Here is a 48,242-nt window from a genome sequence, read left to right as displayed (position 1 = left end):
GGACCGCCGAAGGCGGCCGGCGAAGCCGGCGCCCGAAGGGCGTCCTTGACGCCGGTCCAGATCGAGAAGACCCTCCAAGAACGGGTCGGCGGCCCCACGCCAACCACAAGAAACAGTCAGCGACAGAGCCCAACCAGAAAAACAGTCCTAAGCCGCCGGATGCTCGTACGCCTCCGCAACCCGCTCGCGGAGCTTCGCGTGGATCTCCTCCGGCGTGCGCTGCGTACGCTGGCGGTGGTTGCGCGCAATGATGACGCCTGTCGCGGTGACACCGGCCAGTCCGGCGAGACCGACGATCTTCCACACGCGTGCACTGCCGAAACTCATAGGACCCCCTGCTCACGATGTCTGATGACACCACTATCTCCCTTGCCGACGCCGTGGACCAGACCCGGACCGGTGATCTGTGGCTCTTCCGCGGGCGTTCGGTCGCCGACCGGGCGATCCGGATGCTCAGCAACGCCCCGGTCAACCATGTCGGGATGGCGGTGGTGCTCGACGACCTGCCGCCGCTGATGTGGCACGCCGAGCTCGGCAAGGGGCTGCTCGATCTCTATACCGGCACCCACCACCGTGGCGTACAGCTCCATGATCTGCGTGCCGCGGTCGAGCAGTGGGCGGGGCGCTACGAGCAGCAGGTCTGGCTGCGCCAGCTGACCGCCGACATCGACCGTCAGCGCGAGGACGCGCTGCTCCGGACGATCGCCCGGCTCGACGGCACCCCGTTCCCCTCGACCGCCGCGCTGGCCGGACGCTGGGCGCGGGGGAGAGTGCGCTCGAAGGCAGGCCTCGAGCAGGTCTTCTGTGCCGAGGTCGTCGCCGCGACCTACCAGGAGATGGGCCTGCTCGACGACGAGCGCCCGACCAACTACTACGACCCGGGTCGATTCTGGTCCGGCGACCACCTGACCCTGCAGGACGGCGCGGTCCTAGGTAGTGAGGTACGCGTCGTCGGCTGAACTGCGGCCCGCGAGGCGGAGGGCGACGGAGACCTCGCCGCTCTCGACCAGGGTGCCGATGACGAGCGCACGGAGCCCGCGAAGCAGCGCGTCGGGGTCGACCAGGTCGGGTGCCGCGAGGGCGTGCAGCAGGTAGCCGTGCACGAGGGCGAGCACGGAGCCGGGGTCGGTCCGGGTCGCGCCCGCCACTGTCGCCGCGCGGTCCGCGACGGCACGACCGGCGGCGAGCGCCTCGGCCACCACCGGGCGGAACTGCGGTTCGCGGGCGGCGTGGAGCAACCCCTCGAGGAAGGCGAGCGAGTCGGTCGGCGGGGACATCAGCGCCGCGGCGAACGCCTCGGCCATCGCGTCGGTGCCGGACTCCGTCGCGGCGAGCTCGTCGGCGAGCGTACGCAGCCGGGCGACGTCCTCGGCGACGCCCGTGCGCATCGCTTCGGCCGCCAGGTCCGTGATCGAGTCGAAGAAGTAGCCGACGGTGGCCAGCGGTAGCCCGGCACGCTCGGTCACGGCCCGATGGGTGACCCCGGCGATGCCCTTCTCGGCGGCCACCTCGATCGTGGCGCGGACGAGGGCGTCGCGTCGCTGCCTGGCGCTGTCACCGTGCCGTCGCTTCATGCGCAGAGTGTTTCACGCGAGCCGACAAGAAGTCTGGAAGATCTTCTAGACTTTTGCGAGCCGATCCAGCACGCTGTCCGACATGACCGCACCGGCCCGCGTCCACGCCTTCACCGATGACGCCCTCGGAAACCACGACGCCGTCGAGCTCGCCCGCCTCATCCGGGCGGGAGAGCTGAGCGTGGCCGAGGTCGAGGCGGCGGCCGTCACCCGGCTGCGACATGTGGCCCCGGGGCTGCACGCGATGGCGTACGAGGCCTATGACGCGCCGCGTCGTGCGGACGCCGACACCGGCCTGCTCCATGGCGTGCCGACCCTGCTCAAGGACAACACCGACCTGCTCGGGATGCCGACCAACCACGGGTCGGAGGCGTTCCGGGCGCGGCCGGCCACACACGACGGGCGATATGCGACGCAGTTCCTCAGCGCCGGGATGACCGTGCTGGGCAAGAGCCGGATGCCCGAGTTCGGGCTGAACGCGACCACCGAGTTCCGAAGCGGGCCGCCGACGCCCAACCCCTGGAACACGCGCCACTCCGTCGGGGCATCCTCCGGCGGGGCGGCAGCGCTGGTCGCCGCCGGAGCCGTGCCGATCGCGCACGCCAACGACGGCGGCGGCTCCATCCGGATTCCGGCCGCGGCAGCCGGACTCGTCGGGCTCAAGCCGAGCAGGGGAAGGCACATCGACGGCGAGATGGCCCGCACCCTGCCGATCAACATGATCAGCGAAGGGGTGGTGACAAGGACGGTACGCGACACCGCGACCTTCCACGCCGCGCTCGAGCGGCACTGGCGCAACCCGGCGCTGCCGCCTCTCGGGCTCGTCGAAGGCCCCGCCCGGCGGCGCCTCCAGGTCGCGATGATCATCGAGTCGGTGACCGATGCCGTCGTGGACGCGCCGACGAAGGCGGCCGTTGAACGCACCGCGACCCTGCTGGAGGAACAGGGCCACAGCGTCGAGCCGGTCCCGATCCCCGTCGACGCGCGCTTCGGCGACGACTTCCTCAGCTACTGGGGTCTGCTCGCCTTCCTCGCCGGCAACCTCGGCCGCCTGACCATCGACCGCACGCTCGACCAAGGCCGCCTCGACGGCCTCACCGACGGCCTGCGTCGCGCCTTCGCCTCCGGCGGCTGGCGCCGTACGCCGGCCGCGCTGCTCCGCCTGCGGGGTGCGGCGGCGGCCTACGCCAAGGTCTTCGACCATCACGACGTGGTCCTGTGCCCGGTCGTCGCCGGCGTCACCCCGCCGCTGGGTCATCTGTCCCCGAACGTGCCGTTCGAGGACCTCGTCGACCGGCTCCGTCGTCACGTCGCGTTCACGCCGCTGCAGAACATCACCGGTGCGCCGGCGATCTCGCTGCCGATGGGGCTCAGCGAGGAGGGGCTGCCGATCGGCGTCCAGCTCTCCGCGGCGTACGGCGACGAGCGGACGCTCCTCGAGCTCGCCTATGCCCTCGAGGAGCAGTCGCCGTGGCCACGCATCCAGCGGTGAGCAAGGTCAGAGCATCGTCGAGGCCTTCTCCAGCACCCGGCGCAGGATCTGCTCCATCTCGTCGAACTCGGCCTGGCCCACGGTCAGCGGCGGGGAGAGCTGGATGACCGGCTCGCCGCGGTCGTCGGCGCGGCAGTAGAGGCCCTCGGACCACAGCGCCTTGGAGACGTACCCGTAGAGGATCCGCTCGCACTCCTCCTCGGTGAAGGTCTCCTTGGTCGCGCGGTCCTTGACCAGCTCGATGCCGTAGAAGTAGCCGGTGCCGCGTACATCGCCGACGACCGGCAGGTCCTTCAGCTTCTCCAGGGTGGAGCGGAAGGCGGCCTCGTTGCGGCGTACGTTGCCGAGCAGGTCCTCGGCCTCGAAGAGGTCGAGGTTTGCCATCGCCACAGCGGTGGAGACGGGGTGACCGCCGAAGGTGTAGCCGTGGTAGAAGGTCTCCTCGCCCTCGAGGAAGGGGGCCATCAGCCGGTCGGAGATGATCGTGGCGCCCAGCGGCGCGTATCCCGAGGTCAGCCCCTTGGCGGAGGTGATCATGTCGGGCACGTAGCCGAACCGCTCGCAGCCGAACATCGTGCCCAGGCGCCCGTAGGCGCAGATGACCTCGTCGGAGACGAGCAGCACGTCGTACTCGTCGCAGATCTCCCGCACCCGCTGGAAGTAGCCCGGGGGAGGCGGGAAGCAGCCGCCCGAGTTCTGCACCGGCTCCAGGAAGACCGCGGCCACGGTGTCGGGGCCCTCGGCGCGGATCACGACCTCGATCTGATCGGCGCACCAGCGTCCGAACGCCTCCGGGTCGCTCCCGTCCATCAGTCCACCGGTGATCTCCGAGGCCCGGTAGATGTTGGTGTTCGGCACCCGGAAGGTCGAGGGGACCAGCGGCTCGAACGGCGCCTTGATGTCGGCCAGGCCGGTGATCGACAGCGCTCCGTGCGTGGTGCCGTGGTAGGCGATGTTGCGCCCGATCACCTTGTGCTTGCCCGGCTTCCCGCGCAGCTTGAAGTAGTTCTTGGCCAGCTTCCACGCGGTCTCGACGGCCTCGGAGCCGGAGTTGGTGAAGAAGACCCGGTTCAGGTCGCCGGGGGCGAGTGAGGCCAGCCGTGCGGCCAGCTCGATCGCCGGCTGGTGCGCGTAGGACCACAGCGGGTGGAAGGCCAGCTGCTTGGCCTGCTCGGCGCCCGCGTCGGCGAGCTCCGCGCGGCCGTGGCCGACCTGGGAGACGAAGAGCCCCGCGAGACCGTCGAGGTAGCGGTTGCCCTCGATGTCGTAGATGTAGGCGCCCTCACCCCTGGCGATGATCGGCACGTCGGCCTCTGCGTAGCTCGAATGCCGCGTGAAGTGCATCCAGAGATGGTCCTTGGCGTCGCGCTGCAGCTGCTCGTGGTTGCCGGTCATGACCCAATGGTCACCCACCGCCTCTCGCTTTCGCAAGCGAATCAGTAGCAAAGCAGGAATTCCCCTTCGGATTCAGTTGTGACATCCCTGTTACGAGAAGGAGTTAGTCTCTACCGCATGGCTGACCAGACCTTCAGGAACGTGATCGGCGGCGAGCTGCGTGAGGCCGCCGACGCCGCGACGTACGACGTCGTCGACCCCGCCACCGGCGAGGTCTACGCGCAGGCGGCGATGTCGGGGGAGACCGACGTCGACCAGGCGTACGCAGCGGCCGCATCGGCCTTCGAGACCTGGGGCGAGACCACACCCCAGGAGCGCAGCCTGGCTCTGCTCCGGATCGCCGACGCGATGGAGGCCCGGGCCGAGGAGCTGACCGCCGTGGAGGTCAAGGACACCGGCAAGCCGTTCCAGCTGACCCTGGAGGAGGAGCTGCCTCCGACGATCGACCACTTCCGCTTCTTCGCCGGCGCCGCGCGGACCCTGGAGGGGAAGAGCGCGGGGGAGTACCTCCAGGACCACACCTCCTGGATCCGTCGCGAGCCGATCGGCGTGATCGGGCAGGTCACGCCGTGGAACTACCCGCTCGCGATGATGTCGTGGAAGATCGCCCCGGCCCTGGCCGCCGGCAACACAGTCGTCCTCAAGCCCTCCGACACCACCCCGGCCAGCTCCGCGCTGCTGGCCGAGATCGCTCAGGAGTTCCTGCCGCCGGGCGTGCTCAACCTCGTCACCGGCGACCGCGACACCGGCCGCGCGCTGATCCGGCACAAGACGCCTCAGATGGTCGCCATCACCGGCTCGGTGCGTGCAGGCATGGAGGTCGCCGCGACCGCGGCGCAGGACGTCAAGCGGGTCCATCTCGAGCTCGGCGGCAAGGCGCCGGTCATCGTCTTCGACGACGCCGACATCGACAAGGCGGTCGCCGGCATCGCCGCGGCGGGCTACTTCAACGCGGGCCAGGACTGCACGGCCGCGACCCGGGTGCTGGTGCAGGAAGGCATCCATGACGAGTTCGTCGCGGCGCTCGCCGAGGCGGCCCGCAGCACCACCGTCGGTCTTCCCGGCGACAACACCGACGTCGGCGCGCTCAACAACCCCGGCCAGCTCGCCCGGGTCGCGGGCATGGTCGACCGCCTCCCGGACCACGCCACGATCGCGGCTGGCGGGGCGCCGGCACGGGTCGAGGGCGGTGAGAACGGCTACTTCTACCAGCCCACGGTCTTGGCTGGGCTCCGTCAGGACGACGAGCAGATTCAGCAGGAGATCTTCGGTCCGGTGATCACCGTGCAGCGGTTCGCCGACGAGGCCGAGGCGCTCAGATGTGCCAACGACGTCGACTACGGCCTCGGGTCGAGCGTGTGGACCACGGACCACGCCACCGCCCTGCGGGTCAGCAAGCGCCTCGACTTCGGCGTGGTGTGGATCAACACCCACATCCCCTACATCTCCGAGATGCCCCACGGCGGCTTCAAGCACTCCGGCTACGGCAAGGACCTCTCCGTCTACGGGTTCGAGGACTACACCCGGATCAAGCACGTCATGTCCTTCATCGGCGAGTAATCCGCTAGACAAACGTGTGGGCGTGCGACCCTCGATGTGCGGGCCGGTGGCGTCCGTGAAAGCATCGAGCGCCGTTTCGCGTACCTCCGCGACTCGGACCCAGCAATGGAAGCAGCCGAACCCCCACACGAGGTGCACCCCACATGTCAGCCAAGCAGTGGCGGACAGATGTCCAAGGTCTCCGGGCCGTTGCCGTAGGCCTGGTCGTCGCTGCCCACGCGGGCATCCCGCACACCGAGGGCGGGTTCGTCGGCGTCGACGTCTTCTTCGTCCTCTCCGGCTTCCTGATCACCACCCTGCTGCTGCGCGAGGCTGACACATCGGGAACGGTCAGCATCCCGCATTTCTACGCGCGCCGCGCCCGCCGGATCCTGCCGGCAGCCACTCTCGTCATCCTGGTCGTCCTGGCGTACGCCGCCTGGCAGCTGCCCACCACGAGGCTCACCGACGCGGCCACTGACGGCACCTGGGCGGCGTTCTTCCTGGCCAACGTGCACTTCGCGGCCGAGGGGGTGCAGTACTTCCAGCCCAGCGAGCCCTCGCCCTTCCAGCACTACTGGTCGCTCTCGGTGGAGGAGCAGTTCTACCTCGTCTGGCCGGTGCTGGCGCTCCTGCTCATCCCGCGGCTCGGACGCAAGGGCTTCACCGTCGTCGCCGCGGTGATCGCGGTCGCGAGCCTGGCCTGGTCGATCTACGCCACCGGCGAGAACCCGACCGCCGCCTACTTCTCCACCCCGGCGCGCGCCTACGAGCTCGCCGCCGGCGCGCTGCTGGCCTGCTGGGGCGGCCGGCTCAAGGGCGCCGCGAGCATCGCCGCCGGCCTCGGCGGAGCCGCGGCGATCCTGGTCGCCACCGTCGTGTTCAGCGAGGCCACCCCGTTCCCCGGCTGGCAGGCGCTGGTGCCCACCCTCGGCACGGTCGCGCTGCTCGCCTCCGGCGCCAACGCCCCGACCGCGAAGCTGCTCGCGATCCGCCCGCTGCGGTATGTCGGCGACATCTCCTACTCCCTCTACCTGTGGCACTGGCCGCTGATCGTTCTCGCGCCGGAATTCCTCCACCTCGGCAATGCCGCGCTCGAGATGACGGTCGCGGTCGCTGCGGCGCTGCTCCTCTCCGCCCTGAGCCACCGCTTCATCGAGCTCCCGTTCCAGCGCAAGCAGGTGCCCATGTTGTCCCACGGGCTGCGCTCGTTGGCCCTGTGGCCGGCGGCGCTCGTGCTGGCGGTCGGCAGCGGCTGGCTGACGACCGGCTATGCCGCGTACGCCGAGAAGGAGCGGGCCGACGAGGCGCAGGCGTGGTTCGCGGCCAACGAGGTCCCCGACACCGCTGCCGAGACCGGCGGCCCGCCGCAGGTGCAGCGCGAGCTCCGCGCCGCCCTCGACATCGCCGACCGCGGTGGCCCGATCCCGCCTGCCGTGCTCGGCGAGGAGATCACCGAGGACCGGTGGCAGAAGTCGTACGGCGACTGCTACGCCAACTACGGAGACACCCGCGGCACCGACTGCACCCTCGGCGACACCGACGCGAAGAAGACCGTCGCCGTCGTCGGCGACTCCCACGCCGGCATGTGGCTGTCCGCCTTCGACGGCCTCGGCAAGGAGAACGGCTTCCGGGTCGTGCCGGTCGTGAAGGTCGGCTGCGCCCCCTATCCGGTCCAGCACCGCGGCAAGAAGATGACCCAGGCCGAGTGCGACGACTTCCGCGACTGGTCCGCGGACCGCCTCGAGCGCCTCGACCCCGACACGATCGTCTCGACGGCTCGCGGTCAGCTCTTCATGCCGAAGACGTACGACGGGATGGACCGTGACGAGCAGTGGTCGCGCGCGGTGCGCAGCACCGTGAAGGCATATCGGGAGATCTCCCGCAAGGTGGTCGTCCTCGGCGACGTGCCCAAGGTCGACCAGAACCCCGCCGACTGCATCAGTGCCCCCGAGGCCGACCAGAGCTCCTGCCTCAGCGACCCGGACTCGCGGGAGACCAGCAGCAACGAGCTCACCGAGGCGGCCCTGAAGGGCACCGAGGCCGCGTACGTCGACACCCAGCGATTCGTGTGCGCCGATGACCGTTGCCCGCTGGTCGTGGGGGAGAAGGTCACCTACTACGACGACTCGCACCTGACCGAGTCCTGGGTCCGCCACGTCACGCCGCGGCTCGGCGTCATCCTGGCGCCGCTGATCTAGCTGGCCCTGGTCTGACGGGGATTTAACTGGGACGCCCGTTTTGGGATTTGCCTTTACGTGCATCTTTGTGGCTTAATTGTGACCAGACGTTGCAAAACGTTTCATGCACAGCCCTGGACCCGTGGGGGAGTCCGGGGCTGCTGCTATTTCACCGGCGTTTTTCCGGTCCGCAGCGGCCGCCGCTTGGCGCCTTCTCAGCCTCTGCTGGGAAGATGGGTGGGTGAATGAGCAGCGACCACGCGACGTGGTGATCCTCGGCTCGACCGGGTCCATCGGCACCCAGGCCCTCGACCTGGTGCGGGCCAACCCGGATCGGTTCCGGGTCGTGGCGTTGACCGCGGGCGGGGCCAACAAGGAGCTGTTCGAGGCGCAGGTGGCCGAGTTCGCGCCCAAGGTCTCCGGGCTGGGGGAGGATGCCTCGGTCGAGGCCGCCGCCCTGCCCGCCGACGTGGTGCTCAACGGGATCACCGGCGCCGTCGGCCTCCGCCCGACACTGGCCGCGCTGGAGGCGGGCAACACGCTCGCCCTGGCCAACAAGGAGTCGCTGATCATCGGCGGTCCGCTGGTCAAGCGGGTCGCTGGGGAGGGGCAGATCGTCCCGGTCGACTCCGAGCACTCCGCGATCGCCCAGTCGCTGCGCGCCGGCCGCGCCGAGGAGGTACGCAAGCTGGTGCTGACCGCGTCCGGCGGCCCGTTCCGCGGCCGTTCCCGCGACGAGCTCGCCCAGGTCACGCCGGCGCAGGCGCTCAAGCACCCCAACTTCGCGATGGGCCGGGTGATCACGACCAACTCCGCCACTCTGGTCAACAAGGGTCTGGAGGTCATCGAGGCCCATCTGCTCTTCGACGTACCCTTCGACCGGATCGAGGTCGTCGTCCACCCGCAGCAGTACATCCACTCGATGGTCGAGTTCACCGACGGCGCGGTCGTCGCCCAGCTCGGGCTGCCGACGATGCTGGTGCCGATCTCGATGGGGATGGCATGGCCCGATCGGGTGCCGGACGCCGAGACGCCGATCGACTGGACCAAGGCCGCCGACTGGCGCTTCGAGCCGCTCGACGACTCCGCTTTTCCCGCGGTACGCCTCGCCCGCGAGGCCGGCACCCGCGGCGGCACCCACCCCGCGGTCTACAACGCCGCCAACGAGGTCTGCGTGGATGCCTTCCACGAGGGCCGGATCCCGTTCACCGGCATCGTGGACACGATTGCGGAGGTGATGGCGAGGCATCACGGCGTACGCTCTGAAAGCACCCTCACCATCGAGGACGTGCTCGCCGCCGACGCCTGGGCGCGCGAGGAGACCACTCGGATCCTGGAGACCCGTCCATGAGCTACTTGCTCTACACGCTGGCCGTGATCGGCTTCATTCTCGCGATCCTGGTCTCGATCGGGCTCCACGAGCTCGGCCACATGATCCCGGCGAAGGCGTTCGGCGGGAAGGTGACCCAGTACTTCATCGGCTTCGGGCCGACGGTGTGGTCCAAGCAGGTCGGCGAGACGGAGTACGGCCTCAAGGCGATCCCGCTCGGTGGGTACGTCAAGATCGTCGGGATGCTGCCGCCCGGTGCCGACCAGCTGGGGGAGCGCACCGAGGACGGCGCGCTCAAGGTGCGCAAGTCCAACACCGGCATGTTCACCCAGCTGATCAGCGACGCGCGCTCGGCCGAGTGGGAGCTGATCCGTCCCGAGGACGAGCCGCGGCTGTTCTACAAGATGTCGTGGTGGAAGAAGGTCATCGTGATGGCCGGCGGGCCCACGGTGAACATCGCGATCGCGTTCTTCGTGCTCTGGGGCGTCTTCGGGATCTACGGGGTCCGCGAGAACGTCGTCGACAAGGGTCATCCGGTGGTCTCGAGCCTGCAGGAGTGCCTGCTGAGCTGGGAGGACCAGGGCCGCGAGTGCCGCGCCAGCGACAAGCCGACCCCGGCCGCCGACGCAGGTCTGAAGCCCGGCGACGAGCTGATCTCGTTCAACGGCACCGAGCTGACCTCGTGGGCGGTCGCCCAGGAGCTGATCCGCGACAACATGGACCGCGAGGCCACCATCGTCATCGAGCGCGACGGCGAACAGATGACGCTGCACACCCAGACCGTCGTGCAGGAGCGGGTCAAGGACCTCGACGACACCAGCGCCGACCCGGAGACCGCGAAGGTCGGCTTCTTCGGGATGTCGCCCGAGTCGCACGTGGTCACGACCAAGGAGGGGCCGGTCTACGCGCTCAAGGAGATGGGTGTGATGGCCGAGAACGCCGTCCACTCGCTGCTGAGGCTGCCGGTCAAGGTCTGGCACGTCGCGCTCGCGATCGTCGGTGTCGAGGAGCGCTCGGCCGACAGCCCGGTCAGCATCGTCGGCGGTGGCCGCATCGCCGGTGAGATCGCGGCCCACGAGGGCCTCGACGTCGGCGAGAAGGTCGCCAGCTTCGCGTTCCTGGTCGGTGGGTTCAACCTGTTCATCGGCATCTTCAACTTCGTCCCGCTGCTGCCCCTCGACGGCGGTCACATCGCGACGGCGCTGTGGGAGGGCATCCGTCGTGCCTTCGCCAAGGTCTTCCGGCGGCCCGAACCGGGACATGCCGACCCGGCGAAGCTGCTGCCGGTGGCGTACGTCGTGGCCTCGGCACTCCTGGTGATGGGTGTTGTCCTGATCGTCGCCGACCTCGTCGTCCCACTTCATCTCCAAGCCTGACCCGCCCGTAAGATTGGTAGACATGACGTCGATCCCCACGCCGACAGACATCGGTATGCCGGAGGCACCCGCCCCGGTGCTCGCTCCTCGCCGCAAGACCCGCCAGATCAAGGTCGGGTCGGTGGGCGTCGGCAGCGAGAGCCCCATCTCCGTGCAGTCGATGACGACCACGCTCACCTCCGACGTCAACTCCACGCTGCAGCAGATCGCCGAGCTCACCGCGTCGGGCTGCGACATCGTCCGGGTGGCCTGCCCGAGCCAGGACGACGCCGACGCGCTGCCCGCGATCGCGAAGAAGTCGCAGATCCCGGTCATCGCCGACATCCACTTCCAGCCGAAGTACGTCTTCGCCGCCATCGAGGCCGGCTGCGCCGCGGTCCGGGTCAACCCGGGCAACATCCGCAAGTTCGACGACCAGGTCAAGGAGATCGCCGCGGCCGCCAAGGACCACGGCACCTCGATCCGGATCGGCGTCAACGCGGGCTCGCTCGACAAGCGATTGCTGGAGAAGTACGGCAAGGCCACCCCCGAGGCGCTGGTCGAGTCGGCCATCTGGGAGGCCTCGCTCTTCGAGGAGCACGGCTTCCAGGACTTCAAGATCTCGGTCAAGCACAACGACCCGGTCGTGATGGTGCGGGCCTACGAGCTGCTCGCCGAGGCCGGTGACTGGCCGCTCCACCTCGGTGTCACCGAGGCCGGTCCGGCCTTCCAGGGCACGATCAAGTCCTCGGTCGCCTTCGGTCATCTGCTCAGCCAGGGCATCGGCGACACCATCCGCGTCTCGCTCTCCGCGCCGCCGGTCGAGGAGGTCAAGGTCGGCATCCAGATCCTGGAGTCGCTCAACCTCAAGCCGCGCCGCCTCGAGATCGTCTCCTGCCCGAGCTGTGGTCGTGCGCAGGTCGACGTCTACACGCTCGCCGAGCAGGTCACCGCGGGTCTCGACGGCCTCGAGGTCCCGCTGCGGGTCGCGGTCATGGGCTGCGTCGTCAACGGCCCCGGTGAGGCCCGCGAAGCCGACCTCGGCGTCGCCTCCGGCAACGGCAAGGGCCAGATCTTCGTCAAGGGCGAGGTCATCAAGACCGTCCCCGAGGCCGCCATCGTCGAGACCCTGATCGAGGAGGCGCTGAAGATCGCCGAGGGCATGGAGCCCGTCGAGGGCGCCGGCGCGCAGGTGTCCGTCAGCGGCTGAGGTGGCTGGATGTTCACCGAGGTAACTCGGTGAACGGTCGCTTCCTTCGTGGAACTCCACGAAGGCAGTGCGCACCCACCGAGTTACCTCGGTCAGCATCCCGTGGCGCAGACGCAAGAAGGCCCGGTCCGAACCGTCGGACCGGGCCTCTTGTCTCACCAGCGCATCAGCCTCGAGACGACGCCGAGGAACCCGAGATAGAGCACTGCTCGGTACGGGTCGGTGGTGGCCACCTGGCCCCAGGCGAGCATCCCCTCGCCCACCTGGTTTCCGATGGCGGTGCCGAACCCGTCGAATCCGCTGTGGGTCCAGACGTGGACGACGATGAACCGGATGGCAGGTGCGCCCAGGAACACGACGAGCGCAGCCTTGACCGGCACGATCCAGGCCAGCGGTCGCGGGGCTCGGGAGACGACTCCGAGGTTGCGGCTGCGAACCCAGCCAGTGCCGCCGTACCGGCGGCCGTCGAAAGTCACCCTGGCCTTGCGCCCATCGGTCGCGATGACGACCCCGTGCCTGCCGCTCCGGACTCCGCGGCCGGCGAGCCGGTCGCTGAACCGAAGCGGGATCGTACGCTGCGCCCGGACCACATCGCCGGGCTGCAGTCGCCTGGCGGTCATCAGCGCCTCACCTCCACGGGAAGGCCTGAGGCGTACGTGGCGCGGGCGACTGCCGAGCAATCGCCCTGATCTGGAGTGAGCAGTTGGCTGATCCCGAAGACGATCATCAGCGTGATGGCGAAGACGACGAAGCTGGACTTGTGGTTCATCGCGGACCCCCTGGCTGGTTTCTACGTTGTCTCGAAAGGAGACACCTCCAGGGTGGCGCTCGTCCGCTCGGGGCACGAGAGGGCAGGACGAAGAATGGATCAGGTCAGGACAGACCGATTCGGTTCCGGGACTGATCCCGGTCTAACTCCGGACGGTCGCTGGACGGAGCATGTATCAAGCATGAACTGGTTTGCGGGACGCTGTCGGTTCGGCAACAGGCTGAGGCGCCGCGGTTGGCGATGAAACGGCGGCAGCAGCGACTTGGGGTTCTGTTAGGTCCACGCTGGGCATGAGTTGGGTGTAGCGAGCGTTGAACTTCTGTTGGTCCCATGGAACCTCGTCCCAGGCGTCCTCGACCGAGACCTCGGTCATTGGGGCTGAGTACTTGTATCCGTTCTCGGGGATGTCGTCGTACCAGAAGAATCGGGCAAGTGGGTCGACCATGGCGTACGAGCCAGTCATCTCGTCGTTGTCCTCGGTCGTGATGATGACGCCCTTGAAATCTGGGCGGTCCGGCACGAACTTCCGCTGTTCTCGCGCGAACTCCCTGAAGTCGTCGTCGCTGATGGCGGTCTTCGAGGAGTAGACCGGGAGCATCTTGAGGATCTTCCAGCGGTCTGGCGCGATCGCCGTGAGAACATTCTCGAAGTCCTCACCCACGTTCAGTTCGCTGACGACGGTGTTCACCTTGATCACTGGTGCGGCGACGTTCCTGTCTTGCGCGGCCTTGCGGACCGCCTCTATGCGATCCGCCACCTTACCGAGGTCGAAAGCATCACCGCTGCGAGTCTTACGCCCGATCTTGAGGTTCGTTTGTGGCAGGGACGAGTCCACGCTGATCCCGACGATGTCTATGTTCCTAACGGTCCATTCAGCGTCGAATTTTCGATGCATAAGCATGAGCCCGTTGGAGACGTACGAGACTCGTGCCTTCAATGTCTCCCGGGCGTACTCGATGAGGTCACCGATGTTAGGGAGCAACGCGGGCTCGCCTCCCACGAAGTTGAACCGGATGAGGCAGTCGGGGCCGCGGTCGAGCCGGAACTTATCGGCAAGATCCGACATGATGCGGCAAGCTTCATCCGTGTCGGCCCATGCGCTTGTCTCTGCGCTGGACTCTTGGAGGAGTCCCCACTTGCCGAAACAGTAGGTGCAGCGGTAGTTGCACCGTTCGGTCACATGAAGGTTGACCACCATCTCGATATCGATCATCGGAGGCTTTCTAGGAGGCAGTGCTACAAGCCAGCCGATTTGGGGGACATGGCATCTGACAAGAGGAAGTTAGCCCCCTCGAAGTCGGATTGAACAGAGATCGTCCGCGTTTCCCAGAAGGACTTTGAAGTTTGGGTAAGGGCCGACGCGTCGCGGCGGCTCAGGCGTGGCGTTCGGCGAGGCCTTCCAGGACTGCAACAAGTTCATTGTCGATCGAGAACGCAGAGTCGAGCGTGATCTCGACGTCCTCGAGCTTGTCGCTGCTGCCGAGGTCGGCGCGGTGGAAGATGCTGAAGCATCGCGTGGTCTGGATACCTTCATGGACGCGCAGAAGGTTGGCCACGCTCGGGACAAGACCGCTCATCACGATGTCATCGACGATGATCGCCTCGATGTCGGTGCCGATGACCGCCCCGATCTCTTCGCCGATGTTGCGCTCGATGGGATAGCCGAAGCGTGGAGGGAGATCGCTGGTGCGAACCATCAGGAAGGGCACACCACAGAGCTCGGCGACCCGACTGCCGACCAGGATGTTTCCTGCACGGGCGGTTGCGATGACTGTCCGCGCGGGATCGAGGCCGCCGACCGCGCGGCGTACCCGACCGGCGAGGAACTGCGCGAGCTCCTCGCGGTAGCGAGGGGAGCACGAAGCGGAGTGCAGATCGATGTAGACGCTGATGGGGCTGCGTTTGTGATAACCGACCGGGAGCGGCTGCCTGGCGACGTAGACATGCTTCGAGGCGATGCGTCGGACGGCCCTGTCGGTGATTCGTTCCTCCAGTACGGGAAGGACGATCTCCGGGGCGAGCTTCACGACAGTGTTGGGCTGCGGGGGCGGTTCCGATGAATGCACGAGTGCCGGCTCGGGTGGCGGCAGCTTCAGGCTCTCGCCACGGCTCGTGGCTTCGGCAATCTCCCAGCGCCGCTCCCACTCACTGGACCACCGAAGGATCCACCGGGTGCGCTCCTCGATGACATAGGTGGGCGGAACCGAGGCGCGCACGATCGCGAGCAAGATGTCGCGGGGGACGAGGTTGGAGTTGGCGGTGACGGCGTACGCGCGACTGTTGCTGATGTTGGCGTCTCGTGCGATCTGCCCGATGCCCCTGCCGGTCCAGTTCTTCACCCACGTACGGAGTTCGCGATTGAGGGTGGCCGGACTGTATTCAGGGTCGAGGGCCATCTCGTCCTCCCCTGAAGTCGCCTCTTCGCGTCCTGGATGAGTCCCGATCCAGTCCCGCCGGAGTCCAGCAAATCTACCGTCGGCGTCTCGGTCGAGCATCCGTTTCGACAGAAGTGGCATTGCCGAGCCCGCGTACGCAGGAAGCCCGGTCCTCAGTCGAACCGGGCTTTCCTTCTTCTGCTCCGAGGCGTCCCCCTGTGTACGTCTCGAAGAGCGTGTGGCCTCACCAGTGCATCAGCCTGGAGACCACGCCGAGGAACCCGAGGTGGAGGAGTGCTCCGACCGGGTCCGTGGTGATCAGGTGGCCCCAGGCGAGTGCGGCCTGGCCCATCTGGTTTCCGAGGGCCGTGGCGAATCCGTCCAGTCCGCCGTGAGTCCACAGGTGGACGACGACGAACCGGATGCCCGGCACGACCAGGAACAGGACGAGTGCGGCCTTGACCGGCAGGATCCAGGACAGCGAGCCGCTGCCGGTGGAGGTCAGGTTGCCAGTGCGCACCCAGCGGGTGCCGCCGCTGCCGTTGAAGCGGACCTTGGTGCGGCCGGCGGCGGTGGCGACGACGACACCGCGCTTTCCGGAGCGGGTGCCGCCGCGGGCCCGGACGGTTTCGCCGGGGCGCATGAAGTTGCTGATCATGACAGCACTCCTTCCGTGAGGACGACGGACACGGACGAGGTGCCGGCGGCTGCCTGGCACGTGGGCGGCTCGGCGCTGAGCAGCTGGTTGAAGCCGAACACGACAAGAAGCGTGACGGCGAAGGTGGCGATGCTGAACTTGTGGTTCCTCATGGTCATCATCTCCTTCAGCGGTGGGGCCCGTAGGTGGGGCCGGCGCTGTCCCTGATGGGGACAACTCCACGGTGGCGGAGGCCACATCCGTCTCGCCAGAGGGCGGGTGGGAGTGGGGACGATGTGAAGACAGTCCCAGGTGAGTTGGGACGTTTCTGGGACAGAAGTGGGACGCCTGCGAGATACTCTCAACCGCGAACGCGGGCGAATCGGTGAGGGGAAATGACCGACGAATCTCTCTCACCAGAGCAGTTCAACGGTGAATTGCGCGCCTGGGTCCGGCAGGTGACCGGAAAAGCTGATGGTGGCGCCGGTGTGGCGATGGCCCGGAGCACCTTCTACCGGCGTACGTCCGGCTCGAAGCTGATGCCGCTCGACGAGCTCATCCGCGTGGTCGGCGGCGCGGTGCCCCGCACCCTCGACCCGGCCCATCGGGGCGAGTGGATCCGGAAGAACACCGGCATCTGGCAGGCGAAGTGGTGGAAGGCGTACGCCTGGCGCGGAGAGGACACCGTGGTGCCCGGGCCCGTGCTGGCCCCGGCCACACCGGCGGCCCCGGTTCCTCCCACCAGCTCCCGGCTGACCTTCCCGCGGGCACGGGTGGCGGCGCTGAGCGGACTGACGACGCAGCAGCCCACGATCCCGCTCATCGAGGCGCTGGGCCGCTGGCTGGGCAACACCGAGTCCAACCTCTTCTTCCTCACCGGCCCCTCCGGCTCGGGAAAGACGGTGGAGACCCGGGAGTGGACCGCCTCGCAGGAGCAGGTGCGCTACATCAGCCTGCGCGACGGCGCGGTCGACTACGGCGCCCTGGTCGACGAGGACCGCTCGCCGATCGTGATCGACGACTTCGACCTGATCTCCTCCAGCGCCGAGGAGCACGGTGTCACCCGCCCCGACCTGAGCGAGCTGCGCTCCGCCTTCGGCCGCGGCGGACGGTTCGTGGTGATCAGCAAGCGCAACCTGCAGACCGAGCGCGACGAGCTCGCCGAACAGCTGCGCAGCCCGGCGCGGCTGGAGGATCTCGGGGTCGAGTCGGCGATGGTCGTACGCGTCGAGCCGATCTCGCCGGTCGAGGTGCGCGCCCTCGGCGAGGAGCGCGGCGGCGACGACAGGCTGCGCAACCTGGCTGCGGAGATGGAGCGCGGCGGCGGGTTCTTCCCCGCGACCCCGATGGTCCTCAAGCAGCTCTACGCCTCCCTCGAGGAGGGCGCTCCGGCACCCCGGACCCAGTGGGACGGCTACACCGTCCATCTCAAGCACGTCTGCGGTCAGCCGTGGGACCGGAAGAGCTCACGCATCCCCAGTCGGGTGCGGTTCCAGACCTACCGCGACATCGCCTGGGACCTGTTCACCGGGATGGACGAGCCGACCTCGCAGGAGCAGGACCTGATCCCGGTCCCGCGCGTCTCGGAGTGGCTCTTCGCCAACCTGCAGCGCGACCTCGACATCACCCGGCAGCGGGACTTCCTGACGTACGAATGGATCGCCGACCTGCTCGACCACTCCGAGGTCTTCGGCGTGACCGGGCGGACCAGGGACGGGGTGGAGTCGGCGGAGTTCGCCCACGAGACCTTCTACCAGTACTTCGTCGCCGAGGGCATCCGCGACCGGCTGCGCGACGGGCACGGGATGGCCCTGGACGGCGCCCGCTTCGCGGACATGCACATGGGGCCGCTGGTGATGACGTTCCTCAAGGCCGGGTTCCAGCCCGGTGACCTGGACGCGGTGGCCCGGCTGAGCGTACGCGAGAGCCTGTCCTGGATGGACCGGCTGATCTGCCTCTATCTGACCGAGGAGCGCGAGGACTATGGCGACCTCCTCGACCAGGCGCCCGAGCGCTACTGGGACGAGCTGGAGTTCGTGCTGGAGGCGTTCCGGTCGCTGTTCCTGCGGAAGGCGGCGATGTTCCAGCTGATCCTGCGCGGCCGGGTTTCGGTCGACGGCTACCTCGAGATCCTGAACCGTGAGGAGGACCCCGGCGCGGTCGCCCGCGAGCGCGACGTGCTCGGCTGGGGCACCGACATCACCGACGCCCTGGTCCATCGGCTGCATCATCCGACCCTCGCCCCGGCGATTCCGATTACCGCGTACCGGCTCGGGCAAATGGGTGATATCACTTGCGTGAGCCATCTCGAGGGTCTCACTGGTCTGCCGCCCGCCCATCAGGACGTGGTGAGGTCGGCGATCCACCGGATCAAGGAGCGCCATGAGCACAGCGTCTGAGTCAGGCACCCCGCCGCGAGCTCCCGTGCTCGTCCTCGGCGCGACCGGCGACCTCGGCAGCGCGGTCGCGCGCCGGCTCAGCGCGGAGGGCACCCCGGTGATCCTGCACGCCTACAGCCGCACCACCGAGCTGGCCTACCTCGCCGACGAGACCGGGGCGGTCGCGCGGGTGGAGGGTGACCTGACCACCGACGACGGCGTGGACGCCCTGGCCGAGACGCTCGCCGGGTTCGAGACGCTGTCGGGGCTCATCAACTGCTCCGGCATCAACCCCAGTCCCGACACGGTCGCCGAGATCGACCGGTCCGAGTGGCAGCTCACCCTCGACCTCAACCTGACCTCGGTGTGGCGCACGGCCTCGCTCGCGCTGCCGAAGCTTCGGGCGGCCAGGTCCGGCGCGGTCGTCCTGGTCAGCTCCGTGTTCGGGATCCGTACGCCGTCGCGACGGGCCGCCTACGGCGTGTCCAAGCACGCGCTGACCGGGCTCGCCCAGGCGATCGCGCAGGAGGAGGAGGGCATCGTCCGGGCCAACGTCGTCGCTCCCGGCCCGATGTGGAGCGAGTCGTCGCGGCAGGTCTTCGTCAAGCACGCCCGCAAGGAGGGGGTGACCGTCGACCAGTACATCTCCTACCGGGCCGCGCGCATCCCCGGACACCGGTTCGTCACCGCCGACGCCGTCGCGAAGGTCTGCGTCTTCCTCGCCTCCGACATGGCCGGTGCGATCAACGGACAGTGTGTCGTCGCAGACGGCGGCGAGTACTGACCGGCGGCGCGCAATCTGCAATTAACCCGAGATGCCACTGATGCGCCGCCGGGCTGTCTAGGCTTCGCCTAGCGCCTCCACACGTCTCTGTTTCCCTCTTCAGACTGGCGACAACGTTGACCAATTTCTGGCTTGCCATCGATCACGCAGACGATGCGCTGTTCCGCACCCCGGACTCCTCCGACATCCGGCCCGACATCCTCGATCTGGTGGCCGACACCCCCGGCTGGGGCATCGTCGTGCGTCCCACGCAGGGCCACGGCGACGTACGCCGCGAGCTCGCCTGCGCCGGGCTCCCGGACATCGAGGCCGTCGGTGAGCTCGTCGTCCCGCAGAGATCGACGGACGCGGTGAAGGTCGGGTTCGACGACCACCAGACCGAGTGCGCGCGGATGGCCCTCGACATCCTGGAGCGTCTCCCCGGCTATGACCGGGTCTTCCTCGAGCCGTACTGCACGACGCCGGGCTGCCTCGAGGATCTGGCCGCTCTCGCCACGCGGTCACAGTGTGGCGGCGTCGTGCTCAAGCTCAAGGTCAACGACGAGGGCCTGGAGAACATCGAGCGGGCCGACCTCGGAAGGGCTTCCTGGGTCGCGCGGTCCGACGGGATGGGCTGGGACGACTTCAGCGAACGGCTGCCGCGGGTCAAGGCGCTCGGCGCCCGTGGCGTGATGGTGGGCCGGGCGGTCTGGGGAGACACCGGCGAGGCCGGCCAGGACGTACGTCTCAAGACCATCCGCGAGCGAATGCACACGATCGAACGCACCTTTGGGATTTGACCAGCGCCTGATCCGGTCCGCGAGCCGGAGGGCGACGTACAACCGGATTGGCCCTAGGCTCGGAGACATGCTGACGACGCGCCAGGGGATCCGCCCGCTGCACGCGGGTGATCTCAGCGCGTTCCTCGACCTGACCGCGCAGGATCCGGTGGTCAACGTGTTCGCGGAGTACCGGGCGCGCACCACCAACCTCGAGCCGCGCTGGCTCGGCGGTGAGATCTGGGGCCGATGGGACGGCGGCGACCTGGTCGCGGCCTGTCACGTCGGCGCCAACCTGGTCCCCATCCAGGCCACCGAGGAGGATGCGTACGCCTTCGGTGAGCGGGCCCGCAGCCGGGTCCGCACGGTCTCGACGATCGTCGGGCGGCAGGCCGCGGTGCGGGCGCTGTGGGGATCGATCGGCGAGTCCTGGGGCACGCCGCGCGACCAGCGCTGGGAGCAGCCGCACCTCGAGCAGCAGCTGCAGAGCCTGGTCGAGCCCGACCCGTTCGTACGCCGCACCGTCCGCGCCGACATGGACGCCCTCTATCCGGCGTGCGTGGCGATGTACACCGAGGAGGTCGGGATCTCGCCGGAGACCGGCGGCGGCCGCGACCTCTACCGTGCCCGGGTGCTGCAGCTGATCTCCCGGGGGTGGTCCTTCGCCCGGATCGAGGACGGCGAGGTCGTCTTCAAGGCGGAGGTCGCCTGCGCGACTCCCGAGGCCGCCCAGATCCAGGGTGTCTGGGTGCCCGAGCACCGCCGCGGCGAGGGCCTCGCTGCCCGCGGCATGGCCGCGGTCTGTGACATCGTCCGCAGCGAGATCGCCCCACGCGTCTCGCTCTACGTCAACGAGTGGAACGCCCCCGCGCGCCGCGCCTACGAGCGGGCCGGCTTCCTCGAGACGGCCCGCTTCTCCACCATCATGTTCTGACCCTCAGGAGTACGCCCGCCAGGCTCGCTCACAGTCAGTGGCCTCGCAGCGCACGAGCCATGGCGTGCCGCTGCTCGGGTGGGACCGCATCAGTATCCGGGTGTTGGTCTCCCAGGCGTACATCCACAGCCCGTTGGGGTTGCGGTAGGTGGTCAGCAACGTGCCGCGGAGGCTGCGGCGGCGGACCACGTCGGCGTGGTTCTCGTGCTCGATCGCGTTGGTCGCGAAACGGGCGCCGTCGGGTGAGAACGACGCGACCGCCTCCAAGCACCCGCGCCAGAGCGTCGTGGCGGGCGCGGTGACGGTCGAGACCACCGAGCAGGCGTCGAGGTTCGACGGGTCCTTCGTGTACGTCGCCAGCCGGTTGGACGCGAAGCTGCCCGCGTAGGCGCTCCTGGAGACGATCGTCCGGATGGTCCCGCTCTTCCAGTCCCACACCATCGTGCGCGGGGTACTGAAGCCACCCACGAGCACACGCGTGCCGCTCGCGTCGACCGGCTCGGGCCGGGTCGCCGCCCTGAACGTGCGGCCGGCGACCGTGGCCGCGGTCGTGGCGTCGCGCACGACGACGCGTACGCCACCGGTGCCCGGGTAGGACGTGTGCAGCAGATAGCGGCCGTCGGCCGAGAGCCGCGCCTTCGCCGAGTAGTGCAGGTTGGCGAGGGTCTTCTGCGAGACGTTGAGCTGCACGCGGACGATCCGGTCGATGTCCCGGTTGGTGACCCGCAGCACGAAGCCGTTCCCGGACCGACCCAGCAGCTTGAACTCGTCGAGGTCGTCGCCCACGAGAGCGACCGGCGTCTTCATGCCGGTGGTCGGATCGACCACCGACACCGACTCGGCCGACGGACGATGCAGATACGGCACCGTCGGACTCTCGCCGACGGGCAGAGGAAGGGGACGTACGTCGACGGTCGGGGCCGCCGCAGAAGCCGGTGTCATCAGTGAGACCGGGAGCATGAGAGCAGCAAGGATGGCCAGGGCCAGTGCCAGTGGGCTGATAGTTCTCATACCCCTTCAGACGCTTGCTCTCGCACCCCGGTTGCAACACACCTTTTACCGGTTCGCGGCAGCGGTCCGGTCAGCCGTACGCTTGCCCGCATGATCGCCCGTATGTCGACCCTGTTCGTGCGGACCCTGCGTGAGGATCCCGCCGACGCCGAGGTCGCGAGCCACAAGCTGCTTGTCCGTGCCGGCTACATCCGCCGCGCCGCTCCGGGGATCTACTCATGGCTGCCGTTGGGCTTGCGCGTGCTCGGCAAGGTCGAGGGGATCATCCGCGAGGAGATGGCCGCGATCGGCGCCCAGGAGGTGCACTTCCCGGCGCTGCTGCCGCGCGAGCCCTACGAGGCGACCGGCCGCTGGACGGAGTACGGCGACGGCATCTTCCGGCTCAAGGACCGCAAGGAGGCCGACTACCTGCTCGGTCCCACGCACGAGGAGATGTTCACGCTCCTGGTCAAGGACCTCTACGGCTCCTACAAGGACCTGCCGCTGGCCATCTACCAGATCCAGACGAAGTACCGCGACGAGGCGCGTCCCCGTGCGGGACTGCTGCGCGGGCGCGAGTTCATCATGAAGGACTCCTACTCCTTCGACTACACCGACGAGGGGCTGGCGGCGGCCTACGACGCCCACCGCGCGGCGTACGTCAAGGTCTTCGACCGCCTCGGGTTCGAGTACGTCATCGTCAAGGCCACCTCCGGCGCGATGGGCGGCTCGGCCTCCGAGGAGTTCCTGGCCGTCTCCGAGGCCGGCGAGGACACCTTCGTACGCTCGCCCGGCGGCTACGCCGCCAACGTCGAGGCGGTCACGACGCTGGCTCCCGAGCCGCTCTCGTACGAGGACGTGCCGGCCGCCCACGCCGAGGACACTCCCGACACCCCGACGATCCAGACGCTCGTCGACCACCTCAACGAGGCGTACCCGCGCGAAGACCGTCCCTGGGAGGCCGGCGACACGCTGAAGAACGTGCTGGTGACGCTGCGTCACCCCGACGGCACCGTCGAGCCGCTCGCCATCGGCCTGCCCGGTGACCGCGACGTCGACATCAAGCGCCTCGCGGGGCAGCTGGAGCCGATCGAGGTCGAGCCCATGGACGACGTCGAGCTGAAGAAGCACTCCTCGCTCGTGAAGGGCTACATCGGGCCCGAGGCGCTCGGCGAGAAGTCCGAGTCCGGGATCCGCTACCTGGTCGACCCGCGCGTGGTCACCGGCACCCGCTGGGTGACCGGCGCCAACGTCGAGGGCAAGCACGTCATCGACCTGGTCGCCGGCCGCGACTTCACCCCCGACGGCACCATCGAGGCCGCCGAGGTCCGCGAGGGCGACCCGGCTCCCGACGGCTCCGGCCCGCTGACGCTGGCCCGCGGCATCGAGATGGGCCACGTCTTCCAGCTCGGCCGCAAGTACGCCGACGCGCTGGGGCTCCAGGTGCTCGACGAGAACGGCAAGCTCGTCACCGTCACCATGGGCTCCTACGGCATCGGCGTCACCCGCGCCGTGGCCGCCATCGCCGAGGGCACGCTCGACGACATCGGTCTCGCTTGGCCCCGCAACGTCGCTCCGTACGACATCCACCTCGTCGCGACCGGCAAGGACGCCGCCGTCTTCGAGGCCGCAGCGAAGCTGGCCGGTGAGCTTGAGGCCGCCGGCATCGACGTGCTCTACGACGACCGCCCCAAGGTCTCGCCCGGCGTGAAGTTCAAGGACGCCGAGCTCATCGGCGTCCCGACCATCGTCACCGTCGGCAAGGGCCTGGTCGAGGGCAAGGTCGAGGTCAAGGACCGCAAGAGCGGCGAGAAGACCGAGGTCGCTCTCGCCGACGCCGTCGCCCACCTCGCCGAGGTCGTCCGCGGCTGACATCACCGGAACTTCTCGGGTGTTTCCTGCACTTCTCGGGTGTTGCAACGCCAGAGAAGTGCAGGGATACCCGGTTAACCGGGGATTCCAACCGCCGGGAATGCGGCAAGATCGACCTCATGACGGGGGACAGGATTCTTGACCGTACGCTCGCCTTGCGGGTGGCGAGTGCCGCGGAGGCGGCCGCGGGGATCGGGCCGGGGAAGACGGTGGCCTTCTCGGGGTTTGCCGGAATCGGGCGACCGAAGGCCGTGCCCGAGGCACTGGGACTGGTCCGGGAGTGGCCGGAGGGCGTCGACGTACGTCACTCGCGGGTCGCCCAGCATGCGGCCTCCGGGTTCTACGGCGCTCTCGACGTCGCGGTGGTCGAGGTGGCGGCGATCCTGCCCAACGGGCTGCTCGTCCCGGGGAGCAGCGTCGGCAACAACCAGACGTGGCTCGACGTCGCCGACACCGTGATCCTCGAGGTCAACAGCTGGCATCCGCGCGGGCTCGAAGGCTTCCACGACATCCATCACGGTTCCCAGCTGCCGCCGGCGCGGGCGCCGATCCAGCTGACGACGCCGATGCAGAGGATCGGCGACCCCTACCTGCTCGTCGACCCGGCCAAGGTCGTCGCCGTCGTCGAGACCGATCGCCCCGACCGGGGCTCACCGCCGCGCGTGATCGACGAGGAGAGCCGCGCGACAGCCGAGCTCGTCGTGGACTTCCTCCTCCACGAGGTACGCCACGGCCGCCTGCACCACAGCCTGCTACCGCTCCACGCCGGTGCAGGTCCCGTCGCCGACGCGGTGCTCACCGGGCTCCAGGACGTCGAGCTCGAGCACCTGACGGCCTACACCGACACCGTCCGGGACGGTCTGCTCGACCTGCTCGACTCCGGGAAGCTGATCGGAGTCTCGGCCACGTCCTTCGGCCTCTCCGAGGCGGGTGCTCGCCGGTTCAACGACGACGTTCACCACTACAAGGGCCGAGTCCTGCTGCGCCCGCAGGAGACATCGAACCACCCCGAGGTCATCCGGCGGCTCGGCCTGATCGCGATCGACTCGATGGCCGAGGCCGACATCCACGGCAACGTGAACGCCCTCGGCGGCTCGGGTGACTTCGCGAGCAACGCCCACCTCAACATCTTCGCCGCCCCCTCCACCGCCGAGCGAGGCACCGTCTCGCGCATCGTGCCGTTCGTCGGCCACGTCGACCACACCGCGCACGACGTGCAGGTCATCGTCACCGAGCAGGGTGTGGCCGACCTGCGCGGCATCTCTCCCGCCGCCCGAGCGCGGCGGATCATCGATCACTGTGCCCATCCCGACTTCCGCGCGGAGCTCACCGATCTGGTCGACTCGGCGCAGCCGTCCCGCTGAAAAATCACGGTGAGTCGGCCGGCGTCGCACCGCTAGGGTCGGGGCCATGGCGATCGACGCGGTGATCTTCGACTGGGGCGGCACGCTGACGAAGTGGCATGACATCGACTTCCACGCGGAGTCACTGGCGCTCGCGCAGGCGGTGAGCGGTGCCTGCGACGACGACCACCCGGTCAACGCGACCAGGCTCCACCAGGCGGGAGAGACGATCTGGGCCCGCAGCCGCGACCACCAGCAGAGCTCGACGATCGGCGACCTCTTCGACGAGGCCGGCCTCGAGCACGACCCTGACCTGCTGGACGCCTACTACGAGTTCTGGGAGCCGCACACCCTGACCGACCCCGAGGTCGGGCCGCTGTGGGAGGCGCTCCGCGCCGACGGCGTACGCGTCGGGGTGCTGTCCAACACGATCTGGCCGCGTGCGTGGCACCGCGGGTTCTTCGAGCGCGACGGGGTGCTCGATCTGCTCGACGGGGACGTCTACACCTCCGAGGTTCCCTGGACGAAGCCCGCCGAAGAGGCCTTCTACGCGGCGATGGAGGCCGTGAAGGTCTCGGATCCGTCTCGATGCGTCTACGTGGGCGACAGGCTCTTCGACGATGTGTACGGTGCTCAGAAGGCCGGTCTGCGGGCGATCCACATCCCGCACAGCAACATCCCGAGCAGCCAGGTGGGGCACAGCGAGGGCTCGCCGGACGCCGTCGCGCAACGACTGAGCGACATACACCAGATCGTTCGCTCCTGGGAATGAGGCCGGGAAAAGTTGCAAGTTCTTGCAATGCGCTTTTGCGGGTCTGGGCCATCCTGAGCGGGGATTGCATACTTCTGCAAGAGAGGTTCAGCCCCAGGCGACTTCTCAGGCCTCGTGTCCAGGCCAAAACCTGGCCCGCGAGCCGCCCGGTCTCGGGAGACATCTCGGGAGTCTCCCGCGCCGGACGGTTCGCGGGCCATCTCGGCTTTTGAGGATCAGGTCCCCGGAAACGCCCTCGGTTTCGCGCCCAGGTCGAGCTGGCGCGCGGCCGCCCGGCACAGCAGCTGGATGAGCAGCGTCCGGTCGGTGCCGGTCGCCTTCGGGGCCAATGAGAGATAGGTCGCGGTGGTGTCCTGCTCCAGCCGCAGCGCCGCGGCGCCGATGCCGGCCTCCGAGCCGATCCGGCCGGGCAGGTCGTAGACGGCGGAGGGCGCGACCGGCTCGATCCCGGCGGCCACCACGTGCGCGGCCAGCGCCTCCCGGGCGTTCACGTGGTCGTCGTACGCATCGGTGAGCGCTCGCGCCAGAGCGGGCGAGGACGTCGCCGAGGTGCGCCCGCCCAGGGCGCCCAGGACGTAGATCGCGGAGTGCTCGACCGCGAGCGCCGCCTGGATCGCTTCGGTCGAGGTCGAGGTCGCGGTCGTCATGCCAGACCTCGTCCGTGCAGGAGCTGCTGCTGACCGGCAGCGGCTGAGGCGAGCAGCGTGATCAGCTGCGGGTCGGCCGCGCGTCCGGCCGCGGCGGTGAGTGTCGTGACCAGGGCGACCTGGCGTTCCTGCCACCGCCCCTTCGCCGGCGCCGCGGTGACGCCCTTGGTCGGCGCCAGCGCCTCGATGTGCACCCGATGGAGCTGCACGAACTCGGACGGGGCGCCATCGTCGGCGCCGAGGATCTTCGCGACCGTGGCGTCGATCACACTCTGGTCGGGGTTGGCGGGGGCCGGGGGAGTGCTCGGTGGAGGGGCTTTGACAGGATCCAGCATCTCCGAGGCCGAACACGCCGAGGCGGCCAGCGGGGCAACCACGGCGACACCGACAGCGGTGCGCCGCGAGAGCATCCGGAGGGCACGTGCGCTGGTCACGTGAGGAACCCTAACCACACCCGGCGGGAGTCGCGTCAGCGGCTTTCCAACACAGCTGCGCGCTGTTCGAGACGCCCGAGGCGTACAGGTATGGTGTGACCAGAAGTGCTGCGTGCTCGGAGGCGCATACAACAGGACCGGACAACAGGATGCAGGGGGAGATCGCGTTGAGTGCTGACCGGAAGGACGCGATCGCGAGTGCCATCGAAAAGGCCCTCGCAGACCCGCTTCAGGCCCTGGGCTTCGACATCGAGGCCGTGGAGATCACGCCGGCCGGCAAGCGCCGGATCCTGCGGATCGCCGTCGACAAGGACGGTGGCATCACCCATGAGGAGGTCACCGAGGCAACCCGTGAGGTCAACCGGGTCCTCGACGAGTCCGACGTCATGGGCGAGCAGCCCTACACGCTCGAGGTGACCTCTCCCGGGGTCGACCGGCCGCTGACCCTGCCGCGCCACTGGCGCCGCAACAAGGGTCGCCTGGTCAAGGTCACCACCGCCGACGGCTCCGCGTTCACCGGACGGGTCAAGGAGTCCGACGAGGAGCGCGCGAGCCTCGAGGTGAGCGGCAAGCGCCGTGACGTGGCGTACGCGGACGTGAAGAAGGCGCTTGTGCAGATCGAGTTCAAGCGGATCGACGAGGGGGAGTAGGCCATGGACATCGATATGAGCATCCTGCGGATGCTGGAGCGGGAGCGGGAGATCTCGCTCGATGTGCTCGTCGAGGCGATCGAGCAGGGACTGCTGACCGCCTACCACAAGACCACCGGCGCCCAGACGAAGGCGCGGGTCGACCTGGACCGCAAGACCGGCCACGTACGCGTGCTGGCCGCCGAGGTCGACGACGAGGGCAACGTCGTCGGGGAGTACGACGACACGCCCGAGGGCTTCGGCCGGATCGCCGCCACCACCGCCAAGCAGATCGTGCTGCAGCGGCTGCGCGACGCCGAGGACGACGTGAAGTTCGGCGAGTTCTCCGGCAAGGAGGGCGACATCCTCTCCGGCGTCATCCAGCAGGGCCGCAACCCCGACGACGTGCTCGTCGACCTGGGCCGGCTCGAGGGCGTCATTCCGCTCTCCGAGCGCGTGCCGGGCGAGGACTACAGCCACGGCACCCGGATCAAGGCTCTCGTGGTCAGCGTGCGCAAGGGCATGCGTGGCCCGCAGATCACCCTCTCGCGCTCCCACCCCAACCTGGTCAAGAAGCTCTTCTCCTTCGAGGTGCCCGAGATCGCCGACGGCACCGTGGAGATCTCCGCGATCGCCCGCGAGGCCGGCCACCGCACCAAGATCGCGGTCAAGTCGACCGTCCCCGGCGTCAACGCCAAGGGCGCCTGCATCGGCCCGATGGGCCAGCGGGTCCGCCAGGTCATGTCCGAGCTGCAGGGCGAGAAGATCGACATCGTCGACTGGTCCGAGGACCCGAAGGTGCTCGTCGCCTCCGCGCTCTCCCCGGCCCGGGTCTCCTCGGTGCAGATCATCGACGAGGCGACCAAGTCGGCCCGTGTCGTGGTGCCGGACTACCAGCTCTCCCTGGCCATCGGCAAGGAGGGGCAGAACGCCCGCCTGGCCGCCCGCCTGACCGGTTGGCGCATCGACATCCGCTCCGACGAGGAGACCCCGGTCGCCTGAGCATCGCCGGTCACTAACCTGTGCGGCATGGCGAGCGTGCGTGAGACCACTCTGACCGACTCCGAGGGCGTCCTGCTGGAACCGGACGGGGCCACCACCGGCGTACTCGTACTCTCGGGGTCATCCGGGCGGATCGAGACCGACCGGTGCCGGATGCTCGCCTCGCACGGGGTGGCTGCGGCGTCGATCCGCTACTTCGGTGGTCCCGGACAGCCGGGCGAGGCTCGGCTGATACCGCTGGAGACGTTCGACGGCGTCCTCGCCGACCTCCACGCCCGCTACCAGCGGCTGGTCGTGCTCGGGACGTCCTGGGGCGCCCAGGCCGCGCTCCTGCTGGGCACCGTGCACCCCGAGATCGACGCGGTCGTCGGGATCTCCCCGACGTACGTCTCCTGGGCCGGCCTCAGCGACGAGCGACCCCAGCGGTCCTCGTGGACGCTGCGCGGTGAGCAGGTGCCGTTCGTGCCGTTCGACGACGAGGCGATCGAAGAGGCGGTGAAGGAAGCGGACGGGGAGCTCCCGTCGTTCTGCGAGGCCTACCTCTCCGCCCTGGAGAAGTACGCCGACCGGGTGCCGGCCGCGACCATCCCGGTCGAGCGCATCGCCGGTGACGTCGTCCTGGTCGCCGGGGGAGGCGACGCACTGTGGCCCTCCGTCCTCGCCGCCGAGACGGTCCGGCGGAGGCGTACGGCCCACGACCTGGAGACGATCGTGGTGACCCATCCCGATGCCGGTCACCGGGTCGTGCTGCCCGGTGAGCCCGCGCTGCCGATCAGCCAGCGGCTCGCTTGGGGTGGTTCGGAGGCGGCCGATCGCGAGCTCGGCCTGCGGGCCTGGCCGGAGATCGCCGCGATCTTGTGATCGCCGCCATCGGGTGAGGATGGGTCACGGAATAAGAACGACCTGTGCCCCGGTTTCGTCTACCGAACCCCGGAAGCGGTAGTGTTAAGGATCGGTGGCACGCCTCGAAGAAACTACGCAGAACGGACCTGTCCGTACGTGCGTTGGTTGCCGGAAGCGAGCCGCCAAGCGCGAGTTGTTGCGGGTGACCGCCGGCTCGGACCGCAACGGCCAGCCGGCCGTGGTGCCCGATCCGACAGCCACCGCACCCGGGCGTGGGGCGCATGTGCACCCCACGCGTGAGTGTTACGAACTCGCGGTGCGCCGGAAGGCGTTCACCCGGGCCCTGTTCCCGAAAGGTAAGGGGCCCACGGGCGGGCTTTCCAGCGCACCGGTGGAGGACTACCTCGACACGCGCCCGACATCCACGACCGTCGCCGACGGTCAACTGACCAGGAACTGGAGCAAAAGCTCATGAGCACTCGATGAGTACTTCGCGATGAGCGTGTTCTACAACCATTAGTGGTCACAGTTTCACCCGGATCTCGGGTCTGTGGCCAGAAGGAGAAACGTGGCTAAGACCCGAGTCCACGAACTCGCCAAAGAGTTCGGAGTCGAGAGCAAGTTCGTTCTCGAGAAGTTCAAGGAGATGGGTGAGTTCGTCAAGTCGGCGAGCTCGACCGTCGAGCTCCCCGCGGAGATGCGTTTCCGCAAGGAGATCGGCCCCGGCCTGAAGGCCGGCGGCAAGGGTGGTTCCGCGTCCTCGGACGAGAAGGCCGCCCCCAAGCCCGGCCCCAAGCCGGCAGCTCCGAGGCCCGCTGCCCCCAAGAAGGCTGCGGACACGGCGCCCGAGAAGCCTGCCGAGGCGCCTGCGGCGTCCAAGCCGGCTGCGCCCAAGCCCGGCCCGAAGCCCCCGGCCAAGAAGGCCGAGGCTCCGCCGGTCGCCCCTGCGGCGTCCGCTGCTCCGGCCGCTCCCAAGCCCAGCCCGAACGCGCCGACCGGCGACCGTCGCTCGGCCGCTCCCAAGCCGGGTGCGCCCCGGCCTGGTGCGCCGAAGCCCGGCGCTCGTCCGCAGACCCCTGCGGCTCGCGGTGGCGCGGGTGGCACCGGCGGCGCCGGTGCCGGTCGTCCCGGACCGCGTCCGGTCGGCAAGCCCGGCGCTCCGCGCCCGGGCAACAACCCGTTCTCCTCCAACCAGGGCATGGGACGTCCGCGTCCCGGCGGCCAGGGTGGAGGCCAGGGTCAAGGTGGCCAGGGCGGTGCCCCGGCCGGCGGCGACCAGCGTCCGCCGCGTCCTGCTGCTGCCCGTGAGGGTGGCCAGGCAGGTGGCCGTCCCGGCATGCCGCGTCCCAACCCGGCGATGATGCCGAAGTCCCCGGCCGCGTTCGGTGCCCGTCCTGGTGGCGGTCCCGGTGGTCGTGCCGGTGCTCCGGGTCGTCCCGGTGGCGGCGGTGGTCGTGCTGGTGCTCCGGGTCGTCCCGGTGGCGGCGGCGGTGCCGGTCGCCCCGGTGGCGGCGGCTTCGGCGGCGGTCCCGGTGGCGGTCGCCCCGGTGCCGGTCGTCCCGGTGGTCGCGGAACGACCCAGGGTGCCTTCGGTCGCCCGGGTGGTCCCTCGCGCCGTGGCCGGAAGTCGAAGCGGGCGCGTCGCCAGGAGTTCGAGGCCATGGAGGCCCCGACCATCGGCGGCATCCGCGTACGCAAGGGCAACGGCGAGACCGTGCGTCTCGCCCGTGGTGCCTCGCTGACCGACTTCGCCGAGAAGATCAACGTCGACCCGGCTCAGCTGGTGCAGATGCTGTTCGGCCTCGGTGAGATGGTCACCGCGACCGAGTCCGTCAACGACGAGACCCTCGAGCTGCTCGGTGAGGAGCTCAACTACATCGTCCAGGTCGTCTCCCCCGAGGACGAGGACCGCGAGCTGCTGGAGTCCTTCGACATCGAGCTCGGCGACGAGGGCGACGAGTCCGACTGGACGGTCCGACCGCCGGTCGTCACCGTCATGGGTCACGTCGACCACGGTAAGACCAAGCTGCTCGACGCCATCCGTGACGCCAACGTCATCGAGGGCGAGGCCGGTGGCATCACCCAGCACATCGGTGCCTACCAGGTCTCGACCGAGGTCGACGGCAACGAGCGCAAGATCACCTTCATCGACACCCCGGGTCACGAGGCGTTCACCGCCATGCGTGCCCGCGGTTCGCAGTCCTCGGACCTCGCGATCCTCGTGGTCGCGGCCGATGACGGTGTGATGCCGCAGACCATCGAGGCGCTCAACCACGCCAAGGCGGCCGGTGTCCCGATCGTGGTCGCGATCAACAAGATCGACAAGCCGGAGGCGGACCCGACCAAGGTCCGTGGCCAGCTGACCGAGTACGGCCTCATCCCCGAGGAGTACGGCGGCGACACGATGTTCGTCGAGATCTCGGCGAAGTCGCGGATCAACATCGAGGGCCTTCTCGAGGCCGTCGTGCTGACCGCCGACGCCTCGCTCGACCTGCAGGCCAACGCCAGCCAGGACGCGCAGGGCATCGTGATCGAGGCTCACCTCGACCGCGGTCGCGGCCCCGTCGCGACCATCCTGGTCCAGCGCGGCACGCTGCGCGTGGGTGAGTCCATCGTCGCCGGTCCGGCCCACGGCCGTGTCCGCGCGATGATCGACGAGTACGGCCACGAGATCACCGAGGCGACTCCGTCGCGTCCGGCGATGGTCCTGGGCCTCTCGGCGGTGCCGGGTGCCGGTCAGAGCTTCCTGGTCGTCGAGGACGACCGCATGGCTCGCCAGATCGCCGAGAAGCGCGAGGCACGCGAGCGTGCCGCGCAGCAGGCCAAGCGCCGCGTACGCCGCACGCTGGAGGACTTCATGGCCTCCATGGAGAAGGGCGAGAGCCAGGAGCTCAACCTCATCCTCAAGGGCGACGTGTCCGGTTCGGTCGAGGCGCTCGAGGACGCACTGGCCAAGATCGACGTGGGTGGCGACGAGGTCTCCATCCGGGTCATCGACCGCGGTGTCGGTGCGATCACCGAGACCAACGTCGACCTGGCTGCTGCCTCCGACGCGATCATCATCGGCTTCAACGTCCGCCCGCAGGGCAAGGCGACGGAGCTGGCCGATCGCGAGGGTGTCGAGATCCGCTACTACTCGGTCATCTACCAGGCGATCGAGGAGATCGAGGCGGCCCTCAAGGGCATGCTCAAGCCGGAGTACGAGGAGAAGGTCCTCGGCAAGGCGGAGATCCGTGCGATCTTCCGCTCGTCGAAGGCCGGAAACATCGCCGGTTGTATGGTCACCGAGGGCCTCATCCGCCGCAACGCCAAGGTTCGCGTTCTGCGCGACGGCGCCGTGGCGGCCGACAACCTCGACCTGGCCTCGCTGCGCCGCGAGAAGGACGACGCCTCCGAGGTCCGCGAGGGCTTCGAGTGTGGTCTGGTCCTGAAGAACTTCCAGGACATCAAGGAAGGCGACATCATCGAAGCCTTCGAGATGGTGGAGATTCCCCGAGGCTGACAATGAGCCTCTGACGTTGGCCGGGTCGCAGTCGCGGCCCGGCCAACGTCTCGATTTACTTCGATTATTTGAGAGAGTGTGAACATGAGTAGCCCACGGGTTCGCCGGATCGCTGACCGGATCAAGGTCATCGTGGCGCAGATGCTGGAGCGACGGATCAAGGATCCGCGGATCGGGTTCGTCACCGTCACCGACGTACGCGTCACCGGCGACAGTCAGCAGGCCACGATCTTCTACACGGTGCTCGGCGCCGACTCGGAGGCCGAGCTGGCCGGCACGGCCGCCGCGCTGGAGTCGGCCAAGGGGCTGATCCGCTCCGAGGTCGCCAAGCAGCTCGGCACCCGCACCGCGCCGACGCTGGAGTTCATCCACGACGCGCTGCCGGAGACCGCCCGCCACCTCGATGACGTGCTCGCGCGCGCCAAGGCACAGGACGACGCGGTCGCCGCTGCGCGCGGGGAGACCTACGCAGGTGAGCCGGACCCCTACAAGAAGCCTCGTGAGGCCGACGACTGGGACGAGGACGACGAGGAGTGAGCTCTCCTGTCGCCGGGCTGGTCATCGTCGACAAGCCCGCCGGGGTCACCTCCCACGACGTCGTCGCGCGCGTACGCCGCCTGGCCGGCACCCGCAAGGTCGGGCATGCCGGCACCCTGGATCCGATGGCCACCGGCGTACTGGTGCTGGGGGTCGAGCGGGCCACCCGGCTCCTCGGTCACCTGATGCTGACCGAGAAGTCCTATGACGCGACCGTGCGTCTGGGGATCTCGACCACCACCGACGACGCCGAGGGCGAGGTCGTCGCCGAGACGACCGCGACCGGTCTGACGGAGGACGAGGTACGCAGCGCCTTCGCCACCCAGGTCGGCGACATCCTCCAGGTGCCGACCGCGGTGTCGGCGATCAAAGTCGACGGCAAGCGCGCCTACCAACGCGTACGCGACGGGGAGCAGGTCGAGCTGAAGGCACGACCGGTCACGGTGCACGAGCTCACCGTCGGTGAGCTCCGGAACGAGGGCGACGTGGTCGACGTCGACATCTCCGTGCGTTGCTCCTCGGGCACCTACATCCGGGCGATCGCTCGCGACGTCGGCGCGGCGCTCGGGGTCGGTGGACATCTGACGATGCTGCGTCGCACCGCGGTCGGACCGTACGACCTCGCGGCCGCGAAGACGCTCGACGAGCTCGCCGACGAGTTCGGTGTGCTCGGGCTCAGCGACGCCGCCAGAGCCGCCTTCCCGGCGTACGACCTGTCCGAGGAGCAGGCGCAGGACGTCCGCTACGGGCGCAAGCTCGGGCTCGGGCTCGACGGGCTGACCGCCGTCTTCGCCCCCGACGGGGAGTTCCTGGCGCTCTACGAGCCGGTCGGAGCGCAGAGCGCCAAGGCGGCAGCCGTCTTCGTGGGGTGAGCGACCACGGGCCCGCGAGCCCGGTGGGCGGGAAAGCCTGCGAGGATGATGCTCTTGTGGAGCAGAACGGATCGGCCGAGACGCTACGGCTCACTGACGCGTGGTTCCGGCGCAACGGGCTCACCTACTTCGTTCCGGAGGAGCGCGATGCGGTGCGGGCGGCGATGCGTCCGCGGCGTACGGTCCGGATCGGTCTGGTGGTCGTGATCGTCGCGGTGGCAGCGGGGGTCGCGCTGGCGTGGGTGACCGGCGACGTCGGGGTCGCGCCGGCGCTGCTGCTGACCTTGGGCGGGGCCGCGGCCGGGTGGTACGCGCTGACCGCGATGCGGTTCCGGCCGATCCTGACCTGGGCGGTGGGACGTACCTTCGGATCGCTGCCACGGCTGCTGCCGATGGCCCTGCGTGCGCTGCCCCTGCTGCTGCTCTTCATCACGTTCCTCTTCATCAACGCCGAGGTCTGGGAGATGTCGGCGAACCTCGACGCGGGTGCGTTGTGGCTGGTGACGCTGCTGTTCGGTGGGTCCGCGGTGGCGTTCCTCCTGGTTCGGTTGCCCGAGGAGGTCGACCGGATCGACGACGACGTGGATGCCGAGTTCCTTCTCCGCACGTGCGCGCGTACGCCGCTGGAGACCGCGTGCGCAGAGCTCGTCGAGGGCGCCCGCGACGGCGAGAGCACCGACCCGGCGGAGTTCGCCCATGTGTCCGGCTACGAGCGCTGGAACCTGGTGCTCGCTCTGCTGGTCATCCAGGCCACCCAGGTGCTGCTGATCGCGTTCGCGGTCTTCGCGTTCTTCCTGGTCTTCGGGGCGATCGTGATGACCGACGGCGTCCAGATGGGCTGGACCGGGCAGGAGTCCCTGCACAACCTGTCCTGGCTGCCCAACGTGTCGGGTGAGCTGGTCAAGGTGGCGCTGTTCCTCTCCGCCTTCTCCTCGCTCTACGTCACGGTCTCGACGGTCACCGACGAGATCTACCGCGAGCAGTTCTTCGGCACGGTGCTGCGCGAGATCGAACGGGCGGTCGGGATGCGCGCGGTCTATCTCGCTCTCCGCGCCCGCCAGTCGGCCCAGGTCCGATCCCAGTGAGCAACCACCGATATTCTGTCCGGGTGTTGTGGCGAAGTCTCAGTGAGGTGCCATCCGGTCTGGGCCGTACGGCCGTCGTGATCGGCAACTTCGACGGCGTCCATCTCGGGCACCAGCATGTGCTGCGCCGGGGGCGCGAGGTGGCGGACGCCAAGGACCTCACCCTGGTGGCGGTCACCTTCGACCCGCACCCGATGGCGGTGCTGCGGCCCGAGCACGCCCCCGGTGTGCTCACCACGATGGAGGAGCGCGCCGAGCTCCTGGTGGCGGCCGGTGCCGACGCCGTGCTCGCGCTGCCGTTCGACATGGAGATGGCCAACTGGTCACCCGACGACTTCGCCCAGCGCGTGCTCGTCGACGCGCTGCACGCAGAGGCGTGCGTGGTCGGCGCCAACTTCCGCTACGGCTGCAAGGCCGCCGGTGACGTGGCCGACCTGGTCGCCTACGGCAAGATCCACGACTTCTCCGCCGAGGGGATCCCGCTCGACGGCGGGCCCCAGGTGTGGTCCTCGACCTATATCCGTACGTGTCTGGCGACCGGCGACGTCACCGGCGCCGCCGAGGCGCTCGGCCGTCCCTACTCGGTCCGCGGGGTCGTCGTGAAGGGCGACCAGCGTGGCCGCGAGCTCGGCTTCCCGACGGCCAACGTGCCCACCGACTCGCTGACCGCGGTGCCGCCCGACGGCATCTACGCGGGCTGGCTGACGAGGCGCGACACCGGCGAGCGGTTCCCCGCCGCCATCTCGGTCGGCACGAACCCCACCTTCGAGGGCGTGGTCGGGCGCCGGGTCGAGTCCTACGTGCTCGACCGCGACGACCTGGAGCTCTACGGCGTCGAGGTCGAGGTCGCCTTCGTCGAGCGGCTGCGCGGCATGGTCGCCTTCGAGGGGATCGAGGCGCTCGTCGAGCAGATGCGCGCCGATGTGGTGCGAGCGCGCCAGATCCTTACCGAGCCGTAGACCCCGCGGCCTGTTCAGCAGGGTCCAGGTGCGGTTGAATTGTTGGCTATGGATCCCCACCCCACCCCAACGTCCGCCTACGAGACCGAGGTCGAGGCCGAGCGTCCCCGCGGCGGCATCCCGGCCTTCCTCAACGCGGTCCTGGTCACCGGTGGCCTCTGGGTCCTGCAGTTCCTCTCCGGCTCCGCGCCGTTCTCGACCTGGATGGAGGAGAACGGCACCGACTCGGCAGGCTGGGTGGCCGCGCTGCTCGGCGACCGGCTCACCTACTTCGGCGACGGCTCCTTCAGCGGGCTCTTCTCCGGCGACGACCTGGTGAACTCCGCCGTCCTCACCGGCACCGTCTTCGTGCTCACCTGGCTGCTGACCTGGCTCGGCACGATCGGCATCTGGCCGCGGGCGTTCTGGCCGGTGTTCCTCGGCTGCTGGTTCGCCGCGATCGTCGCCACCGCCGCCGGACAGGTCGCCGGGAGCCTCTACGCCTACCTCGCCGGCAACTCCGCCTCGTTCGTGGCCACGCTCGGCGAAGCGCTCGAGTCGGGTGCTGCGTACGGACTGACCTATGGGTGGGCGACCGGGTTCCTGATCGCGCTGATCTGGCTCGCGGTGCCGGGCAAGAGCGACGAGGTGGAGGAGTACACGCCGATGTCCTCGCTCATCTCCGGCGGATCCGGCGGCACTGGTGGCCCCGCGGGTCCGGGTGGACCCGGTGGTCCCGGCGGCCCTGGGGGAGCGCCGGGTGGCTACGGCCAGCAGCTGCGCGCCAGCGTCGCGGTGCCGACCGCCCAGACCCGCCTCGCGCCCGCCTCGCCGTCGGGGCGACCCGTTCAGCCCGTCCAGGTGCGCACCTTCACCGGCCCTGTCCGGGGCTCCGGGCCGGCCGGCGACACGGCCGCCTGGAAGGACTTCGTGCGCGACGTACGCGGCCGGTCCTAGCCGAGCCCGGTCCCGGCCCGGGTTCAGGGCCGACTCCTCGACGTCGCTGAGCTCTTCGGCGGCGCGCGGTGCAATGCTCTGGCAAGTAGTGCGCACTGCGTAGTAGTGTGCGAAGCATGGATACCACCCAACTGCTCAAAGGGGTGCTCGACCTGACCGTCCTGGCCGTTGTCGACGGCGAGGATGCGTACGGCTATGACATCGTCCGCAAGCTCCGCGACAGCGGGCTCACGGACGTCGGCGACGCTTCGGTCTACGGCACCCTGCGGCGGCTGTACGCCGCGGGCGCCCTGACGTCCTACGTCGTCCCGTCGGAGTCGGGTCCGCACCGCAAGTACTACGGCATCACACCTGCCGGGCAAGGCCAGCTCAAGCAGCAGAGCGAGGACTGGTCCCACTTCTCCACCACCGTCACCGAGATCCTCCGAGGGGCAAGCGCATGACGACCACAGATGCCGAGCCGAACGTCGCGCCGGAGGTGCGGCTCTTCCTGGCGCGCGTACGCCGCGAGCTCGACGACCTCGACCCGGAGGTGCTCAGCGACATCACCGACGGGCTCGAGGCCGACTTCACCGAGCTGGTCGAGGAGCGCGGTCCCGATGCACTCGGGGACCCGGTCGAGTACGCCAAGGAGCTGCGGGCCGCGGCGGGCATCCCGGTAGGCGTGAAGGCACCTCGGGGGTTCGCGGAGCGGGTCGACGGGCTCCTCGATGCCGGCCACGACCGCTTCGACGCGGCGGTCGCCAAGCTCGGTGAGCTGCTGCGTACGGACCTGGGGCCGGTGGTCGCCTGGCTGCGGCCGCTGTGGTGGATCGTGCGTGCCTGGGCGGCCGTCTGGCTGGTCTCGGCGTTCCTCGGGTGGGAGATGTCGAGCGCCCCGGCGGTGGTGTTGCTCATCGTCGCCGTGGCGATCAGCATGTTCGTCGGCGCCGGCCGGGTCTGGCCCGGTGGCGAGCGGGGGACCGCCGCACGTGTCGTGCTCCTGGGGCTGAACACCTTGGCGGCCTTCGTGCTCTTCCTGTGCTGGGCATCCTGGGGCGGGGGAGGGAGCGAGTACGACCGCGGCTGGAGCGATGGCTTCAACGAGGCCGGGGCCGGCGGCGGCTACGGCGCGCCGATCGACGAGCAGGCCGGGATCTACTCCGGCGGGAGGTGGGTCAGCAACATCTACCCCTACGACGCCTCGGGCAAGCCACTGACCGGCGTCCAGCTCTTCGACCAGGAGGGAAAGCCGATCGACGTCGTCACCCAGCCCGACTGCACCTCGACGAGCACCGCTCCGCTCCCGCCGGTCATCGGCGACGAGCTCGACATGGCCGAGGTCGTCTGCACCGACGAGATGACCGGTGAGCCGCTGCAGCCACGGATCTTCTACCCGTGGTCCAACGGCGCCGCGCAGCTCTACAACGTCTTCCCGTTGCCCAGCCGGGTCCAGTCGGGCACCGAGCTCGACCCGAACGCGTTCGCGGCCGGGAGCGAGAACGCACCGGCGATCCAGGAGCCGCCGCTGGCGACCGTACCGAAGGTGTCGCTGCCCGGGGTGACGACGAGCTCGCCGAGCGCATCTCCGAGCGCGTCCGCGGGTACCACTGTCAAGCCATGACCCGACCTGATGCAACCGATCCTGGTTCTCCAGCGTCGATCCAGATGGCGGAGAGACGAGGTGAGGGTGATGAAGCTGTGGTGGAGGTTGCGCCGGCTGGTGGCGCGCCTGGTGCTCGTGGCGTGATCCGGCGGCGATTCGGGGCGTACGCCGGCTCGCTGTTAATCTTCTCGGGTTGTCGACCCATGGGGGTCGGCGGCTCAAGCCGTGAAATCGGCCGCGGACCAAGAGTGCCCCGGTGAACAGGCCCGGGCGCGCCGCGCAACGAGTGGGCCTACGGGCCGGAAGGGAGCCTTCGCATGGCAGTTGGAACTGACGCGGAGACCAAGAAGAAGATCATCGCCGAGTACGCCACGACCGAGGGTGACACCGGCTCGCCGGAGGTGCAGATCGCGCTGCTGTCGCACCGCATCTCCCACCTGACCGACCACCTCAAGGAGCACAAGCACGACCACCACAGCCGTCGTGGTCTGCTGCTGCTCGTCGGCCAGCGCCGCCGCCTTCTCAACTACCTTCAGAAGAAGGACATCGAGCGCTACCGCTCGATCATCGAGAAGCTCGGCCTTCGTCGTTGATCTCCTGATCTTCGTAAGCGGCGGGCCGCCCCACACCGGGGCGGCCCGTTCGCCTGTTTTAGGGAAGGTTGGGCCCACAGCGGGGTTCTTGGGGCGATTCTGATCGATCTCGGATGAATCAGGCGCAGTGTTGAGACCGTGCATCGACAGATTGCGGGCAAACTGACCGGGCCGAAGACCAAGTACGTCGTGGTGGTGTTCTGGCTGCTCGCCGTGGTCGCCCTCGGCGGGTTCGCCGGGAAGCTGACCGAGGTGCAGAACAATGAGGCCAGCTCGTGGCTGCCGGAGTCGGCGGAGTCGACCCGCGGCTTCGACAAGATGAGCCCCTTCCAGAACCCCAACGCGATCCCCACCACGCTCGTCTACACCTCGACCACCACCACCGGAGCCGACCTCGCCGCCGTCGCCTCGAGCGACATCGCCGAGCTCAGTGGTCTCGAAGGGGTCGAGGGCGAGATCGAGCCGCCGCTGTTGTCCGAGGACGGCGAGGTCGCCCAGCTCACCGTGACCTTCGACCTCGGTTCGGACGGCTGGAACAAGATGCCCGACCTCGTCGACGAGGTCCGCGGGATCGCCGACCACGACGGCGTACGGCTGCACGTCACCGGCCAGGGTGGCTCCGCGGCAGACGCGGCGGAGGCGTTCGGCGGCATCGACACGACGCTGCTGCTGGCCGCGCTCACCGTGGTCGTGATCATCTTGCTGTTCGTCTATCGCAGCCCGGTGCTCTGGCTCTTCCCGATCGTCTCGGTGGTGGTCGGCCTGGGCGTGACGATGGGCCTGGTCTACTTCCTGGCGAAGGAAGCGGGGCTGACCGTCAACGGCCAGAGCCAGGCCATCTTGAGCATCCTGGCGATCGGTGCCGGCACCGACTACGCCCTGCTGCTGGTCTCGCGCTACCGCGAGGAGCTGCGCAACTTCGAGGACCGTCACGACGCGATGGCGCATGCCCTGCACCGTGCCGCTCCGGCGATCCTCGCCAGCGCCGTGACGGTCGCCCTGGCCATGCTCTGCCTGACCTTCGCGGAGATGAACTCGACCTCGGGGATGGGGCCGGTCGTGGCCGTCGGGATCGGGGTGACCTATCTGGTGATGGTCACTCTGCTGCCCGCTCTGCTGGTCATCTGCGGCCGCTGGGTCTTCTGGCCGAAGCGTCCGGCGTACGGCTCGGTGGACCCGACCGATACCGGACTGTGGGCGCGAGTCGGCCGGATGGTCTCGGTCCGGCCGCGCAGGGTCTGGGTGGTGACGACCGGCATCCTGCTCCTCGCCTGCCTCGGCCTGTTCCGACTCGACGCCAACGGACTGGCATCGGACGAGACCTACACCAAGGAGTTCGACTCGATCACCGGCCAGCAGGTGCTGATCGACCACGAGATGGCCGACCAGTCCAACCAGCTGCTCGTGGTCGCCGACGCGGCGGCGCAGGAGCAGGTGCAGCAGGCGCTCGACGGCGTCGACGGGCTGGTGCCCACCGCGACCCCGGCGGGGGAGATGGTGAGCTTCCCGCTCGGCCCGCCGCAGGACGGCGTCGTCGCGATCGCGGCGGTGGTGGACGCGGACGTGACCTCGCCCGAGGCGTACGACATCGTGGCCGCCGCGCGTACGGCGGTGCAGGACGTGGACGGCTCGGGCGCGCTGGTCACCGGGACCTCGGCGATGATGTTCGACACCCTCGAGGCCAGTCAGCGCGACAACCTGGTGATCATCCCGATCGTCCTGCTGGTCGTGCTGCTGGTGTTGATGGTGCTGCTGCGGGCGCTGGTCGCCCCGCTGATCCTGCTCGGCACGGTGATCCTGTCGTTCGGGGCGGCACTCGGCATCTCGGTGCTGCTCTTCGAGTTCGTCTTCGGCTTCGCCGGCACTGACCCGGGGTTCCCTCTGTTCGCCTTCGTGTTCCTGGTCGCGCTGGGCATCGACTACAACATCTTCCTGATGACCAGGGTGCGTGAGGAGTCGCAGGTCCTCGGCACGCGGGCCGGAGCGCTCGTCGGCCTGACCTCGACCGGTGGCGTGATCACCTCGGCGGGCGTCGTCCTCGCCGCGACCTTCCTGGTGCTCGGCTCGCTGCCGATGGTCTTCCTGGCCGAGATCGGGGTGACCGTCGCGCTGGGGGTCATGCTCGACACGATGATCGTCCGCTCGATCCTGGTCACCGCGATCAACCTCGATGCCGGCGATCGGATCTGGTGGCCGAGCCGTCTGGCGAAACCTAAACAAGAGTAAGTTGGTCATGTTAATATCCCGGCATGACGTCCCCAGGTCTGAACCGACGCACCTTCCTCACCACTGCGGCGCTCGGGGCGGCAGCTGTGGGCGCCACCCAGGTCACTGACTCGGTGACGGCCAGTGCCGCCGCGGGTGCTCCGGCGATCCTCAAGCCGCTGCCCGCCGAGCGGTTCATCGACTACGGCACCAACGCCGAGACCCGCTGGGACTCGGTCGACCCGCGCCGCTACCTGACCCCGCAGGCCGACCTCTTCGTGCGCAACCACACCGCGACCCCGCGGATCGACCCGGAGACGTACGAGCTGGAGATCTTCGGCGACGGGCTGCGCGACGCGGCCGGCGTCCGGCTCACTCTCGACGACCTGAAGGCCTTCCGGCACGTCGAGACGACCTCGGTGCACGAGTGCACCGGGAACGGCCGCAGCTTCTTCGTCACCCAGCAGGGTCAGGAGGTCAGCGGCACCCGGTGGACGCTGGGCGCGGTGGGTGCGGTCCGCTGGAAGGGCGTACGCCTGGCGGACGTCCTGACCGCCGTCGGCATCCGTCAGGACGCGGTCTCGGTGCAGGCGAGCGGGCTCGACGCCAGCTACGTGGACAAGGGGGTCGACTACGGCCGGGTGCGGCGCCCGTTCCCGATCGAGAAGGCCTTCGACGACGCCCTGCTCGTCTGGGGCGCCAACGGTGAGGACCTGCTGCCCGACCACGGCTTCCCGCTGCGGCTGCTGCTGCCCGGCTGGATCGGCATCGCGAGCATCAAATGGCTCGGCTCGCTGGAGGTGTCCACGAGCGTGCTGACCTCGCCGTGGGACACGAAGTGGTACAACGTCGACGGCCCGCTCACCGTCAACCCGGTCCGCTCCGCCCTGGAGCTCGAGTGGAACGCCGAGATCCCGGCTGGTGACCGGATCGTCCTGAGCGGCCGCTCCTGGTCCGGCAAGGCGCCGATCGCGCGGGTCGAGATCAGCACCGACGGGGGAGAGACCTGGGCGCGGGCGGTTCCGCACGCCCCGGGCCGTCCGACCGGCGGCCACGGTCTCGGCTGGGCGCAGTGGGACCACACCTGGCGCAACCCCGAGCCGGGGGCGTACGAGATTCTCGTCCGGGCCACCGACCGGGCCGGACGCACGCAGCCCGACGTCGCCGCCCACAATCCCGGCGGCTACCTCTTCGACGCCGTCGTACGCCACCCCGTCACCGTCGTGTGATGGCCCGCCGGGGGCACGCGCGTGCCTCCGTTCCGCATTTCGGGCAGGGGACGGATAGGCTGAGCGATGAGTGCTAGCGCCAGCCGCGCGGGCACTCGGAAAATGGAACACATCACCAGGAGCGGCCCGCCCGTCCGGCTCGGTCCTCGGTAGTGATTCCCAGGTCCGTCGCGGACCTGAGGGTCTCGATCGAAGACCGGCCCCGTGCACAACGAGTGCACACGCCCGGCGCGGGGGCGCTCCGAGACCTAGACAAGGACGAATCCTTGACTGAACCAGTCATCACTGCCGTCGAGACGACCATCGACAACGGCAAGTTCGGCACCCGCACCGTCAAGTTCGAGACCGGGCTGCTCGCCCGGCAGGCCGCGGGTTCCGTGACCGCCTACCTCGACGACGAGACGATGCTGCTCTCGGCGACCACCGCCTCCAAGCAGCCGAAGGACCACTTCGACTTCTTCCCGCTCACCATCGACGTCGAGGAGCGGATGTACGCCGCGGGCAAGATCCCCGGCTCCTTCTTCCGTTCCGAGGGTCGCCCGGGCGAGGACGCGATCCTCACCTGCCGCCTGATCGACCGCCCGCTGCGCCCGACCTTCAAGAAGGGTCTGCGCAACGAGGTCCAGGTCGTCATCACCGTCATGGCTCTCGACCCCGACCAGCCCTACGACGTGCTCGCGATCAACGCCGCGTCGATGTCGACCCAGCTCTCCGGCCTGCCGTTCTCCGGCCCGGTCGGCGGCGTGCGCGTCGCCCTGATCGAGGGCCAGTGGGTCGCCTTCCCGACCCACAGCCAGCTCGAGAACGCCGTCTTCGACATGGTCGTCGCCGGCCGTGTCACCGACACCGGCGACGTCGCCATCATGATGGTCGAGGCCGAGTCCACCGAGAAGACCTGGGACCTGGTCCAGTCCGGTGCCCAGGCGCCCACCGAGCCGATCGTGGCCGGTGGCCTCGACGCCGCCAAGCCGTTCATCAAGCAGCTGGTCGAGGCTCAGGCCGAGCTGGCCAAGCAGGCCGCCAAGCCGGTGCAGGACTACCCGGTCTTCCTGGACTACCAGGATGACGTCTACGAGGCCGTCGAGGCCACCGTGGGTGCCGACGTCACCGACCTCTACAGCGTGAAGGGCTCGCGCGAGCGCGTCCTGACCAAGCTGGAGCGCGAGGAGGAGGGCGACCGGATCAAGCTCGCCCTGCTCGAGAAGCTCGGCGCCCAGTTCGAGGGTCGCGAGGGCGAGATCGGTGCGGCGTACAAGGCCATCACCAAGAAGGCCATCCGCACCCAGGTCCTGCGCGACAAGGTCCGCATCGACGGTCGCGGCCTGGCCGACATCCGTCCGTTGCACTCCGAGGTCGGCGTGATCCCGCGGGTCCACGGCTCGGCGCTCTTCGAGCGCGGCGAGACCCAGATCCTGGGGGTCACCACCCTCGACATGCTCAAGATGGAGCAGCAGCTCGACACGCTCTCCCCGGAGAAGCACCGTCGCTACATGCACAAGTACATCTTCCCGCCGTTCTCCACCGGTGAGACCGGCCGCGTGGGCTCGCCCAAGCGTCGCGAGGTCGGCCACGGTGCGCTCGCCCGCCGCGCGCTCCTGCCGGTGCTCCCGAGCCGCGAGGAGTTCCCCTACGCGATCCGCCAGCTCTCCGAGGCGATGGGCTCCAACGGCTCCACCTCGATGGGCTCGGTCTGCGCCTCGACGATGTCGCTGCTCAACGCCGGTGTCCCGCTCAAGGCTCCGGTCGCCGGCATCGCGATGGGTCTGATCTCCGGTGAGATCGACGGCGAGACGAAGTACGTCGCGCTGACCGACATCCTCGGTGCCGAGGACGCCTTCGGCGACATGGACTTCAAGGTCGCTGGCACCTCGGAGTTCGTGACCGCGCTGCAGCTCGACACCAAGCTCGACGGCATCCCGGCCGAGGTCCTCGCCCAGGCCCTCAACCAGGCCAAGGACGCGCGTACGACCATCCTGGACGTCATGCACGAGGCCATCGGCGGCGTCGAGGAGATGGCCCCGACCGCTCCGCGGATCATCACCGTGAAGGTCCCCGTCGACAAGATCGGCGAGCTGATCGGGCCCAAGGGCAAGGTCATCAACCAGATCCAGGACGACACCGGCGCCCAGATCTCCATCGAGGACGACGGCACGGTGCTCATCGGCGCGACCGACGGCGGCGCGGCCGAGGCCGCCCGTGCCGCGGTCAACGCGATCGCCAACCCGACCATGCCCGAGGTCGGCGAGCGCTACCTCGGCACGGTCGTGAAGACGACCAACTTCGGCGCGTTCGTCGCCCTGCTCCCGGGCAAGGACGGCCTGCTCCACATCACCAAGCTGCGCGCCCTCAACGGCGGCAAGCGGGTCGAGTCGGTGGAGGACGTCGTCGAGGTCGGCCAGAAGATCCAGGTCGAGATCGCCGAGATCGACGACCGCGGCAAGCTCTCGCTGGCCCCGGTGCTCGAGGAGGAGGCTCCTTCCGAGGACGCTCCTGCGGAGACCGCCACCGAGGCCGCAGACGAGGAGTGACCTTGGCGTCACGCACCACCCGGGGGACCGGTCGACACGCAGGTGTCGGCCGGTCCTCCGGCTATAACCAGGAGCCCGGCACCACCGTCACGCTCGAGCAGACCGAGGTCAACGGCGCGGTGACATCGCTCGTACGTCGCACGGTCCATCCCTCGGGCCTGCGGATCGTGACCGAGCAGATGGCCGGGGTCCGCTCGGCCGCCATCGGCGTCTTCATCGGCGTCGGGTCCCGGGACGAGACCGCGCGTCAGCACGGCTGCTCCCACTTCCTCGAGCACCTGCTGTTCAAGGGCACCCCGTCGCGTACGGCCCTCGAGATCTCCTCCTCGATGGACCGCGTCGGCGGGGAGTTCAACGCCTACACCGCCAAGGAGTACACGTGCTTCCACGCGCGGGTGCTCGACGTCGACCTGCCGCTGGCGATCGACGTCGTGGGCGACATGCTGACCTCCTCGCTGATCACGGAGGAGGACGTGGAGGCCGAGCGTGACGTGATTCTCGACGAGATCGCGATGCACGACGACGACCCCGACGACGTGATCCACAACCTCGTCTCCGCGCAGGCGTGGGGCGCCGAGACACCGCTCGGGCGCGGCATCGCCGGCACGGAGGCCTCGATCACCGCGCTGACCCGCGAGGAGATCAACGACTTCTACCAGGCGCACTACGTGGCGCCCAGGATGGTCGTCTCGGTCGCCGGCAACCTCGACCACGACGAGGTCGTGGCGATGGTGGAGAAGGCGTTCTCCGGCTCGGGCTTCCTGCGGGGATCGGCCGCGCCGGTGCCTCCGCGTGAGGGATCGCCGCTGGAGGTCGCTCCCGGTGAGGTCAGCGCCCAGCGTCCGCTGGAGCAGGTCAACGTCATCCTCGCCCGTGAGGGTCTGCAGCGTGGCGACGACCGTCGCTTCGCCTTCGAGGTGGTCAACACCGCCGTCGGCGGCGCGACCTCCTCCCGGCTCTTCCAGGAGGTCCGCGAGCACCGGGGCCTGGCCTACTCGGTCTACTCCTACGCCTACAGCCACGCCGAGACGGGTCTCTTCGGGGTCCAGGTCGGCTGCCTGCCGGCCAAGCTCGACGAGGTCCTCGAGGTCGTACGCTCCGAGCTGGCCGCCGTCGCCCGCGACGGCATCACCGCCGAGGAGCTCGAGCTCGGCAAGGGCCAGCTTCGCGGCGGCCTCGTGCTGGGCCTGGAGGACTCCGCGTCCCGGATGTCCCGCATCGGCCGCGCCGAGCTGGTCCACCGCGAGCTCTACTCGATCGACGAGGTGCTGGCGCGGATCGACGCAGTCACCCTGGACGAGTGCCGTGAGGTGGCCGCCGAGATCCTCACGCGTCCGGAGATCCTGGCGGTAGTGGGACCGGCCTGACGCCGAGTCGGCGCGCTCTGACCGGACATTCGGCCGAGTCGGCTCGTCATGACGAGCCGACCCGGCGAGGTCTGGGTCAGCGCTTGCCGATGATCCCGACGGCGGCGGGGACCTTGGAGTCGACGATGGAGACGCGGAACCCCGCGTCGGCCAGCGCCTTGCTCGACTTCTCGATGATCTCGGGGACCTGCTCACGCTGGGTGGCCTCGTAGAAGAGGTTGACCGTGCCGCCGGGGAGCACGCGCTCGTGGAGCAGCGCGATCTCGGCGGATGCGTCACGCACCCAGAACAGGTTGACGTTGAACGCGAACACCTTCGTCAGCCGCTTGACCGGGACCCGCAGCGTCGCGAGGTCGATCTGGCGGACCGTGAGGCGTCCTGCCTCCAGGTACTTCGCGCAGCGTCGCTTCGTACGATCGACACCCGACTCCGAGCGATCGATCGCAAATAGCTTTCCGGTCTCCAGCCGGCTACAGATCAGCTCGGCACCAGCCCCCGGGCCACAGCCGATCTCAAGGACATGATCGTTCGGTTGAATGTCCATGAAATCAACGGCCCAACGGATCCGAGCAGGGATCGTCTGCACCACCATGGGTCCAAGACTGCCAGATCCTCCTACGGTTCCGCTCACAGCCCCTTCGACAAGCTCTGAACAAGCCTCGCGATTTGTTCACCGGATGGTGGTGGATCGTTGCTGGAGCGTGATCTATAGGGTGTGGCCTCATGACTAAGGTGGCTGTTCTCGGTGCACGTGGCAAGCTCGGTTCGGCGGTCTGCGAGGCCGTCGAGTCCGCCGACGACCTGGAGCTCGTCGCCAGGATCGGTCGCGACGACGAGCTCTCGGTGATCACCGACGCCGGTGCCGAGGTCGCCGTCGACGTCACCACGCTCGAGGCGGTGATGGGCAACGCGGAGTTCTGCCTGTCCCACGGCGTGCACACGGTGATCGGCACGTCGGGGTTCGGGCCCGACCGCGTCGAGCAGCTCGAGACCTGGCTGGCGAAGACCCCGGGCGTCGGCGCGATGGTGGTGCCCAACTTCTCGGTCGGCGCGGTGCTGATGATGCGGTTCGCCGAGCTCGCCGCGGCCCACTTCCCGTCGGTGGAGATCGTCGAGACCCACCACGAGCGGAAGGCCGACGCTCCTTCGGGGACGGCACGCAGGACCGCCGAGCTCGTCGCTGCGGCGCGTCGCGAGGCCGGGGTGGACCCGGCGCCCGACGCGACCAGCTCGGCCCTCGACGGGGCCCGTGGGGCCTCTGTGGACGGCATCCCGGTCCACTCCCTGCGCATGTCCGGATCGGTCGCCCACCAGGAGGTCATCCTCGGCGGTGTCGGCGAGCTCCTGACCATCCGTCACGACTCGCTCTCGCACGCGTCCTTCGCCCACGGCGTACTCGCCGCGATCCGCGGTATCGGCTCGCGGCCCGGCCTCACGATCGGCCTGGAGGACGTCCTCGGCCTCTGACCCCCCCGAGTCCGCACCTGTGGACGCCGAGAATGCAGTTGTGGCGGACGAAACGGTGGTTTCGTCCCAGTAGAGGGTGAGGTCGGGCCGGGTGCGACGCAGGTGCTCGTGGATCGCGAGCTGGGAGTCGGTAGC

At 69.0% G+C, this 48,242-nt stretch carries 45 protein-coding genes; 32 read left to right on the top strand and 13 right to left on the bottom strand.

The window, feature by feature from the left end; translation table 11 throughout:
- Positions 1–147 precede the first annotated feature (147 nt).
- Positions 148–327, bottom strand: a complete 180-nt coding sequence (locus tag ABTX24_RS27380) for a hypothetical protein (RefSeq protein ID WP_350844161.1) — start codon at positions 325–327, stop codon at positions 148–150.
- 17 nt (positions 328–344) lie between these two features.
- Here ABTX24_RS27380 and ABTX24_RS27375 point away from each other — a divergent pair, with 17 nt between their 5' ends.
- Complete coding sequence (locus ABTX24_RS27375) at positions 345–959, top strand: hypothetical protein (RefSeq protein ID WP_160024452.1); 615 nt, start codon at positions 345–347, stop codon at positions 957–959.
- Here ABTX24_RS27375 and ABTX24_RS27370 read toward each other — a convergent pair.
- Complete coding sequence (locus ABTX24_RS27370; RefSeq protein ID WP_350844159.1) at positions 930–1,574, bottom strand: TetR/AcrR family transcriptional regulator; 645 nt, start codon at positions 1,572–1,574, stop codon at positions 930–932. The two genes, ABTX24_RS27375 and ABTX24_RS27370, sit on opposite strands and share 30 nt — an antisense overlap.
- Positions 1,575–1,656: 82 nt before the next feature.
- Here ABTX24_RS27370 and ABTX24_RS27365 point away from each other — a divergent pair, with 82 nt between their 5' ends.
- On the top strand, positions 1,657–3,066 hold the full coding sequence (locus ABTX24_RS27365) for an amidase (RefSeq protein ID WP_350844157.1): 1,410 nt from the start codon (positions 1,657–1,659) through the stop codon (positions 3,064–3,066).
- A gap of 6 nt (positions 3,067–3,072) precedes the next feature.
- Here ABTX24_RS27365 and ABTX24_RS27360 read toward each other — a convergent pair whose 3' ends face one another.
- Complete coding sequence (locus tag ABTX24_RS27360) at positions 3,073–4,461, bottom strand: aspartate aminotransferase family protein (RefSeq protein WP_350844155.1); 1,389 nt, start codon at positions 4,459–4,461, stop codon at positions 3,073–3,075.
- A gap of 117 nt (positions 4,462–4,578) precedes the next feature.
- Between ABTX24_RS27360 and ABTX24_RS27355 the strand changes: the two genes are divergently transcribed.
- The 5 genes from ABTX24_RS27355 (at position 4,579) to ispG (ending at position 12,075) form a co-directional block, all read left to right on the top strand.
- Positions 4,579–6,021 (top strand): gamma-aminobutyraldehyde dehydrogenase, encoded by a 1,443-nt coding sequence (locus ABTX24_RS27355; protein ID WP_350844153.1) that lies wholly within the window; start codon positions 4,579–4,581, stop codon positions 6,019–6,021.
- 143 nt (positions 6,022–6,164) lie between these two features.
- Entirely contained in the window at positions 6,165–8,201 is a 2,037-nt protein-coding gene (locus ABTX24_RS27350; protein ID WP_350844151.1) for an acyltransferase family protein, read from the top strand.
- A gap of 220 nt (positions 8,202–8,421) precedes the next feature.
- Complete coding sequence (gene dxr, locus ABTX24_RS27345; protein ID WP_350844149.1) at positions 8,422–9,531, top strand: 1-deoxy-D-xylulose-5-phosphate reductoisomerase; 1,110 nt, start codon at positions 8,422–8,424, stop codon at positions 9,529–9,531.
- On the top strand, positions 9,528–10,886 hold the full coding sequence (locus ABTX24_RS27340) for a M50 family metallopeptidase (RefSeq protein WP_350844147.1): 1,359 nt from the start codon (positions 9,528–9,530) through the stop codon (positions 10,884–10,886). The genes dxr and ABTX24_RS27340 overlap by 4 nt, the downstream gene beginning before the upstream one ends.
- Positions 10,887–10,908: 22 nt before the next feature.
- Complete coding sequence (gene ispG, locus ABTX24_RS27335) at positions 10,909–12,075, top strand: flavodoxin-dependent (E)-4-hydroxy-3-methylbut-2-enyl-diphosphate synthase (protein ID WP_350844145.1); 1,167 nt, start codon at positions 10,909–10,911, stop codon at positions 12,073–12,075.
- A 155-nt stretch (positions 12,076–12,230) separates the two neighbouring features.
- On the opposite strand, the gene ABTX24_RS27330 is transcribed toward ispG, so the two are convergent.
- The 6 genes from ABTX24_RS27330 to ABTX24_RS27305 form a co-directional block, all read right to left on the bottom strand.
- Entirely contained in the window at positions 12,231–12,695 is a 465-nt protein-coding gene (locus ABTX24_RS27330) for a hypothetical protein (RefSeq protein WP_350844143.1), read from the bottom strand.
- Positions 12,695–12,844, bottom strand: coding sequence for a hypothetical protein (locus ABTX24_RS27325; RefSeq protein ID WP_350844141.1), 150 nt, complete (start codon positions 12,842–12,844; stop codon positions 12,695–12,697). Before ABTX24_RS27325 ends, ABTX24_RS27330 begins: the two co-directional genes overlap by 1 nt.
- Positions 12,845–13,019: 175 nt before the next feature.
- On the bottom strand, positions 13,020–14,057 hold the full coding sequence (locus ABTX24_RS27320) for a viperin family antiviral radical SAM protein (RefSeq protein WP_350844139.1): 1,038 nt from the start codon (positions 14,055–14,057) through the stop codon (positions 13,020–13,022).
- Between the two features lie 160 nt (positions 14,058–14,217).
- Complete coding sequence (locus ABTX24_RS27315; protein WP_350844137.1) at positions 14,218–15,240, bottom strand: type I phosphoribosyltransferase; 1,023 nt, start codon at positions 15,238–15,240, stop codon at positions 14,218–14,220.
- A 223-nt stretch (positions 15,241–15,463) separates the two neighbouring features.
- Complete coding sequence (locus ABTX24_RS27310) at positions 15,464–15,877, bottom strand: hypothetical protein (RefSeq protein ID WP_350844135.1); 414 nt, start codon at positions 15,875–15,877, stop codon at positions 15,464–15,466.
- Positions 15,874–16,029: a hypothetical protein gene (locus tag ABTX24_RS27305; RefSeq protein ID WP_160024439.1), complete on the bottom strand. Its 156-nt coding sequence runs from the start codon at positions 16,027–16,029 to the stop codon at positions 15,874–15,876. Before ABTX24_RS27305 ends, ABTX24_RS27310 begins: the two co-directional genes overlap by 4 nt.
- A 222-nt stretch (positions 16,030–16,251) precedes the next feature.
- Here ABTX24_RS27305 and ABTX24_RS27300 point away from each other — a divergent pair, with 222 nt between their 5' ends.
- From ABTX24_RS27300 to ABTX24_RS27285, 4 genes are all read left to right on the top strand, one after another.
- Positions 16,252–18,255 (top strand): hypothetical protein, encoded by a 2,004-nt coding sequence (locus tag ABTX24_RS27300; RefSeq protein ID WP_350844133.1) that lies wholly within the window; start codon positions 16,252–16,254, stop codon positions 18,253–18,255.
- Positions 18,239–19,018, top strand: a complete 780-nt coding sequence (locus ABTX24_RS27295; protein WP_350661654.1) for an SDR family NAD(P)-dependent oxidoreductase — start codon at positions 18,239–18,241, stop codon at positions 19,016–19,018. The genes ABTX24_RS27300 and ABTX24_RS27295 overlap by 17 nt, the downstream gene beginning before the upstream one ends.
- Positions 19,019–19,134: 116 nt before the next feature.
- Positions 19,135–19,797, top strand: coding sequence for a hypothetical protein (locus ABTX24_RS27290; protein WP_350844131.1), 663 nt, complete (start codon positions 19,135–19,137; stop codon positions 19,795–19,797).
- A 67-nt stretch (positions 19,798–19,864) separates the two neighbouring features.
- Positions 19,865–20,710: a GNAT family N-acetyltransferase gene (locus ABTX24_RS27285; protein WP_160024435.1), complete on the top strand. Its 846-nt coding sequence runs from the start codon at positions 19,865–19,867 to the stop codon at positions 20,708–20,710.
- 3 nt (positions 20,711–20,713) lie between these two features.
- Here ABTX24_RS27285 and ABTX24_RS27280 read toward each other — a convergent pair whose 3' ends face one another.
- Entirely contained in the window at positions 20,714–21,652 is a 939-nt protein-coding gene (locus ABTX24_RS27280; RefSeq protein WP_350844129.1) for a hypothetical protein, read from the bottom strand.
- Positions 21,653–21,811: 159 nt separating this feature from the next.
- Here ABTX24_RS27280 and ABTX24_RS27275 point away from each other — a divergent pair, with 159 nt between their 5' ends.
- The 3 genes from ABTX24_RS27275 (at position 21,812) to ABTX24_RS27265 (ending at position 25,687) form a co-directional block, all read left to right on the top strand.
- Positions 21,812–23,572 (top strand): proline--tRNA ligase, encoded by a 1,761-nt coding sequence (locus tag ABTX24_RS27275; RefSeq protein WP_350844127.1) that lies wholly within the window; start codon positions 21,812–21,814, stop codon positions 23,570–23,572.
- 119 nt (positions 23,573–23,691) lie between these two features.
- Positions 23,692–24,936, top strand: a complete 1,245-nt coding sequence (locus ABTX24_RS27270) for an acetyl-CoA hydrolase/transferase C-terminal domain-containing protein (protein WP_350844125.1) — start codon at positions 23,692–23,694, stop codon at positions 24,934–24,936.
- 46 nt (positions 24,937–24,982) lie between these two features.
- On the top strand, positions 24,983–25,687 hold the full coding sequence (locus ABTX24_RS27265) for an HAD family hydrolase (RefSeq protein WP_350844123.1): 705 nt from the start codon (positions 24,983–24,985) through the stop codon (positions 25,685–25,687).
- A gap of 215 nt (positions 25,688–25,902) precedes the next feature.
- Here ABTX24_RS27265 and ABTX24_RS27260 read toward each other — a convergent pair whose 3' ends face one another.
- Both ABTX24_RS27260 and ABTX24_RS27255 read right to left on the bottom strand, forming a co-directional pair.
- Complete coding sequence (locus tag ABTX24_RS27260) at positions 25,903–26,334, bottom strand: DUF4439 domain-containing protein (RefSeq protein WP_160024430.1); 432 nt, start codon at positions 26,332–26,334, stop codon at positions 25,903–25,905.
- Positions 26,331–26,768: a hypothetical protein gene (locus tag ABTX24_RS27255; protein ID WP_350844121.1), complete on the bottom strand. Its 438-nt coding sequence runs from the start codon at positions 26,766–26,768 to the stop codon at positions 26,331–26,333. Before ABTX24_RS27255 ends, ABTX24_RS27260 begins: the two co-directional genes overlap by 4 nt.
- Before the next feature lie 167 nt (positions 26,769–26,935).
- On the opposite strand from ABTX24_RS27255, the gene rimP reads away from it, so the two are divergent.
- From rimP to ABTX24_RS27170, 17 genes are all read left to right on the top strand, one after another.
- Positions 26,936–27,418 carry a ribosome maturation factor RimP gene (gene rimP, locus ABTX24_RS27250; RefSeq protein ID WP_457164912.1) on the top strand — a complete coding sequence of 161 codons (483 nt, stop codon included), beginning with the start codon at positions 26,936–26,938 and terminating at the stop codon, positions 27,416–27,418.
- A gap of 3 nt (positions 27,419–27,421) precedes the next feature.
- Positions 27,422–28,399, top strand: a complete 978-nt coding sequence (gene nusA / locus ABTX24_RS27245) for a transcription termination factor NusA (protein ID WP_160024427.1) — start codon at positions 27,422–27,424, stop codon at positions 28,397–28,399.
- A 27-nt stretch (positions 28,400–28,426) separates the two neighbouring features.
- Positions 28,427–29,260, top strand: coding sequence for an alpha/beta fold hydrolase (locus tag ABTX24_RS27240; RefSeq protein WP_350844119.1), 834 nt, complete (start codon positions 28,427–28,429; stop codon positions 29,258–29,260).
- 94 nt (positions 29,261–29,354) lie between these two features.
- Entirely contained in the window at positions 29,355–29,717 is a 363-nt protein-coding gene (locus ABTX24_RS27235) for a YlxR family protein (RefSeq protein WP_350844117.1), read from the top strand.
- A gap of 93 nt (positions 29,718–29,810) precedes the next feature.
- The gene (gene infB / locus ABTX24_RS27230) at positions 29,811–32,744 is read left to right on the top strand and encodes a translation initiation factor IF-2 (protein WP_160024424.1); all 2,934 of its coding nucleotides are present in this window, start codon (positions 29,811–29,813) and stop codon (positions 32,742–32,744) included.
- Between the two features lie 84 nt (positions 32,745–32,828).
- Positions 32,829–33,281: a 30S ribosome-binding factor RbfA gene (rbfA, locus tag ABTX24_RS27225; RefSeq protein ID WP_160024423.1), complete on the top strand. Its 453-nt coding sequence runs from the start codon at positions 32,829–32,831 to the stop codon at positions 33,279–33,281.
- Positions 33,278–34,153, top strand: a complete 876-nt coding sequence (gene truB / locus ABTX24_RS27220) for a tRNA pseudouridine(55) synthase TruB (RefSeq protein WP_350844115.1) — start codon at positions 33,278–33,280, stop codon at positions 34,151–34,153. The genes rbfA and truB overlap by 4 nt, the downstream gene beginning before the upstream one ends.
- A gap of 56 nt (positions 34,154–34,209) precedes the next feature.
- Positions 34,210–35,238, top strand: a complete 1,029-nt coding sequence (locus ABTX24_RS27215; protein WP_350844113.1) for a hypothetical protein — start codon at positions 34,210–34,212, stop codon at positions 35,236–35,238.
- Positions 35,239–35,264: 26 nt separating this feature from the next.
- Positions 35,265–36,197: a bifunctional riboflavin kinase/FAD synthetase gene (locus ABTX24_RS27210; protein WP_160029005.1), complete on the top strand. Its 933-nt coding sequence runs from the start codon at positions 35,265–35,267 to the stop codon at positions 36,195–36,197.
- 48 nt (positions 36,198–36,245) lie between these two features.
- On the top strand, positions 36,246–37,133 hold the full coding sequence (locus ABTX24_RS27205; protein WP_350844111.1) for a hypothetical protein: 888 nt from the start codon (positions 36,246–36,248) through the stop codon (positions 37,131–37,133).
- Between the two features lie 116 nt (positions 37,134–37,249).
- Entirely contained in the window at positions 37,250–37,576 is a 327-nt protein-coding gene (locus ABTX24_RS27200) for a PadR family transcriptional regulator (protein ID WP_045548854.1), read from the top strand.
- A complete protein-coding gene (locus tag ABTX24_RS27195; RefSeq protein ID WP_350844109.1) occupies positions 37,573–38,736 on the top strand; it encodes a DUF1700 domain-containing protein in 1,164 nt (387 codons plus the stop codon). Before ABTX24_RS27200 ends, ABTX24_RS27195 begins: the two co-directional genes overlap by 4 nt.
- A gap of 299 nt (positions 38,737–39,035) precedes the next feature.
- Entirely contained in the window at positions 39,036–39,311 is a 276-nt protein-coding gene (rpsO, locus tag ABTX24_RS27190; RefSeq protein ID WP_008363208.1) for a 30S ribosomal protein S15, read from the top strand.
- A gap of 138 nt (positions 39,312–39,449) precedes the next feature.
- On the top strand, positions 39,450–41,537 hold the full coding sequence (locus ABTX24_RS27185) for an MMPL family transporter (RefSeq protein ID WP_160024418.1): 2,088 nt from the start codon (positions 39,450–39,452) through the stop codon (positions 41,535–41,537).
- Positions 41,538–41,560: 23 nt separating this feature from the next.
- Positions 41,561–42,745 (top strand): molybdopterin-dependent oxidoreductase, encoded by a 1,185-nt coding sequence (locus ABTX24_RS27180; RefSeq protein ID WP_350844107.1) that lies wholly within the window; start codon positions 41,561–41,563, stop codon positions 42,743–42,745.
- A gap of 266 nt (positions 42,746–43,011) precedes the next feature.
- Positions 43,012–45,273, top strand: a complete 2,262-nt coding sequence (locus tag ABTX24_RS27175) for a polyribonucleotide nucleotidyltransferase (protein ID WP_160024416.1) — start codon at positions 43,012–43,014, stop codon at positions 45,271–45,273.
- Complete coding sequence (locus tag ABTX24_RS27170; protein WP_502890805.1) at positions 45,270–46,640, top strand: M16 family metallopeptidase; 1,371 nt, start codon at positions 45,270–45,272, stop codon at positions 46,638–46,640. Before ABTX24_RS27175 ends, ABTX24_RS27170 begins: the two co-directional genes overlap by 4 nt.
- Before the next feature lie 76 nt (positions 46,641–46,716).
- Here ABTX24_RS27170 and ABTX24_RS27165 read toward each other — a convergent pair whose 3' ends face one another.
- Entirely contained in the window at positions 46,717–47,184 is a 468-nt protein-coding gene (locus ABTX24_RS27165) for a class I SAM-dependent methyltransferase (protein WP_336738557.1), read from the bottom strand.
- A 179-nt stretch (positions 47,185–47,363) separates the two neighbouring features.
- Between ABTX24_RS27165 and dapB the strand changes: the two genes are divergently transcribed.
- On the top strand, positions 47,364–48,107 hold the full coding sequence (dapB, locus tag ABTX24_RS27160; protein WP_350844104.1) for a 4-hydroxy-tetrahydrodipicolinate reductase: 744 nt from the start codon (positions 47,364–47,366) through the stop codon (positions 48,105–48,107).
- Positions 48,108–48,242 lie beyond the last annotated feature (135 nt).

This window comes from Nocardioides sp. NPDC127514, from assembly GCF_040302125.1.
Lineage (GTDB): Bacteria > Actinomycetota > Actinomycetes > Propionibacteriales > Nocardioidaceae > Nocardioides.
This window is presented reverse-complemented; position numbering and strand designations above follow the sequence as displayed.

Excerpts from the sequence above, each read along its gene's own strand:
- rpsO (WP_008363208.1), top strand. The coding sequence starts at position 39,036 with ATGGCAGTTGGAACTGACGCGGAGACCAAGAAGAAGATCATCGCCGAG.
- ABTX24_RS27295 (WP_350661654.1), top strand. The coding sequence starts at position 18,239 with ATGAGCACAGCGTCTGAGTCAGGCACCCCGCCGCGAGCTCCCGTGCTC.
- ABTX24_RS27325 (WP_350844141.1), bottom strand. The coding sequence starts at position 12,844 with ATGAACCACAAGTCCAGCTTCGTCGTCTTCGCCATCACGCTGATGATC.
- rbfA (WP_160024423.1), top strand. The coding sequence starts at position 32,829 with ATGAGTAGCCCACGGGTTCGCCGGATCGCTGACCGGATCAAGGTCATC.
- ABTX24_RS27305 (WP_160024439.1), bottom strand. The coding sequence starts at position 16,029 with ATGAGGAACCACAAGTTCAGCATCGCCACCTTCGCCGTCACGCTTCTT.
- dapB (WP_350844104.1), top strand. The coding sequence starts at position 47,364 with ATGACTAAGGTGGCTGTTCTCGGTGCACGTGGCAAGCTCGGTTCGGCG.
- ABTX24_RS27310 (WP_350844135.1), bottom strand. The coding sequence starts at position 15,877 with ATGATCAGCAACTTCATGCGCCCCGGCGAAACCGTCCGGGCCCGCGGC.
- ABTX24_RS27370 (WP_350844159.1), bottom strand. The coding sequence starts at position 1,574 with ATGAAGCGACGGCACGGTGACAGCGCCAGGCAGCGACGCGACGCCCTC.
- ABTX24_RS27195 (WP_350844109.1), top strand. The coding sequence starts at position 37,573 with ATGACGACCACAGATGCCGAGCCGAACGTCGCGCCGGAGGTGCGGCTC.
- ABTX24_RS27315 (WP_350844137.1), bottom strand. The coding sequence starts at position 15,240 with ATGGCCCTCGACCCTGAATACAGTCCGGCCACCCTCAATCGCGAACTC.
- ABTX24_RS27275 (WP_350844127.1), top strand. The coding sequence starts at position 21,812 with ATGATCGCCCGTATGTCGACCCTGTTCGTGCGGACCCTGCGTGAGGAT.
- ABTX24_RS27260 (WP_160024430.1), bottom strand. The coding sequence starts at position 26,334 with ATGACGACCGCGACCTCGACCTCGACCGAAGCGATCCAGGCGGCGCTC.
- ABTX24_RS27350 (WP_350844151.1), top strand. The coding sequence starts at position 6,165 with ATGTCAGCCAAGCAGTGGCGGACAGATGTCCAAGGTCTCCGGGCCGTT.
- ABTX24_RS27330 (WP_350844143.1), bottom strand. The coding sequence starts at position 12,695 with ATGACCGCCAGGCGACTGCAGCCCGGCGATGTGGTCCGGGCGCAGCGT.
- ABTX24_RS27300 (WP_350844133.1), top strand. The coding sequence starts at position 16,252 with ATGACCGACGAATCTCTCTCACCAGAGCAGTTCAACGGTGAATTGCGC.
- ABTX24_RS27165 (WP_336738557.1), bottom strand. The coding sequence starts at position 47,184 with ATGGACATTCAACCGAACGATCATGTCCTTGAGATCGGCTGTGGCCCG.
- ABTX24_RS27380 (WP_350844161.1), bottom strand. The coding sequence starts at position 327 with ATGAGTTTCGGCAGTGCACGCGTGTGGAAGATCGTCGGTCTCGCCGGA.
- ABTX24_RS27240 (WP_350844119.1), top strand. The coding sequence starts at position 28,427 with ATGGCGAGCGTGCGTGAGACCACTCTGACCGACTCCGAGGGCGTCCTG.
- ABTX24_RS27320 (WP_350844139.1), bottom strand. The coding sequence starts at position 14,057 with ATGATCGATATCGAGATGGTGGTCAACCTTCATGTGACCGAACGGTGC.
- ABTX24_RS27200 (WP_045548854.1), top strand. The coding sequence starts at position 37,250 with ATGGATACCACCCAACTGCTCAAAGGGGTGCTCGACCTGACCGTCCTG.
- ispG (WP_350844145.1), top strand. The coding sequence starts at position 10,909 with ATGACGTCGATCCCCACGCCGACAGACATCGGTATGCCGGAGGCACCC.
- ABTX24_RS27280 (WP_350844129.1), bottom strand. The coding sequence starts at position 21,652 with ATGACACCGGCTTCTGCGGCGGCCCCGACCGTCGACGTACGTCCCCTT.
- nusA (WP_160024427.1), top strand. The coding sequence starts at position 27,422 with ATGGACATCGATATGAGCATCCTGCGGATGCTGGAGCGGGAGCGGGAG.
- ABTX24_RS27365 (WP_350844157.1), top strand. The coding sequence starts at position 1,657 with ATGACCGCACCGGCCCGCGTCCACGCCTTCACCGATGACGCCCTCGGA.
- ABTX24_RS27285 (WP_160024435.1), top strand. The coding sequence starts at position 19,865 with ATGCTGACGACGCGCCAGGGGATCCGCCCGCTGCACGCGGGTGATCTC.
- ABTX24_RS27360 (WP_350844155.1), bottom strand. The coding sequence starts at position 4,461 with ATGACCGGCAACCACGAGCAGCTGCAGCGCGACGCCAAGGACCATCTC.
- ABTX24_RS27355 (WP_350844153.1), top strand. The coding sequence starts at position 4,579 with ATGGCTGACCAGACCTTCAGGAACGTGATCGGCGGCGAGCTGCGTGAG.
- ABTX24_RS27180 (WP_350844107.1), top strand. The coding sequence starts at position 41,561 with ATGACGTCCCCAGGTCTGAACCGACGCACCTTCCTCACCACTGCGGCG.
- ABTX24_RS27270 (WP_350844125.1), top strand. The coding sequence starts at position 23,692 with ATGACGGGGGACAGGATTCTTGACCGTACGCTCGCCTTGCGGGTGGCG.
- ABTX24_RS27340 (WP_350844147.1), top strand. The coding sequence starts at position 9,528 with ATGAGCTACTTGCTCTACACGCTGGCCGTGATCGGCTTCATTCTCGCG.
- ABTX24_RS27375 (WP_160024452.1), top strand. The coding sequence starts at position 345 with ATGTCTGATGACACCACTATCTCCCTTGCCGACGCCGTGGACCAGACC.
- ABTX24_RS27205 (WP_350844111.1), top strand. The coding sequence starts at position 36,246 with ATGGATCCCCACCCCACCCCAACGTCCGCCTACGAGACCGAGGTCGAG.
- ABTX24_RS27265 (WP_350844123.1), top strand. The coding sequence starts at position 24,983 with ATGGCGATCGACGCGGTGATCTTCGACTGGGGCGGCACGCTGACGAAG.